The organism is Novosphingobium tardum (assembly GCF_042652045.1).
In the GTDB taxonomy this organism is placed as follows: domain Bacteria; phylum Pseudomonadota; class Alphaproteobacteria; order Sphingomonadales; family Sphingomonadaceae; genus Novosphingobium; species Novosphingobium tardum.
On record NZ_JBHSDR010000003.1, the window covers coordinates 1 to 54,484 of the forward strand.

At 64.2% G+C, this 54,484-nt stretch carries 57 protein-coding genes, 3 tRNA genes and 2 pseudogenes (1 of these 62 cut by a window edge); 32 read left to right on the top strand and 30 right to left on the bottom strand.

The features are described 5' to 3' along the window. Window positions 1-525, bottom strand: a 525-nt coding sequence (locus ACFO0A_RS00055; protein WP_379536943.1) for a thermonuclease family protein, incomplete at its 3' end; no start/stop codon positions are given. A 201-nt stretch (window positions 526-726) separates the two neighbouring features. Between ACFO0A_RS00055 and ACFO0A_RS00060 the strand changes: the two genes are divergently transcribed. Genes ACFO0A_RS00060 through ACFO0A_RS00075 form a run of 4 tightly spaced genes read left to right on the top strand, consistent with a single transcriptional unit; the run spans window position 727 to window position 3,839 of the window. Further along, a complete protein-coding gene (locus tag ACFO0A_RS00060) occupies window positions 727-1,851 on the top strand; it encodes an 8-amino-7-oxononanoate synthase (protein WP_379536944.1) in 1,125 nt (374 codons plus the stop codon). Further along, complete coding sequence (locus ACFO0A_RS00065) at window positions 1,848-2,195, top strand: DUF1153 domain-containing protein (RefSeq protein ID WP_379536945.1); 348 nt, start codon at window positions 1,848-1,850, stop codon at window positions 2,193-2,195. The genes ACFO0A_RS00060 and ACFO0A_RS00065 overlap by 4 nt, the downstream gene beginning before the upstream one ends. A gap of 40 nt (window positions 2,196-2,235) precedes the next feature. Then, window positions 2,236-3,024, top strand: a complete 789-nt coding sequence (locus ACFO0A_RS00070; RefSeq protein ID WP_379536946.1) for a VOC family protein — start codon at window positions 2,236-2,238, stop codon at window positions 3,022-3,024. Beyond that, window positions 3,021-3,839 (top strand): enoyl-CoA hydratase, encoded by an 819-nt coding sequence (locus ACFO0A_RS00075; RefSeq protein ID WP_379536947.1) that lies wholly within the window; start codon window positions 3,021-3,023, stop codon window positions 3,837-3,839. Before ACFO0A_RS00070 ends, ACFO0A_RS00075 begins: the two co-directional genes overlap by 4 nt. A gap of 279 nt (window positions 3,840-4,118) precedes the next feature. On the opposite strand, the gene ACFO0A_RS00080 is transcribed toward ACFO0A_RS00075, so the two are convergent. Beyond that, window positions 4,119-6,050 carry a potassium transporter Kup gene (locus ACFO0A_RS00080; protein WP_379536948.1) on the bottom strand — a complete coding sequence of 644 codons (1,932 nt, stop codon included), beginning with the start codon at window positions 6,048-6,050 and terminating at the stop codon, window positions 4,119-4,121. A gap of 68 nt (window positions 6,051-6,118) precedes the next feature. Here ACFO0A_RS00080 and ACFO0A_RS00085 point away from each other — a divergent pair, with 68 nt between their 5' ends. Next, window positions 6,119-7,510, top strand: coding sequence for a DUF4118 domain-containing protein (locus ACFO0A_RS00085; protein WP_379536949.1), 1,392 nt, complete (start codon window positions 6,119-6,121; stop codon window positions 7,508-7,510). Between the two features lie 173 nt (window positions 7,511-7,683). On the opposite strand, the gene ACFO0A_RS00090 is transcribed toward ACFO0A_RS00085, so the two are convergent. From ACFO0A_RS00090 to ACFO0A_RS00100, 3 genes are all read right to left on the bottom strand, one after another. Continuing rightward, on the bottom strand, window positions 7,684-8,412 hold the full coding sequence (locus ACFO0A_RS00090) for a hypothetical protein (protein WP_379536950.1): 729 nt from the start codon (window positions 8,410-8,412) through the stop codon (window positions 7,684-7,686). Between the two features lie 280 nt (window positions 8,413-8,692). Continuing rightward, entirely contained in the window at window positions 8,693-9,538 is an 846-nt protein-coding gene (locus ACFO0A_RS00095) for a hypothetical protein (RefSeq protein ID WP_379536951.1), read from the bottom strand. Between the two features lie 91 nt (window positions 9,539-9,629). Further along, a complete protein-coding gene (locus ACFO0A_RS00100; protein ID WP_379536952.1) occupies window positions 9,630-10,673 on the bottom strand; it encodes a S8 family serine peptidase in 1,044 nt (347 codons plus the stop codon). A 234-nt stretch (window positions 10,674-10,907) separates the two neighbouring features. On the opposite strand from ACFO0A_RS00100, the gene ACFO0A_RS00105 reads away from it, so the two are divergent. The 3 genes from ACFO0A_RS00105 to ACFO0A_RS00115 all read left to right on the top strand — a co-directional run bounded on the left by ACFO0A_RS00105 (window position 10,908) and on the right by ACFO0A_RS00115 (window position 13,001). Beyond that, the gene (locus tag ACFO0A_RS00105; protein ID WP_379536953.1) at window positions 10,908-11,423 is read left to right on the top strand and encodes an RNA polymerase sigma factor; all 516 of its coding nucleotides are present in this window, start codon (window positions 10,908-10,910) and stop codon (window positions 11,421-11,423) included. Beyond that, window positions 11,420-12,112: an anti-sigma factor family protein gene (locus tag ACFO0A_RS00110; RefSeq protein WP_379536954.1), complete on the top strand. Its 693-nt coding sequence runs from the start codon at window positions 11,420-11,422 to the stop codon at window positions 12,110-12,112. The genes ACFO0A_RS00105 and ACFO0A_RS00110 overlap by 4 nt, the downstream gene beginning before the upstream one ends. Before the next feature lie 79 nt (window positions 12,113-12,191). Further along, the gene (locus ACFO0A_RS00115) at window positions 12,192-13,001 is read left to right on the top strand and encodes a hypothetical protein (RefSeq protein WP_379536955.1); all 810 of its coding nucleotides are present in this window, start codon (window positions 12,192-12,194) and stop codon (window positions 12,999-13,001) included. A 319-nt stretch (window positions 13,002-13,320) separates the two neighbouring features. On the opposite strand, the gene ACFO0A_RS00120 is transcribed toward ACFO0A_RS00115, so the two are convergent. Next, window positions 13,321-14,844, bottom strand: coding sequence for a winged helix-turn-helix domain-containing tetratricopeptide repeat protein (locus tag ACFO0A_RS00120; protein WP_379536956.1), 1,524 nt, complete (start codon window positions 14,842-14,844; stop codon window positions 13,321-13,323). Window positions 14,845-15,041: 197 nt separating this feature from the next. Between ACFO0A_RS00120 and ACFO0A_RS00125 the strand changes: the two genes are divergently transcribed. Next, window positions 15,042-15,521, top strand: coding sequence for a cupin domain-containing protein (locus ACFO0A_RS00125; RefSeq protein ID WP_379536957.1), 480 nt, complete (start codon window positions 15,042-15,044; stop codon window positions 15,519-15,521). Window positions 15,522-16,277: 756 nt separating this feature from the next. Here the strand turns inward: ACFO0A_RS00125 and ACFO0A_RS00130 are convergent. Next, complete coding sequence (locus tag ACFO0A_RS00130; protein WP_379536958.1) at window positions 16,278-17,303, bottom strand: hypothetical protein; 1,026 nt, start codon at window positions 17,301-17,303, stop codon at window positions 16,278-16,280. Between the two features lie 21 nt (window positions 17,304-17,324). Continuing rightward, window positions 17,325-18,239 (bottom strand): hypothetical protein, encoded by a 915-nt coding sequence (locus ACFO0A_RS00135; RefSeq protein ID WP_379536959.1) that lies wholly within the window; start codon window positions 18,237-18,239, stop codon window positions 17,325-17,327. Between the two features lie 251 nt (window positions 18,240-18,490). Here ACFO0A_RS00135 and ACFO0A_RS00140 point away from each other — a divergent pair, with 251 nt between their 5' ends. Then, on the top strand, window positions 18,491-20,701 hold the full coding sequence (locus tag ACFO0A_RS00140) for a putative bifunctional diguanylate cyclase/phosphodiesterase (protein WP_379536960.1): 2,211 nt from the start codon (window positions 18,491-18,493) through the stop codon (window positions 20,699-20,701). A gap of 635 nt (window positions 20,702-21,336) precedes the next feature. Here the strand turns inward: ACFO0A_RS00140 and ACFO0A_RS00145 are convergent. Beyond that, a tRNA-Leu gene (locus ACFO0A_RS00145) sits at window positions 21,337-21,423 on the bottom strand. Window positions 21,424-21,727: 304 nt separating this feature from the next. Here ACFO0A_RS00145 and ACFO0A_RS00150 point away from each other — a divergent pair. Next, window positions 21,728-21,913 carry a hypothetical protein gene (locus tag ACFO0A_RS00150; RefSeq protein WP_379536961.1) on the top strand — a complete coding sequence of 62 codons (186 nt, stop codon included), beginning with the start codon at window positions 21,728-21,730 and terminating at the stop codon, window positions 21,911-21,913. Between the two features lie 21 nt (window positions 21,914-21,934). On the opposite strand, the gene ACFO0A_RS00155 is transcribed toward ACFO0A_RS00150, so the two are convergent. Together ACFO0A_RS00155 and ACFO0A_RS00160 are read right to left on the bottom strand one after the other, a co-directional pair. Then, window positions 21,935-22,594 carry a thioredoxin gene (locus ACFO0A_RS00155; RefSeq protein WP_379538174.1) on the bottom strand — a complete coding sequence of 220 codons (660 nt, stop codon included), beginning with the start codon at window positions 22,592-22,594 and terminating at the stop codon, window positions 21,935-21,937. Between the two features lie 192 nt (window positions 22,595-22,786). Continuing rightward, window positions 22,787-22,963, bottom strand: a pseudogene (locus tag ACFO0A_RS00160) (MJ0042-type zinc finger domain-containing protein); the annotation flags it as partial. Between the two features lie 79 nt (window positions 22,964-23,042). Here ACFO0A_RS00160 and ftsE point away from each other — a divergent pair. The 4 genes from ftsE to ACFO0A_RS00180 are packed head-to-tail and all read left to right on the top strand — an operon-like array spanning window position 23,043 to window position 25,984. Further along, the gene (gene ftsE / locus ACFO0A_RS00165) at window positions 23,043-23,783 is read left to right on the top strand and encodes a cell division ATP-binding protein FtsE (protein WP_379536962.1); all 741 of its coding nucleotides are present in this window, start codon (window positions 23,043-23,045) and stop codon (window positions 23,781-23,783) included. Then, window positions 23,780-24,724, top strand: coding sequence for a cell division protein FtsX (locus ACFO0A_RS00170; RefSeq protein ID WP_379536963.1), 945 nt, complete (start codon window positions 23,780-23,782; stop codon window positions 24,722-24,724). The genes ftsE and ACFO0A_RS00170 overlap by 4 nt, the downstream gene beginning before the upstream one ends. A gap of 14 nt (window positions 24,725-24,738) precedes the next feature. Continuing rightward, a complete protein-coding gene (locus tag ACFO0A_RS00175) occupies window positions 24,739-25,293 on the top strand; it encodes a YdcF family protein (protein WP_379536964.1) in 555 nt (184 codons plus the stop codon). 10 nt (window positions 25,294-25,303) lie between these two features. Further along, window positions 25,304-25,984, top strand: a complete 681-nt coding sequence (locus ACFO0A_RS00180) for a lysophospholipid acyltransferase family protein (RefSeq protein WP_379536965.1) — start codon at window positions 25,304-25,306, stop codon at window positions 25,982-25,984. An 11-nt stretch (window positions 25,985-25,995) separates the two neighbouring features. On the opposite strand, the gene der is transcribed toward ACFO0A_RS00180, so the two are convergent. Then, the gene (der, locus tag ACFO0A_RS00185) at window positions 25,996-27,366 is read right to left on the bottom strand and encodes a ribosome biogenesis GTPase Der (protein WP_379536966.1); all 1,371 of its coding nucleotides are present in this window, start codon (window positions 27,364-27,366) and stop codon (window positions 25,996-25,998) included. A gap of 116 nt (window positions 27,367-27,482) precedes the next feature. On the opposite strand from der, the gene ACFO0A_RS00190 reads away from it, so the two are divergent. Beyond that, entirely contained in the window at window positions 27,483-28,196 is a 714-nt protein-coding gene (locus ACFO0A_RS00190) for a CHAP domain-containing protein (protein WP_379536967.1), read from the top strand. A gap of 7 nt (window positions 28,197-28,203) precedes the next feature. Here the strand turns inward: ACFO0A_RS00190 and ACFO0A_RS00195 are convergent, their stop codons facing one another. Continuing rightward, the gene (locus tag ACFO0A_RS00195) at window positions 28,204-28,512 is read right to left on the bottom strand and encodes a DUF3297 family protein (protein WP_379536968.1); all 309 of its coding nucleotides are present in this window, start codon (window positions 28,510-28,512) and stop codon (window positions 28,204-28,206) included. An 88-nt stretch (window positions 28,513-28,600) separates the two neighbouring features. Here ACFO0A_RS00195 and ACFO0A_RS00200 point away from each other — a divergent pair. Then, window positions 28,601-28,675: transfer RNA gene (locus ACFO0A_RS00200), tRNA-Val, on the top strand. A gap of 82 nt (window positions 28,676-28,757) precedes the next feature. Here the strand turns inward: ACFO0A_RS00200 and ACFO0A_RS00205 are convergent. Continuing rightward, window positions 28,758-29,024, bottom strand: coding sequence for a hypothetical protein (locus ACFO0A_RS00205; protein ID WP_379536969.1), 267 nt, complete (start codon window positions 29,022-29,024; stop codon window positions 28,758-28,760). Next, the gene (locus ACFO0A_RS00210; RefSeq protein WP_379536970.1) at window positions 29,014-29,958 is read right to left on the bottom strand and encodes a TolB family protein; all 945 of its coding nucleotides are present in this window, start codon (window positions 29,956-29,958) and stop codon (window positions 29,014-29,016) included. Before ACFO0A_RS00210 ends, ACFO0A_RS00205 begins: the two co-directional genes overlap by 11 nt. Before the next feature lie 248 nt (window positions 29,959-30,206). Here ACFO0A_RS00210 and ACFO0A_RS00215 point away from each other — a divergent pair, with 248 nt between their 5' ends. From ACFO0A_RS00215 to ACFO0A_RS00235, 5 genes are all read left to right on the top strand, one after another. Next, entirely contained in the window at window positions 30,207-32,231 is a 2,025-nt protein-coding gene (locus tag ACFO0A_RS00215) for a winged helix-turn-helix domain-containing protein (RefSeq protein WP_379536971.1), read from the top strand. A gap of 67 nt (window positions 32,232-32,298) precedes the next feature. Further along, entirely contained in the window at window positions 32,299-32,490 is a 192-nt protein-coding gene (locus ACFO0A_RS00220; RefSeq protein WP_379536972.1) for a YgaP family membrane protein, read from the top strand. A gap of 68 nt (window positions 32,491-32,558) precedes the next feature. Further along, complete coding sequence (serS, locus tag ACFO0A_RS00225) at window positions 32,559-33,839, top strand: serine--tRNA ligase (protein WP_379536973.1); 1,281 nt, start codon at window positions 32,559-32,561, stop codon at window positions 33,837-33,839. Further along, entirely contained in the window at window positions 33,839-34,603 is a 765-nt protein-coding gene (surE, locus tag ACFO0A_RS00230; RefSeq protein WP_379536974.1) for a 5'/3'-nucleotidase SurE, read from the top strand. The genes serS and surE overlap by 1 nt, the downstream gene beginning before the upstream one ends. A 35-nt stretch (window positions 34,604-34,638) precedes the next feature. Next, window positions 34,639-35,379 (top strand): peptidoglycan DD-metalloendopeptidase family protein, encoded by a 741-nt coding sequence (locus ACFO0A_RS00235; protein WP_379536975.1) that lies wholly within the window; start codon window positions 34,639-34,641, stop codon window positions 35,377-35,379. Here the strand turns inward: ACFO0A_RS00235 and ACFO0A_RS00240 are convergent. Continuing rightward, entirely contained in the window at window positions 35,376-35,792 is a 417-nt protein-coding gene (locus tag ACFO0A_RS00240) for a DUF1761 domain-containing protein (RefSeq protein ID WP_379536976.1), read from the bottom strand. The genes ACFO0A_RS00235 and ACFO0A_RS00240 overlap by 4 nt on opposite strands. A gap of 115 nt (window positions 35,793-35,907) precedes the next feature. On the opposite strand from ACFO0A_RS00240, the gene rimO reads away from it, so the two are divergent. Then, the gene (gene rimO / locus ACFO0A_RS00245; RefSeq protein ID WP_379536977.1) at window positions 35,908-37,281 is read left to right on the top strand and encodes a 30S ribosomal protein S12 methylthiotransferase RimO; all 1,374 of its coding nucleotides are present in this window, start codon (window positions 35,908-35,910) and stop codon (window positions 37,279-37,281) included. A gap of 169 nt (window positions 37,282-37,450) precedes the next feature. Here rimO and ACFO0A_RS00250 read toward each other — a convergent pair whose 3' ends face one another. Then, window positions 37,451-38,401 carry a cation diffusion facilitator family transporter gene (locus ACFO0A_RS00250; protein WP_379536978.1) on the bottom strand — a complete coding sequence of 317 codons (951 nt, stop codon included), beginning with the start codon at window positions 38,399-38,401 and terminating at the stop codon, window positions 37,451-37,453. 86 nt (window positions 38,402-38,487) lie between these two features. Next, the gene (locus ACFO0A_RS00255; protein ID WP_379536979.1) at window positions 38,488-39,462 is read right to left on the bottom strand and encodes a magnesium and cobalt transport protein CorA; all 975 of its coding nucleotides are present in this window, start codon (window positions 39,460-39,462) and stop codon (window positions 38,488-38,490) included. 87 nt (window positions 39,463-39,549) lie between these two features. Between ACFO0A_RS00255 and ACFO0A_RS00260 the strand changes: the two genes are divergently transcribed. The 4 genes from ACFO0A_RS00260 (at window position 39,550) to ACFO0A_RS00275 (ending at window position 43,437) form a co-directional block, all read left to right on the top strand. Next, on the top strand, window positions 39,550-41,085 hold the full coding sequence (locus tag ACFO0A_RS00260; protein ID WP_379536980.1) for a flavin-containing monooxygenase: 1,536 nt from the start codon (window positions 39,550-39,552) through the stop codon (window positions 41,083-41,085). A 75-nt stretch (window positions 41,086-41,160) separates the two neighbouring features. Continuing rightward, complete coding sequence (locus tag ACFO0A_RS00265) at window positions 41,161-41,934, top strand: competence/damage-inducible protein A (protein ID WP_379536981.1); 774 nt, start codon at window positions 41,161-41,163, stop codon at window positions 41,932-41,934. 5 nt (window positions 41,935-41,939) lie between these two features. Continuing rightward, on the top strand, window positions 41,940-42,497 hold the full coding sequence (locus ACFO0A_RS00270) for a hypothetical protein (RefSeq protein WP_379536982.1): 558 nt from the start codon (window positions 41,940-41,942) through the stop codon (window positions 42,495-42,497). A gap of 178 nt (window positions 42,498-42,675) precedes the next feature. Then, window positions 42,676-43,437, top strand: a complete 762-nt coding sequence (locus ACFO0A_RS00275; protein WP_379538125.1) for a PilZ domain-containing protein — start codon at window positions 42,676-42,678, stop codon at window positions 43,435-43,437. 78 nt (window positions 43,438-43,515) lie between these two features. Here ACFO0A_RS00275 and rplA read toward each other — a convergent pair whose 3' ends face one another. The 6 genes from rplA to ACFO0A_RS00305 all read right to left on the bottom strand — a co-directional run bounded on the left by rplA (window position 43,516) and on the right by ACFO0A_RS00305 (window position 46,862). Next, complete coding sequence (gene rplA, locus ACFO0A_RS00280) at window positions 43,516-44,214, bottom strand: 50S ribosomal protein L1 (RefSeq protein WP_379536983.1); 699 nt, start codon at window positions 44,212-44,214, stop codon at window positions 43,516-43,518. Window positions 44,215-44,218: 4 nt separating this feature from the next. Then, window positions 44,219-44,650, bottom strand: coding sequence for a 50S ribosomal protein L11 (rplK, locus tag ACFO0A_RS00285; RefSeq protein WP_379536984.1), 432 nt, complete (start codon window positions 44,648-44,650; stop codon window positions 44,219-44,221). A 123-nt stretch (window positions 44,651-44,773) separates the two neighbouring features. Further along, the gene (gene nusG, locus ACFO0A_RS00290; RefSeq protein ID WP_379536985.1) at window positions 44,774-45,310 is read right to left on the bottom strand and encodes a transcription termination/antitermination protein NusG; all 537 of its coding nucleotides are present in this window, start codon (window positions 45,308-45,310) and stop codon (window positions 44,774-44,776) included. Between the two features lie 35 nt (window positions 45,311-45,345). Then, complete coding sequence (gene secE, locus ACFO0A_RS00295; protein WP_379536986.1) at window positions 45,346-45,540, bottom strand: preprotein translocase subunit SecE; 195 nt, start codon at window positions 45,538-45,540, stop codon at window positions 45,346-45,348. 172 nt (window positions 45,541-45,712) lie between these two features. After that, window positions 45,713-46,450, bottom strand: a complete 738-nt coding sequence (locus tag ACFO0A_RS00300) for a TonB family protein (protein WP_379536987.1) — start codon at window positions 46,448-46,450, stop codon at window positions 45,713-45,715. Window positions 46,451-46,544: 94 nt separating this feature from the next. Then, window positions 46,545-46,862, bottom strand: coding sequence for a hypothetical protein (locus tag ACFO0A_RS00305; protein WP_379536988.1), 318 nt, complete (start codon window positions 46,860-46,862; stop codon window positions 46,545-46,547). A gap of 270 nt (window positions 46,863-47,132) precedes the next feature. Between ACFO0A_RS00305 and ACFO0A_RS00310 the strand changes: the two genes are divergently transcribed. After that, window positions 47,133-47,870 carry an OmpA family protein gene (locus ACFO0A_RS00310; protein WP_379536989.1) on the top strand — a complete coding sequence of 246 codons (738 nt, stop codon included), beginning with the start codon at window positions 47,133-47,135 and terminating at the stop codon, window positions 47,868-47,870. A 154-nt stretch (window positions 47,871-48,024) separates the two neighbouring features. Continuing rightward, window positions 48,025-48,966, top strand: coding sequence for a hypothetical protein (locus ACFO0A_RS00315; RefSeq protein WP_379536990.1), 942 nt, complete (start codon window positions 48,025-48,027; stop codon window positions 48,964-48,966). A 55-nt stretch (window positions 48,967-49,021) separates the two neighbouring features. Here ACFO0A_RS00315 and ACFO0A_RS00320 read toward each other — a convergent pair. Then, window positions 49,022-49,097 (bottom strand) — tRNA-Trp (locus ACFO0A_RS00320). A 105-nt stretch (window positions 49,098-49,202) separates the two neighbouring features. Here ACFO0A_RS00320 and aat point away from each other — a divergent pair. Beyond that, window positions 49,203-50,000 carry a leucyl/phenylalanyl-tRNA--protein transferase gene (gene aat / locus ACFO0A_RS00325; RefSeq protein WP_379536991.1) on the top strand — a complete coding sequence of 266 codons (798 nt, stop codon included), beginning with the start codon at window positions 49,203-49,205 and terminating at the stop codon, window positions 49,998-50,000. A 35-nt stretch (window positions 50,001-50,035) separates the two neighbouring features. Here the strand turns inward: aat and ACFO0A_RS00330 are convergent. The 4 genes and pseudogenes from ACFO0A_RS00330 to ACFO0A_RS00345 all read right to left on the bottom strand — a co-directional run. After that, window positions 50,036-50,557: pseudogene (locus tag ACFO0A_RS00330) on the bottom strand (DUF2155 domain-containing protein); the annotation flags it as partial. After that, window positions 50,469-50,864: an NADH:ubiquinone oxidoreductase subunit NDUFA12 gene (locus ACFO0A_RS00335; RefSeq protein WP_379536992.1), complete on the bottom strand. Its 396-nt coding sequence runs from the start codon at window positions 50,862-50,864 to the stop codon at window positions 50,469-50,471. The gene ACFO0A_RS00335 and the pseudogene ACFO0A_RS00330, both read right to left, overlap by 89 nt. Before the next feature lie 72 nt (window positions 50,865-50,936). Beyond that, entirely contained in the window at window positions 50,937-51,452 is a 516-nt protein-coding gene (locus tag ACFO0A_RS00340) for a DUF192 domain-containing protein (RefSeq protein ID WP_379536993.1), read from the bottom strand. Further along, entirely contained in the window at window positions 51,439-52,032 is a 594-nt protein-coding gene (locus ACFO0A_RS00345; protein ID WP_379536994.1) for a regulatory protein RecX, read from the bottom strand. Before ACFO0A_RS00345 ends, ACFO0A_RS00340 begins: the two co-directional genes overlap by 14 nt. A 147-nt stretch (window positions 52,033-52,179) precedes the next feature. Between ACFO0A_RS00345 and ACFO0A_RS00350 the strand changes: the two genes are divergently transcribed. Continuing rightward, on the top strand, window positions 52,180-53,940 hold the full coding sequence (locus ACFO0A_RS00350; RefSeq protein ID WP_379538126.1) for a fatty acyl-AMP ligase: 1,761 nt from the start codon (window positions 52,180-52,182) through the stop codon (window positions 53,938-53,940). Window positions 53,941-54,037: 97 nt separating this feature from the next. Next, window positions 54,038-54,331 carry a hypothetical protein gene (locus ACFO0A_RS00355; RefSeq protein ID WP_379536995.1) on the top strand — a complete coding sequence of 98 codons (294 nt, stop codon included), beginning with the start codon at window positions 54,038-54,040 and terminating at the stop codon, window positions 54,329-54,331. 8 nt (window positions 54,332-54,339) lie between these two features. Here ACFO0A_RS00355 and ACFO0A_RS00360 read toward each other — a convergent pair whose 3' ends face one another. Further along, window positions 54,340-54,484, bottom strand: partial view of an RNB domain-containing ribonuclease gene (locus ACFO0A_RS00360; protein ID WP_379536996.1) — the end only. It continues 1,241 nt past the right edge of the window; the window shows 145 of its 1,386 coding nt (coding positions 1,242-1,386); its start codon lies off the right edge, out of view; the stop codon is at window positions 54,340-54,342.

Sequence of the window (54,484 nt, forward strand, 5' to 3'; positions counted from 1 at the left end):
ATTGCGCGAAGGGGCTGCCAGGTACGCTGGAGCGTGCCTGGCCGGTGCCCCACTCCTGGTGATTGCCTGGGCGGCGCGGTATTCCTCGGGTTGCTGGAATTGCGAGCTCCAGATGCCGCGGCCAGCAGCCTTGGCCTGGTCCTCCTCGCGGACGTAGTCCTGGCTGTACTTGCGAAAAGCGGTGGCCCAGCCTGCCTCGACCATCGCCCGGTTAAGCTCGACCCCGGACACGGCGCAGGTCGCCAGGGTCCTGCCATACGTGTCCATTCCGCGGCCGCGGCAGTCTACCCGCCCCGAGCCGATCAGCCCGCGCAGGCGAGAGGCCGCCTCTTTCCCGCAGCGCCAGATTTCCCCGCTCCTCGTGCAGGTCTGCTTGCCTTCGGGAGCATCGATCCCGAACAGGCGTACCGACAACCCCGCGACGCTGAGCGAGTCCCCGTCGACTACCTCGGCGGGACCAGACAACGTCTGCGCCTGGGCTGGCAGGGCGGTAACGAGGGCCATTGCGACGAGCATCATCTTCATCGGCCAATGTTGCCACGGCGATTGTTGCGAAACAATTCTGGAAGCGTCGGTAAACTCCTTTCGGTTCCCCGTGCGGGACTTGGGATCCTGAGAGCTGACTGAGTAGTCGCAGGACGGTCTTTGCCCGCTGCAAGCAAACGTTGCGCTCCATGAACTGTTTCTCGCTCGCCGAGCCATGCGGTGCCACTTACCCGGCGCGGCATGCCCATGTTCGATGCCCAACTTCGTGACCTCTCCCGCCTTGGAGAGCAGAGCCGGCAACGCCGTCTCATTGCGCGCTCTGGACGTGATTTCTCCTCGAACGACTATCTCGGCCTTGCTGGCTCGGCGCGGCTGGGAACCGCCGCGTGCGAGGCGATCGCCCGCGGCGTTCCACTGGGGTCGGGTGGATCGCGCCTCTTGCGTGGCAACCATGCCGAGCACGAGGCGCTGGAGGAAGAGGCGGCGTCTTTGTTCGGCTGCGAGAGTGCACTGTTCTTTTCCAGTGGTTATGCCGCCAATGCCGCCTTGCTCTCAACGCTTCCCCAGCGCGGTGACCTGGTCGTCCACGACGCGCTGATTTACGCCAGCGCGCATGAGGGAATGAAGCTGGGCCGAGCCGATCACCGGGCTGCCGCTCACAATGATCCCGATGGTGTTTCCGATGCGATCGTTGCCTGGCGCGCTGCGGGAGGCACGGGCCGCGTCTGGATCGCGGTCGAGAGCCTCTACAGCATGGATGGGGACACGGCGCCCCTGCCCGAGCTGGCTGAACTCGCGGCCCGCCACGACGCGTTCCTGCTGATCGACGAGGCCCATGCGACCGGCGTGTTCGGGCCGGACGGACGCGGCCTGGCAGCGAACTATGATGGGGCGGAGAACGTCATCACCTTGCGCACCTGCGGCAAGGCGCTGGGCTGCGAAGGCGCCTTGCTCTGCGGCCCGCAAGCGATGCGCGACTTTCTGATCAATCGCGGCCGCGCCTTCATCTTCTCCACCGCGCCCTCCCCGCTGATGGCAGCGGTGGTGCGCGAAGCGCTTCGCATCCTCGTCGACGAGCCTGAACGCCGTACCCGGCTGCACGAGCTGATGGCGTTGGCCGACCAGCAGCTGGCGCCGCATGGCGCGGTTGCGACGGGATCGCAGATCCTCCCGCTGATCCTTGGCGACGAGGCGCGCACGATGCGCGCTGCCCTCTACCTCCAGAACGCAGGGCTCGATGTTCGCGGTATCCGCCCGCCGACCGTTCCGGCCGGCACCTCGCGCCTGCGGGTCTCGCTGACGCTCAACGCCGGCCGGCAGGACATTGCCGCTCTGGCCGACGCACTTGGCGAGGCGCTCGCATGAGGAAGGGCATTGTCGTTACCGGGACCGATACCGGCGTGGGCAATACCGTGTTTGCCGCAGCACTCGCCGGAGCGGTGGGCGGCGAGTACTGGAAGCCGGTCCAGGCCGGGCTCGAGGAAGAGACCGACAGCGCGCTGGTCGCGCGACTGGCGGGGTTGCCGGTTGATCGAATTCTCACGCTGGAGGCGCTGCCAGAGCCGAGCATGACGCGGTGGACCATTCGTCGGAAGGCTGAGGTCGTCGCAGCAGTGGATGGCGGGCTACTCACCATCGATGAGGCCCTGGATCGCTACAAGATTGACGGTTTTGACCCGGGGATACTCCAGAGACTGCAGCATCAGTGATTGGTCATTTACCGGGAGATGGCGTGAGGAGAACACTCGCATGACATTCAGGTTGCGACAGATCGCGGTGGCGGTCACCGACCTCGAAGGTGCATTGGCCGATGCCGAAGCGATATTCGGAGCGTCTCATCCCTACGAAGATTCCGGGGTCGCCCGCTATAAACTTCGCAATGCCGTCTACCGGTTCGGAGACACTTTTCTCGAGCTTCTGACGCCAGTCGCCGGAGACACGACCGTCGGTCGTCTTCTCGCCAGGCAGGAAGGCGATTGCGGCTACATGGTCATCTTGCAGACCGACCGGATCGAAGAAGCTCGGTCTCGCGTAGCGAAGGCAGGTATCCGGGTTGTAGATCAACTTGACCGGAACGGCTGCGGCTTTACCCACCTGCACCCGCGGGATGTCGGCGGAACCCTGCTGTCGATAGATTACATGTCCCGATGGACCCAGTGGGAATGGGGCGGCCCAGGCTGGGAGAGTCACGCTGCGCCAGCGTGTTCAATCGTCGCTGCGGAGATGCACGGGCCGGAGCCTGAACTCATGGCAAGGCGCTGGTCGGCGGTGCTTGGACTGCCGTGTTCCGAGCACGAAGGGGGTTGGCGGATCGCACTCGACGGGGGCGAACTGCTGTTCCTTTCCGATAGCGAGAGGCGCGGCGAAGGCCTCCGCGCTCTCGCCGTGCTATGCGCTCAACCGGAGGCCGTCTTGGAACAAGCGGCGAAGCGCGGTCGCGCGTCACCAGATGGTGGGATCAGGTTATGGGGCATGACGGTTCGCGTTCTCGGCCCGGCATCCAAACCACCCCTTCACAGCGCGCAGACTGGAGAATGAAAGTGGACTACACCCAAATTCGCTATGAGCTTCATGGCCGGGTCGCCATCGTCACCCTTGATCGGCCCGAACGGCTCAACGCATGGACCCCGGACATGGCACGAGAGTTCCGTCAAGCCATGGAGCACGCGAACCAGGATCCACAAGTCCGAGCGATCATCGTCATCGGCGCTGGCCGGGGATTTTGCGCTGGGGTCGATATGGGGGCGCTTGAGGGGATGACCGAAACCGGCAAGACCGGGTCGACCCGGTTCGAGCCGCTTGACCAAGACTCGCGGGCCGACTTCCAGCATCCGATGACCTGGCTACCCTCCGTCAGCAAACCGGTGATCGCGGCTGTCAACGGTCCGGCGGCCGGGTTGGGCCTGGCTCTGTTGCTCTTCTGCGACCTGAGGTTCGCTTCTAGGGATGCGGCTTTCGTAACGTCCTTTTCACGCCGCGGTCTCATAGCCGAACATGGCACGAACTGGATGCTCACCCGGCTGGTGGGTCATAGTCGGGCAATTGATCTGATGTTCTCCTCGCGCAAGGTGGACGCTGAGGAAGCGTATCGGATCGGCCTTGCTGATCGCATATCCGATCCTGATCGCTTGCTGGAAGAAGCCCATGCTTACGCCACGGACCTGGCGGAAAATGTATCGCCCCGATCGCTCCGCATCATGAAGCGACAACTGTGGGACGCGTTGTTCGTGGACCTGGCCGCATCGATGGAGGAGGCCGATCGGGAAATGAAGTTGAGCCTGCAAAGCGCGGACTTCAAAGAGGGGGTGGCGCACTTCCTGGAGAAACGGCCACCCAGGTTCGCCGGTAGCTGATCGCCCGGAAACAAATTGACCGTGCAATGTCCAGCGGAGTCCGTCAGCTTTGAGGTTACTCAATGTTGCCGCCTATCCGCTGAATAGGGCGCGTAGCTGTTGTCAACGCCAGCCCGAACCCATGGCAGGTTTCGGGTGAAGTGAGTGCGGCTCCCCATGGCCGAGATGGGGCCGCTAGCGGACATTCTGCTGTTGGTCGATCGCTCCCCGAAGCTGCCGGTCGCAAAACAACCCATCGCGGACATTTTAGCATTGCGTCGCATCGGTGGCTGCAAGCCTTTAAATACGTAGCTGGCTGCCGAGTTCGACGACGCGGTTGGTCGGCAGCTTGAAAAAGTCCATTGCCGACTCCGAGGCTTTCAGAAGCCACGCGAAAAGATGTTCGCGCCATAATGCCATCCCGACCACTTCCTTCGACGCGATCAGCTTTTGCCGGCCGAGGAAGAAACTGGTTCGCATGAGGTCGAACGGCACACCGCAACCCTTCGCGGCGCTTAGGTCGCGAGGAATGTCGATCTCTTCCATGAAGCCATAGTGGAGGACCATGCGATAGAAGCCGTGACCGCAGTCTTGCATCTCGATGCGCTCCGACGGGTCGACCTGCGGCGTCTCTTCGATCTGAATCGTAAGAATGATGACCCGCTCGTGGATCACCTGGTTGTGCTTGAGATTGTGCAGCAAGGCGGAAGGCACGCCCTCTTTCGCTGCGGACAGGAACACGGCCGTGCCCTTGACCCGATGCACCGACGGACCGACGGACTGAATGAACGATTCAAGCGGCACCGCCTCGTCGGCCAGTCGCTCACGCATCAGCGCTCGCCCTTTCGCCCAGGTCGTCAACACGGTGAAGATCGCGCCGGCGACCAACAGCGGGAACCAGCCGCCGTCGACAATCTTGGTCGCGTTGGACAAAAAGAACATGAAGTCGATAGCGGCGAACAGGCCGATCGTTGCCACGGCCGCCCAACGGTTCCAGCGCCACACCTTGAAAATCAGGACCGCCAGCATCGCGGTCGTGATAAGCATCGTGCCTACCACGGAGATGCCGTAGGCGGACGCAAGTCGGGTGGATTCGCCGAAACCCAGGACGAGCAGAAGCACCATCACCAGCAGGCCCCAATTGACGCTAGGCAGATAGATTTGACCCGCAGCCCGCTCGCTGGTGTGAAGAGTCTTCAGGCGCGGCAGGAAGCCCAGTTGAATCGCTTGGTGCGTGACCGAAAAGGCTCCCGAGATCACCGCCTGGCTGGCGATGATCGTAGCCATGGTCGAGATCAGCACCAACGGGAGCCTCGCCCATTCCGGGGCCATCAGGTAGAACGGGTTTTCCACCGCCGCAGGATCGTTCAGCAACAGCGCTCCCTGGCCCATGTAATTGAGCATGAGGCACGGATAAACAAGTGCGAGCCAGCTGATCGAGATCGCCTTGCGCCCAAAATGACCCATGTCAGCGTAGAGCGTCTCTGCGCCCGTCACCGCAAGGAACACCGAGCCCATGGCAAGGAAGGCCAACCTGCTGTCGTGGCGGAAGAACCCGACCGCCCACAGCGGGTTGACGATCCCCAAAATGTCGGGATGGCCGACAATGTTGGCGATGCCGAGCGTCGCGAGCACCGCGAAATAAACAAGCACGATCGGCCCGAACAGCGCTCCCACCCGCGCTGTGCCGCGGGATTGAATCAGGAACAGCCCGATGAGGATTAGCACTGCGATCGGCAGCACGAGAGGGGCGAGCTTCGCCTCAACGATGGTCAACCCCTCCACCGCGGACAGGACCGAGATCGCCGGTGTCAGCATCGCGTCGCCATAGAACAGCGCAGCCGCCAGCACGCCGAGCAAAGCCAGCGTGGCGGTCTGACGATGCCCGGCGAGATGACGCGAGATCAGCGCCAGCAGCGCGAAGGACCCCCCCTCGCCCTTGTTGTCGGCGCGCATCGCGACGAACACGTATTTGAACGTGACGATGAGCATCAGCGACCAGAAGATCAGGCTGAGTACGCCGAAGATATGCAGCCGGTCGACTGCCAGCGGGTGCGGGCCGATGAAAGTCTCTTTCATCGCATAGAGGGGCGAGGTGCCGATATCGCCATAGACGACCCCGACACTGCCTAGGATCAGGACCGGCAAACTGTCGCGCTGACCATGTAAAGCCGACCGGGACGAGCCGGTATCCGGGGCGCCAAGGTCGCCCGCTGGAGTAGATGTTGCCATGGACCACCTCTGGACGCGAACCGCATAAAGATTCCATGTGGAATTGGAGGTAAATGGCGCGAAGATGCTTGGAAAACCTCGACGAACGGCAGGGTTCGGCTCACTTTATGGCGATGCAAACCAATCCCTTCGTCATAGGCGGGCGTCAGCCTTCGCTCGCGATGCAATTCGCTGGTTTTGCCGCTGCGCTGCTCATGGTGGCTGCCGCGACGCTTATCGGGCTGCTGATCGCGCCACGGTGGGGCAATGCCCCGGTGGTGCTTCTCTACCTCCCGCCAGTCCTCCTCGCCGCAGTCTATTGCGGACTGTGGCCAGGCGTCGCAGCCGCGATCGCAGCAACGCTAACCTTCAATTTCTATTTCACGGCACCGTATCGCACGTTTGTGATCCATAGTCCGGCCGACGCCGTGACCGTCGCGATCCTGTTTCTCGTCGCCACGGTCACAAGCCGCCTTGCTTCATCACTCCGGAACCAAGCCCAGCTTGCCGCGACGCATGCCGCCCGAAATGCGGCGATTGCGGGCTTTGCCCGGCGCTTGCTGACATGCCCCAGCGAACTCGACATCGCGCTCGTGACCGTGGCTGAGGTCTCCCGCTTGTTCAATTGCTACGGAGTTCTAGTCAGTGATCCAGAGCAACCCCACGTCGTCGCGAGCATGCCCGCGGATATAGTGCTGGCACCAAGCGATTTGGCCGCAGCGAGCTTGACGCTGCTTACCGGCAAGTCCGCGGGGCGCGGTGTCCGCCGGGACAATTTGGCCGACTGGCAATTCCATCCGATTGCTCCTGGAGAGAGCGCAATCGTGGCGATTGGGCTGGCGCGAGAGGATGGAGCTTCGCCCGTCGACGACGGGCAAATCCAACTGCTTGGCAGCCTTCTCGACCAAGTGGCGCTTGCGCTCGAACGGGCGCGACTGGAGCGCGAAGCTCGCGAAGGGGCTCGTGCGCGCGAACGGGATTCCATACGATCCACCCTTCTCGCGTCGATCGGTGAAGACCTGAAGCCGCGGCTCGCGACCATTGCTGGGGCGGCGCGGGCCTTGAAGCGCGATGGCGTGGGAGACAAGGCCACGCTATCAATGATGGCCACCGAAACCGCAAAACTCGATCGCTACATTGACCACCTGGTCGATCTCGATCCCGACGACCGGGACAAGCAGATCGAAGTGGGCCCCCTCGCTATCGACCTTTACCGCCGACTAGTGAGAAGGGATGGCGAGGAGGTGCATCTCACCCCAAAGGAGTTCGCAGTTCTGGCCGAACTGGCCAAGCACGCGGGCCGGGTGCTCACCCACGCCCAGCTTCTGCGCATGGTCTGGGGACCGGCTCATGAACAACACATCGACTATCTCCGGGTCGCCATCCGGTCGCTTCGGCAAAAGCTCGAACGCAGCCCTTCCGATCCTGAGCTAATCATCAATGAGCCAACGATCGGCTATCGGCTCACGGTTCTCGCCTGATTGCTCGTTGCGAGATGCAAAACGATTCCATGCGGATATCAGTTTCGCGCTGGCCGTGCCGGGTGTGGGTCACAAAACTACGTCGGTGGCCAATCACCATGCGTCTCGCGCAGAGGCGAATGATCGTCAGGCGTATCGCGAGAGCAACCTAATAGCATCCCGCGCCAAGCCGACTAAAACTCCAGTTCCAGCGCCAGGCGGAACTGTCCGTCGCTGTCGTCTCGCGCGGCGCCCAATGCAAACAGGTATCCAGCCTGGAGTTCCATTTCGGGGCCCAGACCCTCGATCTCGACCTTGGCCACCGGACCAGCAAAGTGTTCGGCGCGCGGTGCCAAATGGTCGAATGTCCCGAGTTCCCCAAAAGCCTGGACGCCAAGGCGGACTTCTTCGAAAGTCTCGACGTCGGCAGACGCCGCATACCCGAGTTCCACCTCGGCACCGCTCTTCAATTCCTTTTCAGCGATGAGGTTCAGCCTCAAGTCCACAGGGCCCGCCCGGCGCTGCATGAGCAGCTTGGTCTCGACCTTGTCCGCGCCATCGAAGGCGACCTCATACTCGCCATAGGCAGCGAGGTTCACCCCGCCCACGCGGCCGAGTTCATAGATTGCCTCGACGCCCACTGCTTCGAACCGACGGTTTTGAAGCGGCTCCTTCTCAAGCTCGCCAATGAGGCCCAAGCGAAGTCGATCAGTTACACCATAAGCCGCCTCGAGCTTGAGAACATCCTCGCCATCGTCCGCGCCGCCATCGAGACGACCATAGATAGTCTCGACTTCCGCTTCGCCCTTCTCGACTTCGGCTCCGTAAACCTCTTCGCCAAGGCCAGGCGCCGCGTGCGCCGTCGCCGGCACGATCAACGAAACTGTGGCAGCAAAAACGGCTGCCCTCTGGATATACTTCATTGGAGCCCCTCAATATCGCGGCTCCAACTAATGCGAATAATTCGCATTTGCAACCTAGATGAGTGGTGCCGGCGTCCAAAACCCGCATCCGGCCTCACCATCCAGGAATAAGGGATGGTCAGCATCAAAGCATCAGTTTAGCAATCCTCGCCATAACGCCGGATCCACGCGCGGACGCTACGTCATCGATCTGTACAGTCGCAATGCCCGGATAGGCGATTGGGATGTAAGGAGTTCTGGGGAACCGCCTTTCCGGGCTCGCGAACTCAGCAGGTGCGTCTTAGCGCGGGTGGTCCTGCTGATCGGCCATGTGCTTGATCTGCGATTCGCCCATGGCAGAAATGAGGGCCTCGCCGCTGACCTGGAAGTTGCCTGACGGCAGGAGGGCGTGCTCGCCGTCGACCCTCACCAGCAGCTGCTGGATCTGGCCCTGAGCATCGGCAACGACGCCCCGCACGCTGCCGATCTTGTCACCGGCGGCGTCGAAAATCGGGGTTCCCTTGTCGACCGTGAAAGCCCCCTGCTCTTGCGCGGCAAGGCTGCCTGACGTGGCCAGCAAGCCCGAGGTCAGCGACGCCGCGCCGCCGGCCGAGCCTTGCACACCGCTGGTCAGGGTACCGGCGGCGCCCACCAAACTGGCGGCGGCCGACCGTCCCAGCTGAACTGTCGCCTGCCCGGCGGCGCGACCTTGACCATAGACGGCTCCCGCGACCGATTGCACCGCATCAGTGCCGACCAACTGCGCCGAGGCCGAGCCGTTGCCCGAGCCGGAAGCGGCCGCAGATCCATTGCCCGAAGGAGTGCCGGCCGGGGTGACGAGCGCACCGGTTGCTCCGACGGCGATGCTGCCGCTGCCTGAGCCATTAACTTCGACGGCACCGCTGCGGCGGTCCGCGCGCGCGGACCCCTTGGCGCTGCCCGAAGCATTGCCCCCGTCGCGGGCGCCGCTGGCTGTAGTGCTGGTGGGCAGCGAAGTTGTCGAGGGAACGGGCAGGCTCTGTCGTATCGACCCGTTGAGCATTCCGCCCAGCGATCCACCGATCGAGCCGCCACCGCCGAGAAGCTGTGCCTGTGCGGGAACAGCGATGAGCGCGAGCGCGCTGGTAGCCACAAGAACAAGTTTCATGAAATGCCTCCGTCTGTTTATCCGTCGCTGGCGGTCGTTCCGCCGGCACAGGAAGAAAACGGATCGGCTTTCCGGTTTAATCCAAACTTTTTCAGCGGCCGCAGGCGCGGCACAAAAGCCCGCGCCCGAATTGACTGTCAGGTCCTGCTGGGCCCAGATCTTCTGCTTCATGATCGAGAGTGGTCCGCAAGTCGTTACCGCGATCGAGCGCGCGCGCGGCGCGTGCAGCAACCAGCGGAACAGAATAGGAGGTGCCGCGCACGCGCGTCTTCTTGCCCTCTTTGTTCAGGGCAAGGATGTCAGCACCCGGAGCGGCGTAATCGAGGTGAGTGGCACGGCCTGCCTCGATCAGCGCGCGATTGCGGCCGTCCACCGCGGTTACTGCCACGACGTCCGGGTATGACGCAGGGTAAGCCGGCGGAGCAGCGGGGCCGTCGTTGCCAACGGCGGCGACGATCACCACGCCCTTGCGTTGCGCTGCCGAAATCGCCCTGCCCACTGCCGAGTTGTTGGGGCCGGCAAGGCTGATCGAGATCACCTTGGCGCCGCCGCCGATCAGCCAGTTGAGCGCCCGGACCAGCGCAAGCGCATTGCCGCCGGCAGGATCGGTTCCGTAGACGTCGGCCACCCGGATGTTGCGCACGCCCGCGCCCGCGAGCAACGAGGTGACCGCGCTGCCGTGGTGGCTCGCTACAGGCGCTCCCTTGGCGAAGCCGCGCACGACTCCGACAGGCTGCGCCGGCGCGCCGTCGATGATCCCCACCGGGGTGGCGATTGCAGTGCCTTGGGCCGAGGCTGCGGCGGCGAGCTTGGGAAGCGGCGGTGCGCCGCTTTGAAAATGAAGCGTGTCGGCCGCGACCTCGGCCTGCGGCGCCACCTTGCGCAACAGCGCTTCGCCTTGCGCGAGGGACAGCCCACGCGGGAGTGAAAAACGGAGCACCCTGAGGTCAAGGCTGTCCATCCGTTCGGTGCCTGACAGCACAAAACCCGCATCTTCCGCCGCGCGCAGGTCGGCGGGCTCTGCGCCCACCAAGAGCAGTTCGCCCCGCCGCGCCGGATCGCCCTGGGCATCGAGTTCAATCAGGTCGGGAAAGCGCCTTAGCAGCCGGTCTGCCCGTTCAATGCGCGCGTCCATCAAATGCTGCACGGTTTTCCCGGCAGTCTCTCGCGCCGTCTTGAGCGTATCATCCAGCGGCAGTGCTGACGTGCTTAGAGGAGGTAGGGCAAGCTGTGGCAGCCCGAGCTGGGCCATAGCCGGCGCCGCAAGGGCCGCTGCGCCGAGCGCGAGAAGGGGCAGGTATCTGCGCATCGTAGCCTCTGACAGGAAATCACCTTAAGCATGGATTAAACGCGCCGGCCCGCCCGTTTAATGCAGGAAAGAGGCGGAAACCCAATTTCGAACGATAACTTTGAAGTGCGCGTGCTGGCGCTATTGCCGCGATTGCGCCGATTTGCCGCGGGCCTTGCACGTCATCCGGCCGACGGGGACGACTTGTGCCAGGCGACGATCGTTCGCGCCCTTGGCAGGCGCGACCAGTGGCAACCAGGCACACGCCTCGACAGCTGGATGTACACGATGATGCGCAACATGTGGATCGACGAGCAGCGAGCGCGCAAACGGCGCGGCGAGACGTTCGTGGCCGAAGAAGCTGGCGCGGCTGTCGGCGCCAGCGGGGGCCAGGAAGCAGCGGCTGCCCTTGGCGACATCGACCGTGTGTTGCGACTGCTGCCCGACGAGCAGCGTGAAGCGGTGCTGTTGGTGATGGTCGAAGGCTATTCCTACAAGGAAGCTGCCGGGATCGTCGGCTGCCCGGTCGGGACGCTCAATTCGCGCCTGGTGCGCGGGCGCGATGCGCTGATGATCCACTTGGGAGAAGCCGCATGAAGCCCTCGCGCGAAGAAATCGCCGCTTTCGCAGACGGCGAACTTGAGGGCGCTCGCCGCGCCGAAGTCGCCGCAGCGATCGAGGCAGACCCCGAGCTGGCAGCGCAAGTCGGCGCCCATCGCGCCCTGCGGGAGCAGCTCTCGTTGCACTTCGCCCCATTTATGGAAGCTCCCTTGCCGGAGCGACTGATCCGGCCACTCGAGCAAGGAGATGCGGTGATGGAGCTGGCCGATGCACGCGGCAGGCGCGACGTGCGCAGTTCCGGAAGCATCGCGCGGTGGGCATGGCTCGCCGCTCCGGCCCTGGCGGCTTCGCTCGCGCTTGCCTTGTTCATGCCGGGCCGGGATAGGGGCAGGCAGGTCGAAGGCCAGCTCGCGGTGGCGCTGGACCAGCAACTGGTCTCGGGGCAAGCGCCCGACGCGCCGCAACGTATCCTCCTCAGCTTTCGTAACAAGGCCGGTAAGTATTGCCGCGCATTCACCGCGCAGGATCAAGGCGGGATCGCCTGCCGCGAAGCTGGTGGGTGGCGGATCGAGCAAGGCGGGGAAGGAGTGAAGCCCGACAGGAGCGAGTACCGCATGGCGCGCAGTTCGTCCGCCGAGTTGCTCGAACGGGCGCAGGCGATGGCCGTGGGCCCGGCGCTCGATGCCGCCCAGGAGCGCCGTGCGCGAGATGCTGCGTGGCGCTAGCGCCGCGAATTTGCACAAGATGGATTAAGCCGGCGAACTCGCTCGTTTGACAGGTGACCGCCAAATCGGGAGATCACCTGTGCGCTATTCCGTTGCTCTTATCGCCGTTCTCCTTGCAGTGCCCGCACTCGCACAGGAACCAACCAGCCGCGCGCCGGGCACGGGCGAGACGCGCTCGAAGGTTGAAATATCAACTGGCGTGGATTTTGAACGCGGTGATTTCGGCACCCCGTCGGACATCGAGAAAACCACCATGCCGTTGACCATTGGCGTCGCGAAGGGGCGGGTCCGAGCAAGCGCACAGCTCCCCTGGGTCCGCGTGACCTCGCCCGCCAATGTGATCGCGCCGACCGGGCCGCTGGGCTTGCCGATACTGGTCGACCCGACCCGCCCAACCACCCGGAGCACGCGCCAAGGCCTCGGCGATCTGCAAGTGAACGCGGCCTACGATCTTCCGGTAACGGGCTTCTTCGCCAGCCTGCGCGCCGGAGCCAAGCTGCCGACTGCTTCGACCGATAAGGGTCTTGGTACCGGAAAGGCCGACTACTCGGTTGGAGCGGACTTCGCGAAGCCGATGGGCGCGGTGACGCCCTTCGCGGGAGTGACTTACACGATGGCGGGCGCCCCTGACGCCTTCGACTTGCACAATTCCTTCTCCGGTCAGGCCGGCGCAGCTGTTCGTCTCGGCAACGCAACCACCGCACAGCTTGGTTATGTCTATGCCCAAAGTCCGATCAAGGAAGGCGATAACGATCAACGTATCGTGGGCGGAATGAACGCTGGCTTTGGCAAAAGCTTGTCGCTGGGCGTCTATGGCTCCGGCGGGCTCAGCGCCGGTGCGCCGGATATCGGCGGCGGGGTGACACTAGGCTTCAAGGTCGGCGGGTGAATGCTTTCGCCGGACGTAGGTTTCGACGATACGCCAAACCATTGGATTGGCAGCATCCAGCGGGCAAAGCTAATTGACGGATTTTTGGGCCGGTTGCCGACTGTCTGCTTTTCCGTCTGATCAGCCGGGAAACTGTCGGTCCGCTACCGACCCCATTTCGGACATCCCGGATTTGAGCCCAATGCGCAACTTCCCGCTCGATCGCCGCCAGTCGACATTTGCTCGGCATATCGAATGCTGTCGTTCGCTTGAGCCTGATCTGGACATCAATTAGGCGGTCTTGCGAATCGGTAGACGCTTCGCTGGGTTAAAGTTGCCGCTAAAAACCGTAGTTCATTAGCGCCCGCGTAAACGTGCGCCTGATGTCGGCTCGCTCGAACGGAAAGGCGCGGAAGAAATCCTGGACGGAAATGGCTGGACTGCCGGCGCGCACTGCTCCGGCCCATCTTCGCGCCGCTGCGTCGCGTCCCGCGAGAGCGTGGCACAGCACCGATATCATGGCGATTAGTACGTGCGAATTCGGCGCTCGCGCCGCGCGTTCTGCCCAGTCGGCCGCCTCGGCGTGTTCTCCCCTCACTGCATGGGACAGCGCACGCGAGCCCATCATTGCGTAATTCATCGGATCGATCGGGCTTAGCGCCATCGCACGATCGGCGTGTCGCTGGCCCTCGGCGCCTTCGCATAGGATTGAGTCGGTCAGGGCGTGGGCATAGCTCGCCTGGGCGTAGTTCGGATTGAGGGTCAGCGCGCGGTCGATCCAGGGCAAACTCTGCCAGATCTTCCCAGTGAGCCAATGCGCGCGCCCGAGCACCAAGTTGGCGAATGGATCGGCCGCGTCGAGCTCTACTGCCCGGTCGGCATGGCGCCGCGCTGCGAGCTTCTCGTTCTCGGCATTGGGGACATACCGCATGAATGCGTTCTGGAAATGAGTGAACGAAAGTCCGGCATGAGCCCGCGCGAAGCTGGGGTCCCGGGCGGCAGCTTGCTCGAACAAGTCGCAGGCTGCGGCGTTGTCCTGAGCGGTGGACCGAAATACGCGTTGCAGCGCGAGATGGTACAGTCCCCAGGCATCTAGGTCCTCGGTCGATTTTGTTGTAGCGGCATGCGCCTCGTAAACGGGGATGTGGAATTCTAGGGCCGATATAATGCTGGCGACAATGCGGCTCCGGGTCTCATGAATGGCCTCGATCGGCGCTAGAAATCGGTCACCCCAGATCACCCCGAGCGTGCGCGTATCGACTAGGTCGACGGTGATCGCGAGCCTGTTGTCCGAAGGCTCGAGAGTCCCAGACAGGCAGTATTTGACCCCGAGCGTGGCCCCGACCCCCGCGATATCGGGTTCGGCGTCGCGGAACTGAAACGACGAGGCTCGCGCGATTACGAACAGCCAATGCAGGCGGCTGAGCTCCGAAATCAGCTCGTGAGGCAGCGCCTCGGCGATCAGCGCGTGCTTCGCCTCGCCACCCAGAAGGCGCAGCGGCAGCACTGCTATCGACGGCTGCGAGCCCGAAGCGACGGATCCGTTGGTGTGGCTCGTCGCCGCTAGCCCAGGAACATCCAGCCGATAGCCGAAACCATGCACGGTCTTGAGCAGCTCCGCCTCGGCTCCCAGCGCCTTGCGCAGCGCAACGATGTGAACCTGAAGCGCGGCCTCCTCGACCAACTGGCTGGGCCAGACCGCATCCAGCAGCTCATCCTTTGTGACGAGCGCGCCGCGCGCGTTCGCCAGCGCGGTCAGGATTTGCAGCGGCTTGCGGGTTAACGGAACGGGCGCCCCGTCCGCCAAGAGCTGCCGGTCCGGCTGCAGCGTCAGCCGACCGAGCTTAATTTCTCGTGTGGCCATAAGCACTTTCGCTCCGACAGCCCGGCTAGGACGGTAACCGGTAAGGCTTGGCTAGTCGAATCGGTTGAAAGAAAACTTAGGAAAAAGTTTGGAACCGCGACAAGGACTGCGGTCGTTTGAGGACGTACGCTTGGCCGGTATCCGCGATCTTTGCGGCAAGTACGGACCGTGTGGATGACCGACGAAAGGAATGTCCCATGCCCTATTCAACTGAACTGAAATGCGGCGCTGCCGCGATTCTCGGGATCGTCCTGATGAGCGGTGCGGCGACGGCATCGCCGGGCAACGGCGTCACGCCCGAGACGTTCGTCACCGCCGGCCTTCTTGACGAGGCTGATATCAATCATGACAGGGTCAAGCTTCAGACTAAGGACGCAACCACCGTCCGTGTCCAGAAGCTGACCTTTGCGGCCGGAGCCTTCACCGGCTGGCATCACCATCCCGGCGCGGTCATCGTCGCGGTGCAGTCGGGATCGGTGACACTCGTCGATGAGAATTGTTCGACCAAGACTTACGGCCCCGGGATGCCCGACGGGTCGGTGTTCGTGGAAGGACACGACGAATCGCACGAGGCACGCAGCGCATCAGGAGCCACCGTGTATGTGACATATGTCGTGCCAAACGCTGGTGCGGTCCCGATTGTGCGAATCGAAGATGCAGCGCGGTCCTGCCCTTAGGACTCCTGAACGCGCTTCGGCAGATAGACGGCGATGGCGGCCCTATATCCGAAATTGGTGTTCGCAGCGGGAATCGCTGCGTTGGGCGTCGGGCTTTTCGCGCTGGGGAACGCGCCCGACCCCGGAGCGCCGGCCGTGGAGCCCGCCTTGCCCTCAGATTTCGTACAGCTTCCTTACCCGACCACGGCCCAGCGGCCGGCCGAGTTTGTCCAGCCGACCGGCGCGCCCCCCCAATCCGCCGGGGGAGCGACCGCCGCGGTTGGCGCCGGAGGTCCGGCTCCAGAGATGGATCCCTACGCCGGCTAGGACACTTTCAGACTTTCCCGGGGCGCGCTTTCGACTTCGCCGCCGGCGGAATACGATTGTCAGGAGCGTGGCCAAGGCTGGCAAGGGTTCGGATTGTGTCGTGTGATCGCGTTTGGCGCGTGTCGATTTTTGGATACTAACGTGGCCAAGGTAGGTTCCCGAGGAACGACCTAATCGTAAGCAACTCGGCAGCTAGTCCGAGATTTCGAACCGAAATCGGCCGCGCCGCTTACGGACCCAAGCACCCCTGGTTAAGGCTCGCCGAGTGTCCGCTTTCCACCCCATTGCTGACGTAGCCGTCCGGGGATGAGCTTCCCAGAATCAGACGCAGTATCGAGGCCTGCTTACTGGCCGCTGTGGGGCCGGAACCGGCACGTCAGCCTTTGGAGAGTCGCCGAATGTAGCGGCCGTTAGTTGAGAGAAGCGCGGAAATGCGCCTTCGACGCATTCCTAACTGCTTCGGCGCAAGAAGCGCTTTGGCGACTGTATTCCGCCTCGATTGTTGCTCAACGTTGTCGTGAACAGACCCGTGTCAGGATCGTAGATGGGTGGTCCTCGAAAGGGTCGGTAGCGCTCAATTACGTGCGCACATTCGATGTCATCCCAAGGTCGGAAGATCCGCATCGCACCGCCGTCCAGCCGAACCTTCGAGAAGGGTCGAACTGTGACCTGATCGACCACAATTTCTTCGGGCGTTTCAGATGACGTGTAGGAGTGTGTCGCATCCCGAAGGGTGGCCTTGTAATGCACCCGAGCAACTACTTCCGAAAACTGCAACGGGTGTAATCGCCTTCCGTCCAGGTCGAGCGGACCTTTGCGACCTGCCTCGTATTGCAGTCCGCCATCGTTCACAAAGACGACCCCGACGGGTCCGAGCCGAACGGCGATCGATTGCCCTGTGAGATGTGTGGACAGGTCGAACTCACCAAAATCATCGTCGGGTTCGATCCGATACATGTACAGAGTGAACGGGTGGGGACCGTGAAGGGAGTGGAATGTCGTTTGTTTGCGTCCACTCTGCAGAATGAATTGCGCCTGCCTGAACTCATCTAAGAAGTCCCGAGGGAGGATGGAGCCCTTCGATGGATTCCTTCGGTCCGCCGAAAGGGTGGTCTCTTTAACGAGCAGGCCGATGAAGACCTTGCAAAGCCACCTGCCCAAAGTGACCCGCGCACCGGCATCATCGAAATCCGGCCGTTCCAGAAACTCGATGACTGCATTTTCGATGTCGCGGAGGAAGCCGTTATTACAGCGCTCACAACACGGAATAGTGAGCTGACGGTAAGGTATTCGAGTTCCGTTGAGCAGTGTCAGCGTCTGATTGAACAGGTCAAAACGCCGCTGCGTCCAACGGGGGATAATGTGCTCGCCCTGGCCGGCTGTTGGTTCACCGCCACATGCGAAGCATTGACCACCCGTAAAGGCGGAGCCTGACGCAGCGCGATCGATCAGGCTTAGTACATAATCGTCAGTCATGAGGGTCCGACCACGCCGACCTCAAATGTCCTCCACTCCTCGTTTCGGATGCCACCTGAAGCGCCGCTCGACCATTGGCCGCCAAATCTGCTCCGCGCCATCCTTTCCCTCGGTCGCGATGTGATCGAAGTCGAGCTCATGGCCCGTGCACGCAATGAGCGCTTCTCTGGAGAGAGCTTGAATCTCGTTGGTCATCTCCATGAGATATACGAACAACGCCTGGTCTCGCGGTATCTCTCTGTGCAGCTCGTGAGCCAGAAAGTCGTCACGGCCATTGCGTAACAAGCGTTCACGGTTCGGATCTTCTGCCGCCAGACGATCAAGCCGCTGCTTCAGTCCCCTAATGGCGCGTCGTGTCATCCAAACGTTCCGGCGAGCCCATTTCTCAGGATGCCGCTTGCGCGCCTTCTCGACGAGGGCTTCTGAAACGCCGTCTCTGTCCAGCCATTGGGCAATCACCACAAATGAAACCTTATCGGACGTCTCAAGCTTTCTTGGCCTGTCGAGGACCCGAACAATTATGAGGGTCAGTTCCCGCAGCAGCGCGTGCTGTATGATGTTGAAGGCTCCGGCCATAGGACCCCAAAGCTTGTCTCGCTTCGCTGCCTTCAAAGACGCCTCATTTAACGCCGAAAAGACCGCTTGAAGGGATGTCGCTTGTTCGACGCTCCCGTGCAGACGTCGTGAATATGCCTGCAGGCGGGCCAGGATTTCTTCAGTGGTCGCCTTGTCCAATTCGGCCACGCTCAATCCACCTTCCGCCTCGCCCATTCCTTGATAGATCGGCCGCCCATACAGCGCAAAGCTGTCACCATCATCCATCTGAACGAAGGTCGGCTTTTGGCGATCACCAATGACCGACGGAATGACCGAAGATAGGGCGCATCCCTGCCGCTCAGACAGATAACCCCATCTATGTTTGGCGTTATCCTCCAAGTGCTGATCGGCCCAGCGGGCCCAAAATATTTTGGGGACCGCTGGGCGCGTCGGGTATGCCGCGTGCAGTTTGGGATTGCCGATAATCTGTTTGATACCAATCCCGGAACCCGTGGGCAGGCATCAACGAGACCTTCAGCTCTCAAGCGCCGTAGAAATACTGATTTGTCGATTTACTCACTTTTTAGGACACTTCGGCACTGCGGTCGGTGGGGGGTCGCAATATGCCAGATAGTCACGGAACCGACGAAATGCGGGTTGCTGCACTCCGGTCTCTGCAGATTCTCGATACCCCACGCCAGGGTTGCTTCGACAGGATTACAGAGTTCTGCACAGAGCTGTTCGATTGCTCGATCTCGCTGATCAGCCTCATCGATGCGGATCGCCAGTGGTTTCTGGCCGCATCAGGCATCGACGGCCGTGAGACGCCGCGGGAGATATCTTTTTGCAGCCATGTCATTGAAGCAGGTCGCAGCCTTCTGATTTCTGACGCGCTAGAGAACGATTGCTTCCGTGCAAACGCCATGGTGGTCGGCGCGCCTGGCATTCGTTCGTATCTTGGCCAGCCTATCGCGAGTGCAGAGGGAGTTCTGCTGGGCACGCTATGCGTCGCCGACACCAGACCTGACCATTTCCATGAAGGGCATATCGACCAACTGCGGTATTTCGGCAGGATCGTTGAAGATCTCATCGAGGCCCATCGTCAGCGAATGGAATCGACGCAGCTCGCGGCGGAGCTTGAGGAGCGTTCCGAGCGGTTGAAGAAGTCCAATCGCGTATTCGCCCAGGCCGAGCGAGTGGCCAACATCGGATCCTGGGAGTTGGAGCTCGAGTCTGGCCGGGCGACTTACTCAGACGAGAGCCTTGCCATTCTCGATCTGTCCAAGAGCCAGACGTACTCGCTCAATACGGCAATGGAACTATATGTTCCGGAAGATCGTCCCATGCTGGAGGCGGCCCTAGAAAACGCCGTCGTGACTCGTGGGTCCTCCAGTATCGAGGCTCATGTGATAACCCCTTTGGGCCATAGGAAACGGATCAAGGTGGTGGGCGAGTATCTGGAGGCGAGCAGTGACACGCCCGCGCGGTTAGTCGGCATTCTTCAGGACGTAACCGAAGCCTACCATTCGCAGATGGCGCTCCAGCGGGCCGCGGATTACGACTCCCTCACGAGTCTGCTCAACCGGCAGGCTTTTGATCGCCATCTGGGTGAGCGGCTGAGGACGCAACGCCATTCAGGCAGAGATTTCTTCGTTCTGCTTCTCGATTTGGACGGCTTTAAGGACATTAACGACACTTTCGGTCATCTCGTGGGAGATGTAGTTCTCGAAGAGATCAGCTCGCGCATCACCGCGGCTGTCCCTACCGACGCCTTGGTCGCGCGTTGGGGAGGCGATGAGTTCGCAATTATTACCCCGATGGGTATCTCGCAGGAGGACGCAACTGCCGTCGGCGAAAAGCTCATTCGGGCCGTGTCTAGGGAGGTAGAGATTGCAGGTCGAAAGGTCGCGGTAAGCGCCACCTGCGGCCTCGCTCGAAGCGCGGAGACTATCGTCGCCCGCGAGTTGCTGCGACGGGCAGACCTTGCGCTGTATCATGGGAAGCGGCGGGAACCGGGCTGCACCCACCATTACCGCGTGCTCTTGGAGCGCGATAATCGCCTCCGCCAAGAAGCCATCGGTCTGGTGCGCAGCGCACTGACCGAGGATCGACTGTTTGCCGGCTACCAACCTATCGTCCGCCTTGCGGATAACGCCATGGTGGGCCTTGAGGCGCTGATGCGACTGAATACGCGTTCGGGCGACAAACTCACCGCAACGCAGGTTCTACCTGCAATCCTCGATCCGATTTTGTCGCGCGAGATTAGCGATCGAATGATCGATCTGGTCTCAACGGAATTCCCCGAAATCCACGCTGCACAGCCGGACGTTCAGTATGTGAGCTTGAATGCAACCGAAGCAGACCTGTTGAGCAGGGACTTTTCCGATCGCCTTCTCTCAAGACTTCGCGGGCAGAAGATCGACCCGCGGAACGTCACACTTGAAATCACCGAGACCATGTTCTTGGTCAACGACGCCGCATCGGTTCAGTCAGTGCTGTCCAAGCTTCGCAATTCCCGAATGCAGATCGCGCTCGACGATTTTGGAACGGGCTTCTCGTCGTTATCGCATCTGCGTGATTTCCCCATCGACAAGGTTAAGATCGATGGAAGCTTCGTTCAGAAGATGTGCACCGACCATCAGTCGCGGCTGATCGTGCAGGCGCTCATCGCGATGGCGAAAAACCTCGGCAAGGAAGTTATTGCCGAGGGGATCGAAACGGACGATCAGCGCAAGCTCTTACTTCAGATGGGATGCTATTACGGCCAGGGCTTTCTATTTAGTCCTGCCGAGAATGCGTGCAGATTAAAGCTAATGCAACTCAGCAGCGGCGCGCCGAAAGGTCGTCGTAAGGCGGCCTAGACAATGCTCGCAAGACACACCTGGCGTCGCTTCAACCACTCTGCCATTCAACAGTTTCGGTGGATTCGGTCGGGCGTAAGTCACCTCGTGAGAAGATTAATACCCGCGTAGGTTGATTGTCGAGTGCGGCAGCTTTGCGCGTTGTCCCGACTACTACAGACGGTTCGTCGTGGTCTTATCACGATGCATAAAGCGAGGGAATGTTCCGGGCCATCTCCGTGCAAAGGCACAGGGACCGAAGCAGTGGGCGCGCTTGGCCCTTGTGAGGAGCCGAGCGCGCCCCTCTGCCAATCAAGGCGCAGAACTTAGCGCGATATGAGCATCGTTGAGTCCATTGCGGCAGGCACCCCAGCCAAAGTCGAGCAACCGTACCTTGCTGCCTAAGACAGCGCTGTCGGCCGATCAGGAGGCCTTGCTCGGCTTTCAAGCCTGAGCGCGACAAGCTGTATCTTCGTGCCGCGTAAGCAGGGAACTTCCAGACAGAGAATTAGTCGGATTTTGGCCGTGCCCAGGCCAAGATAGCCGCGTCTCTCGCCCACGGCTCAGAAAATCATGGCGCCAAAGCCCGCAGAACTGGGCCACTTTCAGGGTGCAGGGTGCCCTAAGGCGATATTGTGTCTGGTTGGCTGACTGTTTGGTGCGGTCGAGAAGACTCGAACTTCCACGGGCTTTCGCCCACAACGACCTCAACGTTGCGCGTCTACCAATTCCGCCACGACCGCTAAATCATCGGGGCTGCGCGCCGTTGCGGCTGCGGTCCCGGGGGGGTAGGCGCGTGCCCTTAGCAAAGCCCCCCCACCCCCGCAACAGCCAAACCACCTCGCCGCAAACGTCTTCTGCGTCGCGCGGCGCCGTTAATCCTGTTCCTTTACGGGACGTTCACCACGATCGTTAACGCATGGACCCCGCACTGCTCCGGATCGGACCATTTTCGGATGCTTCTGCGCTTGCCTGAGGTGGCGTTGCGCGCGTCAACATAGGGCCATGCCGATTGGTGCCAACCTTGCCCTGTCCGCTTCGTTAGCCATGCTGACGACAACACCGATCGCGCCGGTCGATCACCGCGACGCGCCTGTACCAGCACCGCGAGTCACGGCGCTGGCGAGCGCAACTGTAGTGATCATCCGGTTCGAACCCGCGGTTCCTCGCGCACGGTCCGATGCGCCCCAGCGTCAGCTGAGCGACAACGGGCGCACTATCGAGTTCTATTGACGCGCAACGCGCCGCAGCGGGTCAGCCGGGCTTCCAGCCGATTTCGGCAACCGTGGCGGAACGGGGGACGTCGGTTACCGCCTCGTTGATCGAGACGCTTTCGCCGGGCGCCAGCGCCGGTTTGGGCGAAGCCACTTCCCAGGTATAAACGATCCTGTCGCGGCCATCGCGCAGGACGATCAGGATCGGCGGCACCCGGCGGGTCTCCTGGCCTACATTCGTCACGCTGCCGCTAGCCCCGAAATACTCGGTCCCGTTGGGCAATGTACGCCGTTCCTGCTGCTGCGCGGGGAACTCGAGGACGAGGTCGGGCTGCGCCGCGGCAAACGTCGAATGCGGCACAGGCACCCAATCAGGTAGGCCCCACACGCTGACCGCGCCGATAAGCCCGGCGACGAGCAGTGCGAAAACCACGGCTGCCGCCGTCCAAAGCCGTGCCGGATTGCGCCGCGGCCGGAACGGAGGCTCATGCGCGAAGCTTGACGGGGCCTCGTCGAAATAGGTGTCTTGCGCGACCGCCCGTTCGGGTTCGGCAAAGGCAGGCGGGGGACCGATATCGTCCTCGTAACGCTCGACCGGCTCATCGGCGACGGGCGGCGCAACCGTCTCGGGCTCGGACCACGAGGTCTCGGGCGCGGACCACGAAGTCTCGGGTTCTTCGCCGCGATCCTCGTGGGCCACGGCGTCCGGCTCCGCCCATGCACTGGGAGCTGGCGCATCAGGCGCGTCCTCGACAGCCTCTTCCGGTGCAGGCGCCGTAGGTGGTGGAGGGGAAGGCGGTGGCGGAGGAGGGGATGGCGAAGGTTCGGGAGCTGCCGATAGCGGCTCGGCAGCCGGAAGCTCGGCAGGCTGGCCGTCCTGAAACCAGCTATGACGGCATTTCGCACAGCGCACGGTGCGCCCGTCCACGCCTATCGCACTGTCGGGAACGACATATCGCGTTGCACATGCGGGGCAGGCGATGATCATGCGCAGGGTTAAGCACGGGCAATCCATCGCAGACAAGTGCCAGCCCCCCAACGATTGCGGCAGGAAGCCTTTTTTCCACATCGATAGGCAGCTATAGGCCTGCCGGGGGGCCGGCCGAGCGGGCCGGATCGCGATTGGGTTAGATGAAAGCGCCGAGACGATGACCGACCCCGGCGAGCCGGAGATCGTCCAGTTCGACAACGTCGGGCTGCGCTATGGCACGGGCAAGGAGATCCTTACCGACATCTCGTTTACCCTTCATCCGGGCAGCTTCTACTTCCTGACGGGCGCGAGCGGTGCGGGCAAGACGTCGCTTCTCAAGCTCCTCTATCTTGCCCAGCGGCCGTCGCGCGGCCTGATCCGCATGTTCGGGACCGACGCCATCACCCTTCCGCGCGCCAGCCTTCCCGGCTTTCGCCGCCGGATCGGCGTCGTGTTCCAGGATTTCCGCCTGGTCGCGCACCTTTCTGCGTTCGACAACGTGGCCCTTCCCCTGCGTGTGGCGGGGGTTACCGAGGACGAACTGCGCCGTCCGGTGGCCGACATGCTCGAATGGGTCGGCCTGGGCGACCGCAGCCACGCCCGCCCGGCAACGCTTTCCGGCGGGGAGCAACAGCGCGTTGCCATTGCCCGCGCCGTCATCGGGAGGCCGGACCTGCTGGTCGCGGACGAGCCCACCGGCAACGTCGATCCCGACATGGCCGTAAAGCTGCTGCGACTGTTCGAGGCATTGAACCGCCTGGGCACGACGGTGGTCGTCGCAACCCACGACGTCCACTTGCTGCGCAAGGTGCCGGAATCGCTGATCATGCGGCTGGACCGCGGGCGCCTTTCCGACCCGACCGGTGCGCTGCGCTACCCGCCGCGGCGCGCAGCCGCCCCCTCGGTCCTGCCGCAATGAGCGGGCCGCCGCTTGCCCCGCGCGCGCTGACCCAGCGCTGGCGCTCGCTCACGGGCGGAGGTCCCGCTCAGATGGTTCCACAAGGACGTCTCTCGGGTCCGATGCCGTGGGTCATCGCGATCATGGTTCTGCTGACTGCCATCGCCGCCGCCAGCGGCATGGCGCTGCGCAATGCGGCCCATGCCGCCAGCGCCGACCTTTCCGGCGGCGTGACCGTGCAGATCGTCACCGCCCTGCCGGCAGAGCGCGCGCGCCAGGCCAACAACGCGCTCGCCACCTTGCGCACCGCCCCTGGCGTCGCGCACGTCCGCCTCGTTCCCCAGGACGAGGTCGATGCACTGATCGAGCCCTGGCTGGGCACTCGTAGCAACGATCCCGCCGCGGCCGACGCCCTGCCCATCCCCGCACTGATCGACGCGCGGCTGACCGGGCCGGTGGACGAACCCCGCCTCGAGGCGCTGCGCAAGCGCCTGGCTCCCGTCGCACCGGCGGCGCGCGTAGATGCGCAGGCGGGCTGGCTCGAACCCGTGTTCGACGCGCTGGCGAGCCTCCAGTGGCTAGCCCTCGCGCTGATCGTCCTGCTTGCCGTGGCAACCGGCGCAGCGGTGCTACTGGCCACCCGCACCGCGCTGAACACCCATCGCGCGACAATCGAGATCATCCACCTGCTTGGCGGCACCGACGGACAGATTGCGCGGGTGTTCCAGCGCAGCATCGCAATCGATGCGATGGCCGGAAGCGCGCTGGGCCTGGGACTTGCAGTCGTGGTCGTCCAGTTGCTCGCCCGCCAATTCGGCCAGCTGGGGTCGGGCGCGATTGCCGCAGGATCGCTCGGCTGGCTGGACTGGGCGGCGCTGGGCCTCGTTCCGCTGGGCGCCATAGCCTTGTCCGCGATAACCGCGCGCTTCGCGGTTTTTCGTGCGCTCAAGGCAATGCTGTGACAAGGGGCCGGCCTATGCGGATCGGCAAGCAACCTGGAATCGGCCGGAGACTCCTGTCGCTGGTGGTCTTGCTGTGGGTCCTCGGCTTTGCCTGGTTCGCGCTGGTCTTGCCTCAGCCGATCGGGGCGGGGCGCAGCGACGCAGTCATCGTTCCAACTGGCGGAGAGGGTCGGATCGGACGCGGGCTCGAGGCGCTAGACCGCGGTTGGGCACGCAAGATGCTTGTGGCGGGAGTGGACCGCGAGGTGAAGCCGCGCGAATTCGCCGCCGAATACCGCGTCGCACCCCGCCGTATGGCCTGCTGCATCACACTCGATACCGAATCGGTCGACACCCGGACCAATGCGCGCATCGCCGCCGACTGGATCGCAAAGAACAACGTCCGCTCGGTGCGCCTTGTCACAAGCGACTGGCACATGCGCCGCGCGGCGTGGGAGCTCGAGCACGTCGTGCCGGCAAATGTTACGATCGCGCGTGACGCGGTCCGCTCGCGACCGAGCCTTCGCATCCTGTTTCTCGAATACAACAAGCTGCTCGCCCGCCGGGTGGGCGCGCTGGTCGGGCTCTAAAGGACCGGCCATGGCAGTGCTTCGCAGCCTTGCATTCTACCTGTGCTTCTACGTGGGCAGCATCCCCTTCGTGGTCATCGCCGCGCTGGCGATCGGGTTTTCGCCGCGCGCCATGCGCCGCACCGTTCGGCTATGGGCAATGTTTCACCGCGCCTGCGCGCGATACATCCTCGGCATCCGGCTGGTTATCGAGGGCCGGCCCTCGAACCAGCCGATGCTCTACGCGGTCAAGCACGAGAGCTTCTACGAGGCGATCGACATGCCGGCGCTGTTCGACCTGCCGGTGGTCTTCGCCAAGGCTGAACTGATGGATATCCCGCTGTGGGGCCGCGCCGCCGCCGCCTTCGGAGTGGTCGCGGTAGAACGCGAAGCCGGTGCCAAGGCGCTGCGAGCAATGGTCGCAGCGGCCAAGCGCTTTTCGGCGTCGGGCCGGCCGCTGGTCATCTTTCCGGAGGGGACCCGGGTCCCCCATGGCGCGCCGGCTCCCCTGCAAGCCGGGTTTGCCGGGCTCTACAAGCTGATCGGCCTGCCCGTGGTGCCCGTCGCCGTCGACACCGGGCCGCTCTATCACCGGCGGTGGAAACGGGCGGGCATCGTGACCTACCGGTTCGGCGAGCCTATCCCCCCGGGTCTGCCCCGCGAGGAAATCCAGGATCGGGTTCTGGCCGCGATTAACGCCCTCAACGGCTGAACCGCTGCCATTCAGTCCTTGTCGAACGGGTTCTTCGCGCTGCGCAGGTTTAGCCTGATCGGCACGGCATCAAACCCCAGCTCCCGGCGGATGCCGTTGATCAGGTAGCGGCGATAGCTTTCGGGAAGCAGATCGAGCCGCGTTCCGAACAGGACAAAGCCGGGAGGGCGCGTCTTGGCCTGGGTAATGTAGCGCAGCTTGATCCGCTTGCCCCCTGGCGCCGGCGGCGGATTGGCTTCGAGCGCCTGGTCGAACCAGCGATTGAGCGCGCCGGTAGAAACACGCTTCGACCATGCCTCGCGCAGTTCGAAAGCAGCGCTCAGAAGCTGGTCGACGCCCTTGCCCGTCCGCGCCGAGACCGCGATGAGCGGCACCCCGCGCACTTGCGCAAGTCCGTCGTCAAGCGCCGCGCGGATGCCGTTGAACAGGGCTGACGGACCTTCGGCGACATCCCACTTGTTGATCGCGATCATCAGGGCCCGGCCTTCCTCCAGCACCATCGAGGCAATCTTGAGGTCCTGGTGCTCTAGTCCTTGGGTGGCATCGAGCAGCAGGACGACGACTTCCGCAAAGTCAATCGCATGGCGGGCGTCGGCCACCGCCAGACGCTCGAGCTTCTCGGTGACGCGCGCCTTCTTGCGCATTCCCGCCGTGTCGATCAGGCGGACATGGCGCACTTCGTCGGTCTTGGGATCGGTCCATTCCCAGTCGACCGCAATCGAATCGCGCGTGATCCCCGCTTCCGGGCCGGTCAAGAGCCGGTCCTGGCCCAGCATGCGGTTGATGAGGGTGGATTTGCCGGCGTTAGGCCGTCCGACGATCGCGAGCTTGAGCGGGCCGGTCAGTTCGTCCCATTCGGGCTCCGCCTCGTAATCGTCGGCCTCTTCCCGGGCGAAGTGGGGAAGCAGCGCCTCGAACAAGTCGCCCATGCCCTCGCCATGCTCGGCGGACAGGGCGATCGGATCGCCCAAACCCAGCGCGTAGCTTTCAAGGATGCCCTGCTCACCGGCGCGTCCTTCGGCCTTGTTGGCGACGAGGATGACCGGCACCTTCGAGCTGCGCAGCCAGCGAGCGATTTCTTCGTCCAGCGGCGTCAACCCGGCGCGGGCATCGATCACGAACAGGGCGACGCGGGCGCCGACCAGCGCCGCTTCGGTCTGCGCGCGCATCCTCCCCGGCAGGCTTTCCGGGTCGTCGTCCTCCCAGCCAGCGGTATCGACGATCGCGAAGTCGAGCCCCAGCAGGTGCGCTTCGCCGATCCGACGGTCGCGCGTCACCCCCGGCTGGTCGTCGACCAGCGCCAGGCGCTTGCCGACCAGCCGGTTGAACAGGGTCGATTTGCCCACGTTGGGCCGGCCGATGATGATGACCTGGGGAAGCATCGCTACCCCGTGGCGCGCGGGGCCGCGCAAGGCAAGCCGCCATCTCGCCCGCGCAACGAACGATCAATTACCGTCGATAACCCGAAATTAACCGTTCGCGCGCGAGATTGGCGGGCATGAGGGGAATAACGGGGATCATCGCGGCGACGCTTGCCGCATCGACAGCATTACTCGCCGCCGTGCCCGCCAGGGCCGATTCGGCCGATTTCGACGCTGTGACCAGCGACACCGGCGAAACTGCTGGAACATCGGCCCTGCCCTATCTCCAATGCGTTCCCTACGCCCGCCAGGTGTCGGGCATCCGCATCTTTGGCGACGCCCATACATGGTGGGACCAGGCCGCCGGACATTACGCTCGCGGCGTTCGCCCAAGGGTCGGCGCGGTGATGAGCTTCCGTCCTTACGGGAACATGCGCCTCGGACACGTCGCCGCGGTGAGCAGGATCATCGATTCGCGCACCGTCCTGCTGCGCCACGCCAACTGGTCGCTGATCAACGGGCGGCGCGGCCAGATCGAAGATGACGTGCGCGCGGTGGATGTTTCGGAAGCCAACGACTGGAGCGAAGTGCGGGTCTGGTTCGCGCCGATCCGAGGGCTCGGAACCACGCACTGGCCGGTAAACGGCTTCATCTATCCTGATCGGCCCGCAGCGGACGAGCCGCTGGCGCGGACAGTCTATGCCGCTTCCAAGCCGCGGCCGTCACGCATCGGCAGCGATTTCCTCAAGGGAATTGCCGGGGACGCCCCGGCAGCCCGCCAGCCGGTGAAAAGCGCAAGCCGGTCGCGCAGCCAGGACCCGATCGGCGACCTGATCGCACGCGTCAGCTAAGGCGGCCTCAGCCCTTTTTCGCGACCGGGGCATCCTCGCCCAGATCCTGGTACCAGGCCTCGACTTCGCCCGTCAGCTTGAGCGTCAGCGGATTGCCCTTGCGATCCGTGGTTCGCCCGGCCTGGACGCGCACCCAGCCCTCGGAAATGCAGTATTCCTCGATGTTGGTGCGCTCGACGCCCTTGAACCGTATACCGACGCCCCGGGCCAGTTTCTCGCCGTCGAACCATTCGCTGCGCGGATTGATCGCGAGGTGATCGGGGGGCACGTCGGCCGCGGTGGAGGATTCAACCGGCTGTGAAGTTTCTTCGTTCATGGCAGCGGCCTCTAGGCACGCAGCGCCGCTTGTCAATTCGCGCACGCTTGCGTATGGGCCGCGCCTTGCCGCGCCGGAACCCGGCAGCGGGCGCGTAGCTCAGTGGTAGAGCACACCCTTCACACGGGTGGGGTCGCAGGTTCAATCCCTGCCGCGCCCACCATCCCTTCGATCGCAGGTAAGGGATGGCCTGGCCATGCCATGCTGAATTGGCGACGATGCCAAGAGGTCCGGCCCAACCGCTATTAATCGGGCGGGGCGAAGTCCGCCGGAGTGGACCAGATGCCGGCGCCGCCGTTCGCAATCGCGCTGCTTGGAGAAACCACCTCCGGGGTAGCTGTCTCCAGCGGTGCAGGAAGTCCAAGCGCGGGCGAAGTGGCGGGCAGTCGGATTGGATCAGCACTCGCAACGACCGCCTGATCACGACCGCCAAGCGCGATCACACCGTAGGCGCCGGCCGCGAGGAGCGCGGCGCCTACGACGATCAGGTGGCGATCCGGCCTAGCGACCATTGCCCAGAACACGCGGACGCGTCGAAACATAGACGTCGACCGACGCAGCGCCATTGGACCCAAGTTCACTGCCCTCGCGGTTGGAGCCGACCAGCAGGAACGTGCCGTCCCAGGAAAGCGACGCGCGAGTGTCATTGGCGGGGCTGCTGACCGACGCAAGGTGTTCCGGAGCGGACCACGGCTCGGAGGTGGAATTGCGCGAGGCGCTCCAGACGTCCTGCGTACCGGTACCCAGGTTGGGCGAACGATTCGAATCGAAAACGATCTCGCGTCCGTCGCGGCTGACGTTGGGCCGTGCAGCGTCGCCATCGGCGTTTAATTCCGCGACCGGTTGCGCGGGACCGAAGTTGACGCTGGAATAGATCGCCTGGCGTCCGCTCCGCGTGCTCGAGAAATACAGCACCTGGTTGCCGGCGTCGTCCTCGAAGTAGGCGGGGCTCCATTCCTGTGCCGGACTGTTGACGTTTGCCGAGAGCAGTTCCGGTTCGTCCCAGCCGGCAGTGCCCAGCCGACTGCGGTAGATGTCGCCGTTCATTGTACCCGCGGGAGCGCGAACGAAGAACAGGCCTTTGCCGCGAACGGGGTCGGGGCAGTATTCGTTGTCTGCGGTGTTGATTGGCGCCGGAAGGGGTTCGGGTGCCCCCCATCCCGACGTGGTCGAATCGCGATGCGCCACCCAGATATCGAGACTGCCGTTGATGCTGCCGGGCCGGTTGCTTGCGGTGTAGAGACTGAGTCCGTCGGGCGACATGATCGGACAACCGTCGCTGAACGGTGAATTGAGGGTGGGGTCCGACCCAAGCTCGGCGCTCACCGGGACACCCCAGTCACCGAACGTCTTCGCGAGCAGCGTGCCGGTAAGCGCGACTGAGATCAGTGCCGCCCCCATGGCAATTCCCCGGCGACCTGGGCCGGGACGAAAAATGTGCTTCATCGAACTCTCCTGTTGTGCCGGGAGCTCATCTGGAGGCTCGTTACCTGAGATTCGCCGCCTGCCATGCCCCTGGAGTGACCATGGCCCGATGCCTCGCCAAGTCCTGTCGCGGCGCCGATGGAAATCTGATTTCTCGCCGACTTCTCCCGAACCATGACGCAAAAGTCGCGAAATCTCTGGGGAGCTTGAGAATCTTGGACTAGGTTCCGGAACGCGGCGCGATTCCGACGAGAGTGGAGGTTGACTCCTTGGGCGACGAGAAGCTGCAGTTCGACTTTGAAGGCGCGGTCCTACCATCGCCGGTGCCGCTGGCGCACGTCCCCGCGTTCACGCTGGGTCCGCTGAGGGTCGAACCCGCGCTGCGCAAATTGAGCGAAGCCTCCGGGCGGAGCGAGACGCTCGAGCCCCTGGTGCTGCAATTGCTGATCACCTTTCGATCTGCGCTTGGCCACACGCTGACGCGCGATGATCTGATCGCCGCCTGCTGGGCCGGGCGGATAGTCAGCGACGATGCGATCAATCGCGTGGTGTCTAAGCTGCGACGCGTGCTGGCTGATCTGGGTGAAGGTGCGGTGCGCCTCGATACCGTGACCAAGGTCGGCTACCGGCTGGTCGTAGAAAACGCCGGAGAGTCGCCCGCCACGGCCGGCCGCTCGCCTACCAACGTCCCCTGGACGCGTCCGTTGCATCGAGACACCTGGCGCAAGACGGCTCTCGCGGCCCTGGGACTGGTGGCGCTCGGCGGAATGGGCAGCGCAGCATGGGGGATTCTTTCATCGGCACGCGCCGCCGAGGAAATAACCATCGGTGTCGAGCCGATGGCCGGCAATGCCGCCAATCGCGAAGACAAGGAATTCGCCAGCGCCCTGACCGGCGACCTGGCGCAAATGGCGGGTGCCATAAGCCGTGCCTCGTTTGTCGAGAAAGTCGGCAACGAAACCCGTAAGGAGGATCTCATCGTCCGCATCGCTGTCGAGCGCGACGGCGACCAGCTCGTCGCGCGGCCCCTGCTAGTCGACGGTAGCGACGGGTCGGTTCTGTGGTCCGACCGTTTCGCCACCAACGCGGGCGCACCCGACCGGTTGCGTGAGCAAGTGGCGATGGCCACCGCGGGCGTTATGCGCTGCGGGCTTGAGCGCTCGGCCAAAGTCCTTGGGGACGCTGCCTCGATCCGCCTGTTCTTCGCCGCCTGCAATGCCGTGATGCAGCGCGACCCCGCGCGTGGGGAGAGCCTGGCCCGGCAGATCGTGGCGCGGCGGCCAGATGTGGCAGCGGGCTGGGCTTGCCTGGCACTGACGACGCTTCAGGCCGGAATGGTTCCGGGAACGCCTCCACAGCGGCTAGCCGCTGTTCGCGCCGAAACGCGCCGGTACGCCTTGAAGGCCCTCGCCCTCGATCCTCACGTCGGGCGCGCCTATGAAGCGCTGGCGCTTGCTGCGCCGCAGGGCAGCGAGGAACAGTTCGCGACTGTCGCCAAGGGGATCGCGGCCGAACCCGAACTGCCCGCACTCCATCGGGTGCAATCCTTCGCGCTGTTCAACGCGGGCTACGTGCGCGCAAGCCTTGCCCCCGCGCAACGCGCTCTCGCCCTCGACCCGACTTCCACGATCGATTTCGGCAATCTCCAGCGACGCCTTATGGCGGTGGGCCGCATCGAGGAAGCACGCGCGATGCAGATAGAGGCCGAACGAATCTGGCCCAGCGAGCAATGGGTCACGACGGACCGGTTGCTCTTGCTACGCTTTAACCAGGATCCGCGAGAGGCGCTGGCCGAACTGGATCGCGTTCAGGCCAAATTGCCTGCCCGCTCGAGCATACCGCTGTTGTTACGACGCGAGGTATTGGCACGGGTCGATCCTGCGTCCCGCGATGTCGCGGCTATTGAGCGCGAGGCTGCGGCTGCCTATGCCGCCGACCCGATCAACGCGTGGACGATCGCGGCTGCGCTAACCCGATTGGGTTATCCCGAGCGCGCGCTGACATGGATGGAGCGCGCCCCCGGGGGCGAAAACTATTACCAATGGTCATCCTTATTTACGCCTGACACCGCAGCGATCCGGCGCGATCCTCGCTTCTTCGCGACGATTGGGCGGCTTGGCCTACTCAAGGTCTGGCGCGCGCGGCACCAATGGCCCGACTTCTGCTCCGAACCGGGCCTGCGCTATGATTGCGCGACCGAGGCGGCCCGACTTGAAAGAGGGGTGGACGGCACGGTGGGAAGCCCCGGGCGAACCGCGGCGAAGCAAAAATCTGCTGTCAGCCGCTCCGTTTGATCGTGGTCAAAGCAGTCCCTTCCTCTTCTCCCGAAGTTCCTCTTGGGGGTCGGAGAGGAGAATCGCCGTGCCGCGGGAAAACATCACCTACACCGAACAGGCCGTTCGCATCATCATCGGCTTCCTGCTGCTCACTCTCGCGCTGTTCGGACCGCGCATTCCCCTCGGCTGGCTGGGCCTCCCGGCGATCCTGACCGGCCTTACAGGATATTGTCCGCTGACGGCGCTCGTCGAACGAGGATCGCGCCACGCCAGCTAGCGCATGACAAGGGCGGCCGGCGGGCTGTTCCTTGCACCGGCCGAGGCAAGGCGGCATAGCCCGCTGCCATGCACGACATCCGCCTCATCCGTGACCATCCTGAAGCATTCGACGCCGGTCTTGCCCGGCGCGGACTACCCGCCGCTGCCGCCTCGATCCTCGCTCTCGACAGTGCGCGGCGCGCGGTCGCGACAAGGATGCAGGAAGCGCAGAATCGGCGCAACGAAGCGTCGAAGGCCATCGGCGCGGCCAAGGCGCAGAAGCGGGATGACGATGCTGCCGCCCTCATGGCCGAGGTCGCCGATCTCAAGACCGCATTGCCGGCGCTGGAACAGGAAGACCGCGAGCTAACCGCGCGGCTGCACGATGCCCTCGCGGGGTTTCCCAATCTTCCTGCCGCCGACGTCCCCGATGGCTCGGACGAGAGCGCAAACCGCGAGATCGCTCGGTGGGGCACGCCGCGCGCCTTTTCCTTCACGCCCCGCGAACATGCCGACATTGGCCCTGCGCTGGGTCTCGATTTCGAGACCGGGGCCGCGATCGCGGGTGCGCGCTTTACCTTCGTGCGCGGCCAGATGGCGCGCCTGCAGCGAGCGCTCGGCCAGTTCATGCTCGACCTTCAGACCGGGACGAACGGTTATGTGGAGTGTTCGCCCCCGCTTCTCGTCCGCGACGAAGCGATGTTCGGCACCGGGCAGCTGCCCAAGTTCGCCGAGGACCTGTTTCATACGACCGACGGCCGCTGGCTCATTCCGACCGCGGAAGTCAGCCTGACCAACGCCGTGCGCGAGCAGATCGTCGATGCCGGCACGCTTCCCATCCGCATGACCGCGCTCACCCCCTGCTTCAGGTCGGAAGCAGGAGCCGCCGGCAAGGACACGCGCGGCTTCATCCGTCAGCACCAGTTCGAAAAGGTCGAGCTCGTCAGCATCGTGCGGCCTGAAGATGCCGAGGCCGAACACGAACGGATGACCCACGCGGCGGAGTCTGTCCTCCAGGCGCTGGAATTGCCCTATCGCAAGCTGCTGCTGTGCTCGGGCGACATGGGGCCGAGCGCGATCAAGACCTATGACCTTGAAGTGTGGCTGCCCGGCCAGGACACCTATCGCGAGATTTCGAGCTGCTCGAACTGCGGAGATTTCCAGGCACGGCGAATGAACACCCGTTTCCGGCCAGAGGGGAGCAAGGCGACGGAATTCGTCCATACCCTCAATGGGTCGGGCCTTGCCGTGGGACGCACGCTGGTCGCCGTGCTCGAGAACTACCAGCGCGAGGATGGTTCGGTCGATGTCCCGGCGGTGCTCGCGCCCTACATGGGCGGGATCATGCGGTTGGAGCCCGCGGCCTGATGCGCATCCTCCTGACCAACGACGACGGAATCCATGCCCCCGGGCTCGAAGTGCTCGAGGCGATTGCGCGCGAGTTGTCGGACGACGTGTGGATCTGCGCTCCGGGCGAGGAACAATCCGGCGCCGGCCACTCGCTAACCTTGTCGCGCCCGGTGCGCCTGCGCCAGCATGACGAGCGCCGCTGGTCGGTCAGCGGCACGCCGACCGATTCCGTCATGATGGCGCTGCGCAAATTAATGGACGGACCGCCGGATCTGATCCTTTCGGGCGTCAATCGCGGGGCAAACCTGGGCGACGACATTACGTATTCGGGAACGGTATCGGCCGCGATCGAGGGAGCGCTCGCCGGAATACGCTCGATCGCGTTGAGCCAGGTCTATGCGCGCGAAGGCATGGGAGACACGGTTCCCTTCGCCGCCGCTGCCGCGTGGGGCGCAAAGGCCCTCCGACCGCTGCTCGATGCCCACTTGCCCGAACGAACGCTGATCAACATCAACTTTCCTGCGTTGCCCGCAGAGGAAGTGCGCGGGATCAAGCTCGCCGCGCAGGGCTTTCACGACTACTCGCGCGGCAGCATCGTCGAGGGCACCGATCCCCGCGGCTATCGCTACTTCTGGTTCGGGCTTCACGCGATCGAGCATACGCCGGGCCACGCGACGGACCTCGAGGCCATTGCGGATGGCTACATCTCCGTCACGCCTCTCCAGCTCGACCTGACCGACCACGCTGCCCTTGGCGCGCTTGCGGAGCGCTACGCCCAATGAGGCCCCGCGCCGGTTTTTCAGTGGCCCTCGCCGCGATGCTACTGAGTGCATGTGTCAGCAGCGGAGAGCGCAGGCCAGAACGTGCCCCGCCCTCCCGCGACGAGCGGGACCAGCGCGCGAGTTACACCGTGCGACCAGGCGATACCCTATCGCACATCGCGGCGCGGCTGGGTGTCGACATGGGCGCGCTGGCCCGCGCGAACGCGCTGCCGCCGCCTTATCTCATCCGCATCGGGCAGCGCCTGGTCCTGCCGGATAGCCGACGCAGTGCTCCCGTTCGGCCGAGCGAGAGCCGTCCCGTCGTCCAGCCACTGCCGCCCCGCGTCACCGATCAGGCGCCGGTGCGGCGTCCGCCGTCCCAGACGCCGGCGATGGGTTCTTCGGTTATGCGTCCGGCGGGCGCGCCTCGCTTTGTCTGGCCTGTCGACGGGTTGCTGGCGGAGGAATTCGGCAGCGGCGCAGACGGCCGCGGCATCGCGATTTCGGCACACGGCGGCACCGCAGTACGCGCGGCGGCGGCCGGAACTGTCCTGTTCGCTGGCGAGGAGCCGTCCCGCTATGGCCAGGTCGTGCTGATAGATCACGGCGCGGGCTGGGTCAGCGCCTATGGCCATCTCGGCAAGTTGGTGGTGAGCGCAGGTGAGAAGGTCGGCGCCAATTCCCGCCTCGGATTCGTCGCTCCGGGTCGTCCCGCGGGGAACGCGCAGCTTCATTTCGAACTGCGCCACGACAACCAGCCGGTCGACCCGGTTCCGCTGCTGCCGCCGCGGCTCTAGCGCCTAACCAAGGATCCAGAACACCGCGCCCATCGCAGATAGGCGACGAGCCAATAGCCCGCGTCGATCATCGCAACGGCGGTCGCGATCTTCTGGTGCAGGTAGCTGGTCCACAGCGCCGGGATCACGAACGCCAGCGCGAGTCCGCCAGACATCATGAAGTAGAGCCAGGGTTTCGCCCCCAGCGTTGCCGGTCCGATCCGCGCGAACATGTGCCCGAGCATGAACGCCGAAATGAGCGCGAGCGCCAGCGTTATCCCAATCGTGCGCCACGGCCGCGAACGCGCCATCAGCCCGCCCGGTCCGACTGCCGCTTGTTTGGCCCGACCGAACAGCAAGCCATACCACACCAGCCCGGTGACGAACGAAGCGAGCGCGGCAACGACGATGCCGAGCAGATTTAGCGGACCCATGGGGATATTCCTTTTGCGGATGGCAGATTAGGCGCGTCCCGGCAGCGAGGCAATCGGCGGCCGGATTCACCATGGGTGACTGCGCGCGCGATTTGGACTATGGGCCGCGCCAATCATGGCAACTGTAATTCCTGAAGCACGGCGCGTCGGCATGGTGTCGCTCGGCTGCCCCAAGGCGCTGGTCGATAGCGAGCGCATCCTCACCCGGCTGCGCGCCGATGGCTATTCGATGAGCCCCGACTACGCCGGCGCGGACGTAGTGCTGGTGAACACCTGCGGCTTTCTCGATTCGGCCAAGGAGGAAAGCCTTGCCGCGATCGGTGAGGCGATCGCGGAAAACGGCCGCGTGATCGTGACCGGGTGCATGGGCAACGAGGCCGAGGTGATCCGCGCGCGGTTCCCAGGCGTCCTCGCGGTCACCGGCGCGCAGCAATACGAAGCGGTCGTCGAGGCGGTCCACGAAGCCGCGCCGCCAAGCCAGGGGCCATTCGTCGATTTGATTCCCCAGCCTTCCGACATCGATATCAAGCTGACCCCGCGTCACTACAGCTACCTGAAGATTTCCGAGGGCTGCAATCACGCGTGCGCCTTTTGCATCATCCCCTCGCTGCGCGGCAAGCTGGCCAGCCGGCGGATCGACGCGGTCCTGCGCGAAGCCGAAAAGCTGGTCGCTGCGGGCACCAGGGAACTGCTCGTCATCAGCCAGGATACCTCGGCCTATGGTGTCGACGTGCGTCACGAGACGCGCAGCTGGAAGGGTCGCGAAGTCCGGACCCACATGACCGATCTCGCGCGGGAACTGGGCGGCCTGCGCACGCCCGCCGGGCAGGCGCCGTGGGTCCGGCTTCACTATGTCTATCCCTATCCGCACGTCGATCAGGTCATCCCGCTGATGGCCGAAGGACTGCTGACGCCGTATCTCGACATCCCCTTCCAGCACGCATCGCCATCCGTTCTCAAGGCGATGAAGCGGCCCGCCAACGAGGCGCGCGTTCTCGAACGTATCGCCGCCTGGCGCGCTACCTGTCCCGACATCGCGATCCGCTCGTCATTCGTCGTCGGCTTTCCTGGCGAGACCGAGTCCGATTTCCAGTATCTTCTCGACTGGCTCGGCGAGGCGCAGCTCGATCGCGTCGGCGCCTTCCGATTCGAACCCGTCGCAGGCGCTGCCGCCAACGCGCTTCCCGATCCCGTGCCCGAAGAGGTCAAGGAAGAACGCTACGCCCGGATCATGGAAAAGACCGCGGCAATCAGCGCCGCAAAGCTGGCCGGGAAGATCGGCCGCATCCTTCCGGTGATTGTCGACGAAGTCGGCGTGCCGGACGAGGATGGTGACATAGGAGCCACCGCGCGCAGCCAGGCCGATGCGCCCGAGATCGACGGCAACGTATTCCTGCGCAATGTCCCCACAACGCTTGCGCCGGGGGATATTGTCATGGCGAACATCGAAGATGCGGACGAGCACGACCTGTTCGGGGTGATCGGCTGACTCGCACGGCCGTCCGGTTGCGAAAAAATCAATTCAAATTATTCATTTTCGCAATTGCGGTAAATTTCGCTGCAGTGCACAACGACCGTGCCTTTTAGGCATCCTCTCCCAAAACTTCCAAAGCCCGGGCGGCGACGCCCGGGCTTTTTTTTCGGGCCTATATGCGGGCTTAGAGCCGATTTACCCCTTCGGGACCAGCAAGCTGCTTCGGCGGCGTGCTGCTGTCGATCGGGCGGACGAAAACCCGCGCGACGATCGGAAAGCTGCGTGCAATCGTTTGCTCGATGTCGCGCACGATCTCCTCGACGCGGCCCGCGGTAAGGTCGTCCTCGAAGTCCGCGCTGATGATCGCGGTCACCATTTCAGGCGAAGAGTGAACAGTGAGAATCTGCTGGATCGCAACGATTCCGGCATGCCCCGCCGCGCAATCCGAGATCGCCTGAACCAGCTTGGGGTCGGCCGCTTCGCCGATCAGGAGGCCCTTCGATTCGTTGAGCAGCAGGATCGCGAGCGCGCCAAGCACCAGCCCGATGAACACCGACGCCAGGCCATCCCAGAAGGGATTGCCGGTGATGAGGCTGATCGTCAGCCCGATCGCTGCGAAGACCAGCCCCACCAGCGCTCCGCCGTTCTCCAGCAATACGATGATCGTCGGGGCATCCTTTGAAAACGTGATCGCCTTCAGCCAGCTGCGTCCGTCGCGGGTCTCGTCGAATTCCTTCTTCGCCTCGAGCGTCGACCACCCCTCCAGCGCAAACGCAACGCCAAGCACGATGAAAGCAATGAGGGGGCTGGTCGCTTTTTCGGGATGGAGAATGTGGATGATGCCTTCGTAGATCGAAACGCCCGCACCCAGCGAGAACACGAGGATCGCGACCACGAAGCTCCAGAAATAAAGCTCGCGCCCGTATCCGAAAGGATGGAGCGTATCAGCAGGCCGTGCCGCGCGCTTTCGCCCGTAGAGCAGCAGGAGCTGGTTTGTGCTGTCGACGAGACTGTGGACGCCTTCGGTCAGCATCGCCGAGGATCCCGTGATTGCCGCGGCGACGAACTTTGCCGCCGCGATGCCGACGTTCGCGGCCAGCGCGATTACGATCGTCCGGGTCGATCCACCTGCCATTTTTCGTTCTTGCCCCTTGTGCGCACTGGCGCCCTAAACGATCCGCAAGCCGTTAGGCTCCACGGAAACCGAGCCGTGCGGCTCTGCTAGAGCCAGCCGATCCGGCGAAAGCGCACATATAGCGCGCCACAGATAGCGAAGATCGTCCCCAGCACGATGAAGTAGCCGTATCTCCACTCAAGCTCCGGCATGAAGCGGAAGTTCATCCCATAGATGCCGGCGATCGCAGTCGGCACTGCCAGGATCGCGGCCCACGAAGCGAGCTGGCGGGTCATCTCGCCCTGGCGGTGCGATTCGAGCAGCGCCGCAGTCTCGACGATAGAGGTCAGGGTTTCCTTCAGTCCCACGAGCCGCGTCATTGCCCGCCGCATGTGATCGAGAACGTCGCGAAACCAGACGCGCGCCGCGGGGTCGATCGCCGGCAGTTCGGTATTCACCAGCCGGTCGCAAAGCTCCTCCATCGGACCGACGACGCGGACAAAGCGGCGCAGTTGGCGGCGCAGGCGAAAGATCCGGCGGATCGTAATCTGTTCGGGGAACTCGTCGATCGCGCGTTCCTCCATCTCCTGCACCGCAGTCTCGAGATGGTCGAGGAGCGGACCATACCCGTCGACGATGAAGTCGAGCACGGCATGAAGAACATAATCCGGTCCTTCCGCCATGCGGTCCGGACCGCTTTCCAGGCGGCGCCGCACTTCATGATGGCCGCGCTCGCTGCCATGGCGGACCGTGATCAGGAAATCGCAGCCGATGAAGAACGCAGTCTGACCATAATCGATGACCTCATCCGCCGACAGTGCGGCCGTCCGTGCGACGAGGAACAGCTGCTTTCCGTAAGTCTCCAGCTTGGGAAGCTGCGCCGGATTGAGCGCATCCTCCACCGCCAGCGGGTGAAGGCCGAACTGGCTCTGCAGCGCTGCCATCTCCTCGGCCGAAGGCTCCGCCACCCCGATCCAATCAAAGCTGCCCGAAGGGAGCGCCTCGCGCGGGGCACCGTCGATCGGCAGCGAGTGGGGACTGCGTTCCCCGGCGATGTAGCGGCGGGCATTCACGATCGTCATGGCAGAGGATTTGGCAGGGGGCGAGGACGCTGGCAATCGCTCAAATTCCCGCTTACACTCGTGTCAAAATTCGAGAGGACTCTGCCGATGAACGCCGCCGTGTCACCGATCACCCGTGCCGACACCGACTTTGACATGCTGATCGTAGGTGCGGGGATTTCCGGCATTGGGATGGCTGTCCACCTTCAGCGGAACAATCCCGGCAAGCGTTTCGCCCTGCTCGAGCGCCGCCAGAACCTGGGCGGAACGTGGGACCTGTTCCGCTATCCCGGCATCCGTTCGGACAGCGACATGCACACGCTCGGCTTCGTGTTCGAGCCGTGGAAGCACGAGAAGTCGATTGCCGACGGACCTGCCATCCTCGATTACCTCAACAAGATCGTCGACGATCGTGGCCTGCGGGGGAACATCCGCTTTGGCCAGAAGGTCGTGTCCGCGGCCTGGGACACCGAGACCGCGCGCTGGACGGTAACCACCGAGGGTGACGACGGCTCGCACAGCGTTCTGACCGCGAACTTCCTGTTCCTCGGTTCGGGCTACTACGATTACGACCAACCCTACGACGCGCAGTTTCCTGGCCGCGAGAAGTTCGGCGGGCAAATCGTCCATCCCCAGTTCTGGCCGGAAGACCTGGATTATGCGGGCAAGCGTGTCGTGGTGATCGGTTCCGGCGCGACCGCCGCGACGATCGTCCCGGCAATGGCCCGGGAAGCAGCACATGTCACGATGCTGCAACGCACGCCGACGTGGTACGCCGCGCGCCCCGCGAAGGACAAGTTCGCCAACACGTTGCGCAAGTTCCTGCCCGAGACCTGGGCCTATGCGATCACGCGCAAGAAGAACGTCTTCATGCAGGACATCACCTTCAAGACCGCGCGCAACAAGCCGCAGAAGGTGAAGGATGCCCTGACCAAAATGGCCAAGGAGCACCTTGGCGACCGATACGATCCCGTCGCGTTCACCCCGCCTTACAATCCGTGGGAACAGCGGCTGTGCCTGATTCCCGATGCCGACCTGTTCGAGGCGATCAAGGCCGACAAGGCGGAGATCGTTACCGACCACATCGAGACGTTCGACAAGACCGGGATCGCCCTCAAGTCCGGCAAGCATATCGATGCCGACATAATCGTGACCGCCACAGGCCTGAAGCTCGCCGTCGCGGGCAAGATCGCGATCAGCGTCGACGGCGAGGAAGTGCGTTTCAACGAACGCTATTACTACCGCAACGCGATGTTCTCGAACGTGCCCAATTTCGCGGTCGTGTTCGGTTATCTCAACGCTTCATGGACGTTGCGCACGGATATCGTCGCGCAGTACGTTTGCCGCGTCATCGCGCACATGGACAAGGTTGGTGCCGAGATCGCGACGCCGGTCATGGCCAACGATGCCAAGATCGAGGACGACAACATCTTCGATTTCTCGTCGGGCTACATCCAGCGCTCGATCCACGAGCTGCCCAAGAGCGCCAAGAACCTGCCGTGGCGGCTGAACCAGGAATATGTCCGCGACAAGAAGGACATGCGCAGTGCGCCAATCGACGACGGCATCCTGACCTTCTCGAAGGCCCATGCGGTCGCGCGGCCCGCCGCAGCGGCGGAATCCGAACTGGAGGCAGCCGAATAGGCCTACGAAGTGCCGGGCCTCGGCGGCAGGCGCCGGGGCACTTGCAGTCCGTGCGGTTTCGCGTAACCCGGCACCATGCCTGACGGACCCCCCGATCCCGGACGAATCTGGACCGCCGCGCTCGTCGTGATCGGCGACGAGATTCTTTCGGGCCGCACGCACGACAAGAACATCGCGCAAGTCGCAAGCTGGCTTGGCGTCCAGGGCATCCGCCTGGCCGAAGTCCGCATCGTCCCCGACGTGGAGGATGCCATCATCGAGGCAGTGAACGCGCTGCGCGCCCGCAACGACTACCTGTTCACCACCGGCGGCATCGGCCCCACGCACGATGACATCACCGTCGACGCGGTCGCCCGCGCGCTGGGCGTGGACGTCGAAATCAATCCGCGCGCCCGCGCGATCCTCGAGAGCTATTACGCGACGCGCGGCGGCCTCAACGAAGGACGACTGCGTATGGCTCGAGCGCCGGCCGGGTCGGAACTCATCGAGAACCGCATGTCGGGGGCGCCTGGCCTGAAGATCGGTAACGTGTTCCTGATGGCCGGGGTGCCGCACATTACCGCCGGCATGCTCCATGCGCTGACCGGGACGCTCGAAGGCGGCCTTCCGCTGTTGAGCGAGCAGGTCGGCTGCTGGGTCGCCGAAAGCGAGGTCGCGGACCTCCTGCGGACGGCGGAAAAGAACCACGCCGGGTGCCAGATCGGCAGCTATCCCTTTTTTCGCGAGGGGCGGGTGGGGGCCAACTTCGTCGTCCGCTCGACCGATGCCGGGGCGCTCGCGGCATGCCTGTCCGACGTCGTGGCCGGTCTCGAGGCGATGGGCCGCGAGGTTACGCCGGGAGGCATCTGACCCGCATGCGACTCCCTCCGGCCTATCCGTGGCTGCTCGCGGCCGTTCCCCTTGCCGCCTGCGCAGGTCCGCAGGCGCGGGTCGAGGCCTTCGAGCAAGTCCTCCTGTCTCATGACAGTGCGACTGCGGCTCTTGCCCAATGGTGCGCGGCGCGCGGGCTCGCCGAAGCCCACGAAATCACCGCGGCACCGCTCGAGGGCCCTCCGGCCGCACCGCCAGCCGACCTGCGGGCGCTTCTCGAAGTCGGTGCAGACGAGCCGCTCGGCTATCGCCACGTCGGCCTGCGCTGCGGCGCGCTTACCTTGTCCGAGGCACACAACTGGTACGTTCCGGCCCGCCTGCCGGAAAGTGTCAACGACCTGCTGGCCGATGGCCACACGCCCTTCGGAATCGCCGCCGCCCCCACCCGATACACGCGCACGCGACTGCCGGTTCGCCACGGCCGCGACATCTCGTGTCCGGCCGACACAATCCTGACCCATCGCGGTCTGCTGAAGGCCGCGGACGGCAAGCCCATCGCGCTGGTCATCGAATGTTACACGAGCGCCAACATCGCGGACTGAACGCGCAGCGATCATGGTTGATGCCGCGTTAACACTTTGCCCGCGCTCGTTCTGGAAATGAAACAGGCGCGACGGTGCGATTGACCCGTCCGATGCATCACGCAACCTCGACACAGAAGCCCATTTCCCGTCCGTTGGCCGGGAGTGCGCGAGCATTTCGAGGGGACGTGACGTGCAAATGCAAACGGGGTCAGGCGAGAAATTCGTCGAGAAGAGGGCAATTTCCCGCGCGCCCGTGAGCCTTTCTATCTCGGCCCGCGAGCGCAGCCGCTCTGCCGTTCCGGTCATGGCCAGCGATCTTTCGACCCACGGCTGCCGGATCGAGGGCGCGGGCATCCATGCCCAAGGCACGTCGATCTGGATCCGCCTGCCAGGTCTCGACAGCCTGGTCAGTCGCATTGCCTGGTCCAGCGGCACCAGCGCCGGGGTGAGGTTCGAAAGCCCCCTGCACCCTGCAGTCGCCGCCCGTTACATGCCGTGGGACCCCTCGCCCAACGTCGTCCCACTTTTTCCGGAGCCTGCAATCCGATCCGCCCCAAACGGCCAGGTTACGCGGCGCGAACAGATTCTCGGCGGCGTGTCGGGGCATTCAGCCAGCCCGCTGGAATTGCGCAAAAGACCGGTCGGCTCGGGTCTTTTCGGGGCTATCCGGCGTAACGTCGCGCGCCGGATGGACGGGCGGCGCGAGCCGCGCCATGGTGATACTCTGACGACCGGTCCCATGACGCTGACCGTGCGCAAGGCCGAAGCGACCGTGGAAAACGTGTCTTCGAGCGGGCTTATGCTGCGCACCGATTTGCACGCCCGGATCGGTGACCGAGTGCCCGTCGCGTTTGAAGGTTTCGCTCCGCTCGAGGGTCGCATCGTCTGGATGCGCGAGGGGCGGGCCGGAATCAGCCTTCCGCCCGGCTCGATCGAACTCGACCTGCCGCTAGACTAAGCGCGCGCAATTCAAAGAAAAATGCCGGCGGGATCGCTCCCGCCGGCATTTTCGTAGCAGCGGCTCAAGCCGGACTGATCAGCCGTTGTGAACTTCGGCCACGTCGATCTTCAGGCCCGGGCCCATCGACGAGCTGACCGACACCTTGCGAAGATACTTGCCCTTGGCGCCGGCCGGCTTTGCCTTGACGATCGCATCGACGAACGCATCGAAGTTGGCGCGCAGCGCCTCGTCCGAGAACGACAGCTTGCCGATGCCCGAATGGATGATCCCCGCCTTTTCGACGCGGAATTCGACCTGGCCGCCCTTTGCAGCCTTGACGGCTTCAGCGACGTTCGGGGTGACCGTTCCCAGCTTGGGGTTCGGCATCAGGCCCTTGGGACCCAGCACCTTGCCCAGGCGACCGACCACGCCCATCATGTCCGGCGTCGCGATGACCCGTCCATAATCGAGGTTGCCGGCCTGCATGTCTTCCATCAGGTCCTCGGCGCCGACCTTGTCGGCCCCGGCAGCGAGAGCGGCCTCGGCCTTGTCGCCACGCGCGAACACGGCAACCTTCACGTCCTTGCCCGTACCCGAAGGCAGGGTCACCATGCCGCGGACCATCTGGTCGGCGTGGCGCGGATCGACGCCCAGGTTCAAGGCCACTTCGACGGTTTCGTCGAACTTGGTGGTCTTGAGGTCACGGAGCAACTGGATCGCCTCGGCGACGCCATAGTGCTTCATGTTGTCGCCCAGCTTGGTCGCGAGCGCCTTCTGCTTCTTGGTCTGTGCCATCGGTTCAGCCCTCCACCACTTCGAGGCCCATCGCGCGGGCGCTGCCTTCGATGATCCGCGTCGCGGCATCGATATCGTTAGCGTTGAGATCGGCCATCTTCATCTGGGCGATCTCGCTGAGCTGCGCGCGGGTGATCTTTCCGGCCGAAACCTTGCCCGGCTCCTTCGAGCCCGACTTCAGGTTGGCGGCCTTCTTGATCAGGAACGACGCCGGCGGCGTCTTGGTGACGAACGTGAAGCTGCGGTCGGCGAACACGGTGATCACGGTCGGCAGGGGCACGCCCTTGTCCATCTCCTGCGTGGCAGCATTGAACTGCTTGCAGAATTCCATGATGTTCACGCCGCGCTGGCCCAAAGCGGGACCAATCGGCGGTGACGGATTCGCAGAGCCCGCGGGCACCTGCAGCTTGATATAGCCTTCGATCTTCTTGGCCACGATGGGCCTCCTTTCTTCCTGTCGGGGACGAGCCCCTCAGAGTAAGCGGTCAGACAAGGGCGAACCCTCTCCCGCGGTGATGGGGCACGAGGCCCCCATTACGCCGCGTTGCGGCGGTAATTCCTACTTGGCCAGTTCGACCTGCTCGAAGTCGAGCTCGACCGGCGTGGCACGACCGAAGATCGATACCGACACCTTGACCCGGTTCTTGTCGAAATCAAGTTCCTCGACCAGCCCGTTGAAGCTGGCGAAGGGACCGTCGAGAACCTTGACCGAATCGCCGATCTCGTAATCGACCGAAACCTTCTGGCGCGGCTGGGCGGCGGCCTGTTCGCGCGCGCCGAAGTAACGCGCGGCCTCACCCTCGCTGATCGGCTGCGGCTTGCCGTTGGGGCCGAGGAAGCCAGTGACCTTCGGCGTGTTCTTCACGAGGTGATAAACGTCATCGTTCAGCGCGAGCTTGGCCAGGACGTAGCCCGGCATGAACTTGCGCTCGACCTGCACCTTCTTGCCGCGCTTGACCTCGGTGACCGTCTCGGTCGGCACTTCGACCGCCTCGACGAGCTGGGCCAGACCCATCCGCTCGGCTTCCGAGAGAATCGATTCGCGGACCTTGTTCTCGAACCCGGAATAGGCGTGGATGATGTACCAGCGAGCCATGATTACCCTTGTCTGTCCTGAAACCGCGAGGCCGGTCAGGCGAGCGTGAGAAGCTGGCGAACAACCCAGCCGAACAGCGTGTCGATGCCCAGGAAGAACACCGCGAGGATCACCATCATGATCCCCACCATTACGGCGGTGACCACGGTTTCCTGCCGCGACGGCCAGACGACCTTGCGCGCTTCGGCCTGGACCTGGCGCATGAATTCACCGGGACTGGTCTTGGCCATGCCTGCCTGCTTCCACCTGCAAAAAACGAAAACGAATATAGTCCTGCGCGCCGCCGGGAACAACGCCGCCCCGGCGGTGGCCGGGGGGAAGCGTGATTTCCGATGTCGGAAGACAAGGCGCCCTTAGCCGCACCGCGCGCGCAAGGCAAGCGCACGGGCTTGGGCGCGCGCCTCAATCCCCCGGGTGCAGCGTCCACACCTGATCGTAATCGACCGTCGAAGGGACCGTCCGTCCCGCGGCATCGCGCGCCGGCCGGAAGCGGAACCGCTGGAGCACCAGCTGGCAGGTCGTTTCGTCAAGCTGCGCGTTTCCGCTCGAACGGGTGACCCGGCACGACCGGACGCGGCCATCGGTGCCGATCGCAAGCGTCGTCTGCGTCGTGCCCCCCGCCTGCGCCTGGCGTGCGGCGAGCGGATAGTCGCGGTCCTTGATCCGACCACCGACCCAGTCGGGATCGCTGCCTCCGCCACCCGTCCCGTCGCCCTCGCCGCCCGAGCCCGTACCGTTGCCATAGCCGCCCGCACCGGTGCCCGGGCCCGTAACGGGTGCGGCCCCTTGGGTTGTCTGGGATCCAGTACCCGGTTTCGGCGCGGTCGGCAGCGGCGGGGGAGTGAATCTCGCCACGGGCGGCGCGAAGACCTGCGCGGCCTTGCTGCGGATGTTAGGCGGCGAAGCCTTGCCGGACGCCTCGCTCGATACTCGCGGCTGTGGCGGCGGGATCGGAGCAGGAGGCGGCGGCACGGGCGGGCGAGATAACGCCACCGATACCAACGCCTGAGTTCGCGTGACCACGCCGTTCGCGGAAAGCCCGAAGACGAGAAGCCAGGCAAGTCCAAGATTGATCAGTATCGCCGCAAACGCGGGACCGAGCCGGGCAAGAGGACTTTTCTGGGCGAGGGAACGGTACATCGTCTTCCGTTAGTCAGACGAAAGCGCCGCCGTCCACGGATCGCGGACGACGGCGCATTATTCAATCGTTTCCGCTCAAGCGTCGACGAAGAGCTTAGCGGCGGTAATACCGGACACAGCGCTTGTGCGCCGTGAGCGAGCGGTCGATCGCCCGGCCCGCGAGAGCGCCGCCCGCTGCACCCGCTACCGCACCGACGATACCGTGGCCGATCACCTTGCTGCCCACGACCGCACCGCCGACGCCGCCGACGACGAGGCCCGTGGTGCCCTTCGAATAGCGGCAGCGCTTGTAGTGCGCGGTGCTGGAATAGTGGCGCGTGCTGGCGACCGCGGTGTCACCCGGAAGCGGCAGCGAGGCCGCCACGGGGACCGCAAGGGCCATGGCGCTGAGAGACATGATGAAATTGCGCATGTTGAATTCCTTGCCATGTTTACGAGAAAATCGGGTCGCTAGGGGGAACGTGCAGCACTGGGTTTGGTTGCATGTCGGGTGCCTGACGGCCTCGTTGTGCAACGTTCATCCAAGCGTCGCGCGGCTGTGACCGAAAGCATTGCAAGGTCCGCTGGGCACGTTAGCATGTTCGAAAATGCTGCTAAGGCATCATTCAGCGAGGGGTCGCCATTATCTTTGCGCCGTATGCCATCGAAGGCAGCGCGCGCGTGGCATTCCGGGAGTTTCGCCATGAGCAAGAATTCGATCTTTGCCGCCGCCCTTCTGCTAGCGGGCAGCGCATTGGCGGCGCCCGTCGCACTGGCGCAAAGCGCCCCGGCCGACGAGCAGACCAGCCAGGATCTGGTATGCCAGCTGTCGGGCCAGTGCCCGACCGAAGCTCCAGTCGATGAGGCGGCACCTGGACCGGGCGATACTGCCGCCCCCGCCGTGAAGAGCGGTGCGCGCATCTCGGCCACGCGCGGCTTCAAAATTGCGCGTCACGCCGATCCTGCTCCGGCCGCGGCTGTTGTTGCAGCTACGCCTGCCCCGGCCAAGGCCAGGATTGCCGGCCAGCCGACCAAGCGCCCGATTGCCAGCACCGCGCCGGGCCGCAAGCCCGCGCCTGCCCCAGTCATCCGCACGATGGCGCCCGGCCGCGCCGATCTGCGCGTCAGCTTCCTCACGGGATCCGCCGAGCTGAGCGAGCCCGGCCAGCGCGAGGCGATCAAGTTCGTCGAGGCGCTGAAGTCTCCCCTGCTCAAGGGCATGCGCTTCAGCATCGAAGGCCACACCGACGCGGTCGGCACTCGCGAATCGAACCTCGACTTGTCAAAGCGCCGCGCTCAGGCCGTGGTCGACTACCTCGTCGGCAAGGGCGCGGACCGTGCCCGCTTCGATGTCCGCGGTTATGGTTTCGATCGTCCGCTGGAGGGAACCAGCGCCGCTTCGGCCGCGAACCGCCGCGTCGAGGTGGTCCGGATCAAGTAACGCCCGCCTCGTTCGAATTGGTGCTGCCGTGAACCGGCGGGGTCGTATTCTCGGCTGAAAGCCGCGATCATCGGCAAAACATCGGCTCGCCATCATGGCTATCGCCATGAAGCGGGCCGATCCTTCCTCCTGATTTCGATCAGGAGTGAAAACAATGCTTCGCCATCAATACCATCGCCCTCCGGCACTCGGCGGCGCGGCTTGCGCTTTGGCCCTCGTCCTTGCCGCCTGTGGCGGCGGAGGGGCGAGTTCCGGAGGGGGGCCTGTGATCATGGGGCCCGGACCGTCGCCATCTCCTTCTCCATCTCCTTCGGGCACGCCGACTCCTTCGAGCAGCGGCGCCACCGACCGGATCATCGGGAGCGTTTCGACTTCACAGACATTCGCGGCAGAAGGTCGCTATCCGCTCACGGACGGAGGCCTGACCGTGAGCTACGAGGCGTCGACCGGACATTATCTGGTTACCTATCCCGGCAACACGACGCCGCAGCCGCTTGTTCGCGATCCGAGCGTGTCCGGACAGGATCCGTGGTCGAGTTTCGTTGTCGCGGACAACAACGTGTTCGTCCTGACCCGCGCGTCATTCGCGTCGGCCAATCCGACCACGAAGTACATGTACTCGAACCTGGCGACCTGGGGCTTCCGGCAATCAACCGGGGGAGGAAGCACCGCCTTCGGGATCGCGACGCCGCAAGCCGGCGTGCCGCTCACCGGCAAAGTCACCTACACAGGATTTCTCGAAGGGATCACGACCGAAAAGTATCGGTCCGACGGCGCGGACTACAACGCTTCGCTGAAGGGAACCGTGACGGTCACATTCGATTTCGACGCAAAGTCGGCGGAGATTTCATACTCGCCGCAACTGGGGCTTGCCGATTACCGCCCGTTGGCGCCAGTCGATCGCCTCAGCCTTGTCTACTCCACCGGGATTCCCGCATTTTATCAATCCGGCCAGGGACTAGACTACCCGATCAGCGGCCGCTTTACCGGACCGGGCGCTGAAGAGCTGATCGGCGGGCTGCGGTTCACCTATGCCTCGCCGATCGACGGGAGCCAGCAGACAGCCGGAGGGGCATTCATCGCCAAGCGTAACTAGGCGCCCAGAAGGCAGCCTTGCCGACCATGTCGGCCCGTTTCCGGTAGGGAAAGACTGGCAGGAGTGGAGGGACTCGAACCCACGGCCCTCGGTTTTGGAGACCGATGCTCTACCAACTGAGCTACACTCCTGCAGCGGCAGCGGCCTCTACAGGGGCCGCGACCGGATGACAACCGCCCTTTGCCCCTCGACGGCGGCTGACAAGGCCGCGTCGGGCGGGCAAGGTGGCATTTGCGATGCACGCCACGTCCACACCTGAACCGATCGATCCCAACCTGCTGCTGCGAGCCTACGGGCACGGCATCTTTCCTATGTCGGACGGACGCGACGATCCCGAGATTTTCTGGGTCGAGCCCAATCTGCGGGCGATCCTGCCGCTCGACGGGCTCAGGCTCTCGCGGTCGCTAGCACGGACGCTCCGGCGCGGGCGCTTCGAGGTGACCTGCAACACCGCTTTCGACGCCGTGATCGCGGCCTGCGCGGATGTGGCGCCGGACCGCAGCGACACTTGGATCAGTCGCCGGATCGCCGCGAGCTATCACCTGCTTCATGCCCGGGGCGCGGCGCATTCGATCGAATGCTGGCAGGGCGGTGAGCTGGTCGGAGGACTCTATGGTGTGGGGTTCGGCCGCGTCTTCTGCGGCGAGAGCATGTTCAGCCGGGTGCCCGACGCATCGAAGGTCGCGCTTGTCTGGCTGGTCGCCGCGCTGCGCCGCGCCGGCGCGGAATTGCTCGATTGCCAGTTCATGACCAGCCATCTCGCCTCGCTGGGCGCGGTGGAGATCACGCAGGCGCAGTATCTCGCGCTGCTGCGCGACGCTCAGCGACCGGTGGGGTTGCCGTCCGTCCGTGCAGCGTCGGCTGAGGCCGCGGGCGACGGCGCAGGAGATGGAAGCGCCGAAGGCGACGGCGCGGGCGTTGGCGTCGCTGACTTGCCGGCCGGCTTTGCGGCGCTGCTTGCCGACGCTGCTGCGGCGGGCTTCGCTTCCTCGCCCGGGAAGTTCATCGCGCAGGCCTTGACCCAGACATCGTAAACCGGGTGCTGCACGACGTTGAGCGCCGGCGCGTTCTTGAACAACCAGCCGGAAAAGACCTTGTGCCAGGCCAGCCGCTCGCGAACCGTGGCGCGCTCTTCGACAAATACCTGAACGAACGCCCCCGTCTCCGGCGGATCTTCCCACGGCGCGGTGCGCTCGCACGCGGAAAGTTTCACGATCACGTTGTCGATCCGCTTCGACTCGCCGGGACGAAGGGTGATGGCCTGCGACAGGTTGTTGCGCTTGTTGAGCAGGCCCAGCGTGGCCACACGCTCGGCCATCGGCGTGACCTTGCCGTGCTGCAGATCGGTCGCGGCAGCGCCGCCGGTGGCAACGGTCGTCGTCGACGGACGCGGCGACGGCGTGGTCTTCACCTCATCGGGGAGCGCTGGCTCCTTGTTGCATCCGGCGACCGCCAGTGATGCGGCGGCGACAAGGGCAAGGCCGGCATACGCCGCCGCGCGATCAGTCACCGGGAGTCCACGCTTCGTAGTCGCCCGTCGCGGCAGCGCGCTTGCCGCCTCGCTCCAGCGCGCCTTGCGGACGATAGGCATTGAGGGTGCCGGTCGCGTTGGGAGTGTAGTCCGCTTCCCAGATCCGGGCCGGCGGAAGGAAGCTCTCGGGCACGCCGTCGCCATTGCCGTGCAGCCAGCCGTGCCATTCCGCGGGAACGCGGCTGGCGTCGTTAGCACCTTCGTAAATGACCCAGCGCCGTTCGGACTGGCCGGGCTTGGCTGCCTTGCGGAAGTAGCGATTCCCTTGCGCGTCGGTGCCCACCTGCTCGCCGTTGAGCTTGCTGAACAGCATCGTGCCGGGCGTTGCCCCGTCCCACCAGGTGAAGATTTTCGAGAAGATGCCCATCGCGGCCTGTCTTGTATCGGAGAACTTGCCCGTTAGGCGATCACGACCCCGCCACGCAAGCCGCCATGCGCCCTACCAGGCGACCGCATCACCCGGCTTGATGCCCAGTTGCGCGGCGCGGCCGCCATTCAGTTCGAGAACCGCGCTTACCACGCCCGCCGAATTGACCGGGGTGAGCGAGTAGGGAACGGCATTGGCGGCGATGTTGAGGATGCGGCGATCCTTGCCGATGAATATGATGTCGAGCGGGATCACCGTGTTTTTCATCCAGAAACTGGCCGGCTGGTTGAAATCGCGGATGAAGATCATTCCCTCGTCTGCGCCCATCGCGGTTCGGAACATGAGGCCGTAGTCCTGCTGCTCTTCGCTCCGCGCCACTTCGACGCGGAAGTCATGGCGGCCGCCAGCGGCGGTGATCGAAAGTGGAATGACCTCCAGCCCCGAGATCGGGTGGCGTGCCGGCGAAACGGGCGCCTGCGCCTGCTGCTGGCCGGCGTCGCTCGCCATCGGAGAGCACCCGCCCAGCATGGCTGCAGCCAATGCGAGCGCAGCAGGGATGCGAAAGGCGGCTTGCCTAGACCTGGTCATCGTCGTCACACTCCTCGACCCAGCTAAGGGCCTCTTCCTCACTTGCGGCATTCAGCAATTCTCGTGCGATGTCGAGAGGATGGCCTGCGCGCAGCATCGCAGCGAGCTGTTTCTGGCGCTGCTCGCGCGAGGCGAGTTCCCCTTTCGCAAACGGGCCGAATCCCTTTTTCCGCAGCAGCGCGAGCGCCGCCTCGCGGGCCGCTCGCTGGCTGTGCCGGGCACCTTGCCGGTCTTCATCGCCGATCCCCGCGCCGCGCAGCGCCTGCTCGATCCTGCGCTCGCCATATCCGCGCCGCAGGAGCGATCCCGTTCGCGCGCGGGCAAAAGCGGCATCATCGACATAGCCTGCCGCGACAAACCGGGCGACAAGCGCACAGACGTCGGGCGGTTGTGAACCCTCGTCCTGCCCGGTCCAGCCCCGTTCGCGCAGCTTGCGCCGGCAATAATCGCCCAGCTTCGCCGCGCTGGTGGCGAAGCGGGCGACGTATGCCAGCGCCAGTTCGTCGAGCCGCGCCGCGTCGAGCGGACGCGGTGCGCGGCGTTCGCGGGTACGGCGGGGGGACTGGGAGGGCGGAGCCATGCGCCTTATTGGTGCCACACTCGCCCGCGAATGAGAACGCCCGCCAACCGCGCCGGCCGAATGGTGCGGCGGGCAAGTCATGTTTCATTCAAGCCGCTCCCGCAAAAAGCGACGGGACAGGTGAACAAACAACGGGTTATCGCGACTATGGCCGATCTCGACATTGCCGAGCGACCGACCGGTGCGGCGCTTGTGCCCACCCCGAACGACGATGCGCTGCCGCGCCGGTTCGCCGATTTCGCCACTTTCGGCGAAGCGCTGGACTATGCCGCAAGCGGCGAGCGCGGGCTGAACTTCCACGATCCGCGCGGCAATCTCGTGCGGGCCTATCCGTTTTCCGAACTGCGCAACGACGCCCTTGCGGCAGCGCAACGCTTCGTCGCGCGCGGTGTGAAGCCGGGCGACAGGATCGCCATGATCGCCGAGACGGGCACGGAATTCGCTGCCCTGTTCTGCGGCGCAATCTATGCCGGCGCGTGGCCGGTGCCGCTGCCGCTTCCGACCAGCTTCGGAGGCAAGGAAAACTACATCGACCAATTGGCGGTGCAGCTTGCCAGCAGCGATCCCTCGCTTCTGCTCTACCCGGCCCAGATCGGCGAGATGGCCGGCGCCGCCGCCGCGCGCAATGGGGTCGAAGGGCTGGCGTGGAAGGATTTCTACGCGGTAGCCCCGGTTTCGCACCCCCTGCCCGAGCAGGATCCGGACGCGATCTGCTATCTCCAGTATTCCAGCGGATCCACACGCTTTCCGCACGGCGTCGCCGTGACGCACCGTGCGCTCCTCAACAACCTGGCGGGGCACAGCCACGGGATGGAAGTGCGCGACGGCGACCGCTGCGTCAGCTGGCTGCCGTGGTACCACGACATGGGCCTCGTCGGCTGCTTCCTGTCGCCGATCGCCAACCAGGTTTCGACCGATTATCTCAAGACTGAGGACTTCGCCCGCCGCCCCCTCGCTTGGCTCGACCTGATCAGCCGCAACGAGGGAACGACGCTTAGCTACTCACCCACTTTCGGCTATGACATCTGCGCCCGCAGGATTTCCAGCCAGAGCCACGTTGCCGACCGATTCGACCTGTCGCGGTGGCGCGTCGCCGGAAACGGCGCCGACATGATCCGCCCCGACGTGATGCAGAGCTTCGTCAACGCATTTGCCGATGCCGGGTTCAAAGCCAGCGCCTTCCTCCCCAGCTACGGGCTTGCCGAAGCGACGCTGGCAGTCACCGTGATGCCTCCTGGCGAAGGCATCCGCGTGGAACTGGTGGCCGAGGAACGGCTTTCGGGCACCCCGCGCGATCTTTCCCGCCCGGCGCGCTATCGCGCGATCGTGAACTGCGGCAAGCCCGTGCTCGACATGGAAATCGAGATCCGCGGAGAGCATGGCGCGCCGCTAGCCGACCATCATATCGGCAAGGTCTGGTGTCGCGGCCCCAGCGTGATGCACAGCTATTATCGCGATCCGGAATCGACCGCCGCTGCGCTCGTGGATGGCTGGCTCGACACCGGTGACATGGGCTACCTCGTCGACGATTACCTGTTCATCGTCGGCCGGGCGAAGGACATGATCATCATCAACGGCAAGAACCACTGGCCGCAGGATATCGAGTGGGCGGTCGAGCAGCTTCCCGGCTTCCACCAGGGTGATATTGCCGCGTTCGCGGTTGAAACCGCCAACGGCGAGGAAGCTCCCGCGGTGCTCGTTCACTGCCGGGTCAGCGATCCCGAGGAACGCATCCGCCTTCGCGACCAGATTCGTGACAAGGTTCGCTCGATCACCGGCATGAACTGCGTCGTCGAACTGGTTCCGCCGCGCAGCCTGCCGCGCACCAGTTCGGGCAAGCTCAGCCGGGCCAAGGCGCGCAACCTTTATCTATCGGGCGAGATCCAGCCCTATCGTCTGGCGGCCTGACTCACATCGAGCGAACTTTTGCGCCGGATTGGAACCGCACGCGCTTGACGTCATGACGGCGCCATGATCCCATTCCGCAAAAGCGGGGGATGGGGCGATGGGTCATCAAGTCAGGCAGGAAAGGTGGAATACCGGCCCGCGCACGGAAACGTTCGGCGTGCTTGTCGGCTGGACTCACTCTCCCACACCTCACGGCATCAGCCTCAAGCTGCAAAGCACGGAATCCCAGCAGCAACTCGACCGCAACGAAGTCGATGAGCGGCACTTCCTGCTGACCCGCAATCAGGCCCTGTTGGTTGCGCGATACCTGCTGGAAGCGACCGGGCAATCGCTCGAGCAGGATAGCGCCGTGCGCGGCTGGCGCCGGTGGCTGAGCCGGCGGCGCCACTGAGGCGCAGGCTAAGCGGCCGGCTCGAACCTTATCTCGCGGCGAGCCGCATCGGCGGCGGCGAGGCGCACTTCGATCCGGTCCCCGGGAATGGCGCCCGGAGCCGCGACCCGTGCCACCACGGCGAGATCGGCGAGCTGGATCCGTGCCCCGCGC

Bases quoted from the DNA above. Each gene is read 5' to 3' on its own strand.
- ACFO0A_RS00255 (WP_379536979.1), bottom strand. From the start codon at position 39,462: ATGACGATCGTGAATGCCCGCCGCTACATCGCCGGGGAACGCAGTCCC.
- ACFO0A_RS00170 (WP_379536963.1), top strand. From the start codon at position 23,780: ATGAGCGGGCCGCCGCTTGCCCCGCGCGCGCTGACCCAGCGCTGGCGC.
- ACFO0A_RS00240 (WP_379536976.1), bottom strand. From the start codon at position 35,792: ATGGGTCCGCTAAATCTGCTCGGCATCGTCGTTGCCGCGCTCGCTTCG.
- ACFO0A_RS00090 (WP_379536950.1), bottom strand. From the start codon at position 8,412: ATGAAGTATATCCAGAGGGCAGCCGTTTTTGCTGCCACAGTTTCGTTG.
- ACFO0A_RS00210 (WP_379536970.1), bottom strand. From the start codon at position 29,958: ATGAAGCACATTTTTCGTCCCGGCCCAGGTCGCCGGGGAATTGCCATG.
- surE (WP_379536974.1), top strand. From the start codon at position 33,839: ATGCGCATCCTCCTGACCAACGACGACGGAATCCATGCCCCCGGGCTC.
- ACFO0A_RS00125 (WP_379536957.1), top strand. From the start codon at position 15,042: ATGCCCTATTCAACTGAACTGAAATGCGGCGCTGCCGCGATTCTCGGG.
- ACFO0A_RS00310 (WP_379536989.1), top strand. From the start codon at position 47,133: ATGAGCAAGAATTCGATCTTTGCCGCCGCCCTTCTGCTAGCGGGCAGC.
- ACFO0A_RS00075 (WP_379536947.1), top strand. From the start codon at position 3,021: ATGAAAGTGGACTACACCCAAATTCGCTATGAGCTTCATGGCCGGGTC.
- ACFO0A_RS00305 (WP_379536988.1), bottom strand. From the start codon at position 46,862: ATGCGCAATTTCATCATGTCTCTCAGCGCCATGGCCCTTGCGGTCCCC.
- aat (WP_379536991.1), top strand. From the start codon at position 49,203: ATGCACGCCACGTCCACACCTGAACCGATCGATCCCAACCTGCTGCTG.
- ACFO0A_RS00070 (WP_379536946.1), top strand. From the start codon at position 2,236: ATGACATTCAGGTTGCGACAGATCGCGGTGGCGGTCACCGACCTCGAA.
- ACFO0A_RS00275 (WP_379538125.1), top strand. From the start codon at position 42,676: ATGCAAACGGGGTCAGGCGAGAAATTCGTCGAGAAGAGGGCAATTTCC.
- ACFO0A_RS00195 (WP_379536968.1), bottom strand. From the start codon at position 28,512: ATGAACGAAGAAACTTCACAGCCGGTTGAATCCTCCACCGCGGCCGAC.
- ACFO0A_RS00265 (WP_379536981.1), top strand. From the start codon at position 41,161: ATGCCTGACGGACCCCCCGATCCCGGACGAATCTGGACCGCCGCGCTC.
- ACFO0A_RS00190 (WP_379536967.1), top strand. From the start codon at position 27,483: ATGAGGGGAATAACGGGGATCATCGCGGCGACGCTTGCCGCATCGACA.
- der (WP_379536966.1), bottom strand. From the start codon at position 27,366: ATGCTTCCCCAGGTCATCATCATCGGCCGGCCCAACGTGGGCAAATCG.
- ACFO0A_RS00110 (WP_379536954.1), top strand. From the start codon at position 11,420: ATGAAGCCCTCGCGCGAAGAAATCGCCGCTTTCGCAGACGGCGAACTT.
- ACFO0A_RS00130 (WP_379536958.1), bottom strand. From the start codon at position 17,303: ATGACTGACGATTATGTACTAAGCCTGATCGATCGCGCTGCGTCAGGC.
- ACFO0A_RS00270 (WP_379536982.1), top strand. From the start codon at position 41,940: ATGCGACTCCCTCCGGCCTATCCGTGGCTGCTCGCGGCCGTTCCCCTT.
- ACFO0A_RS00065 (WP_379536945.1), top strand. From the start codon at position 1,848: ATGAGGAAGGGCATTGTCGTTACCGGGACCGATACCGGCGTGGGCAAT.
- ACFO0A_RS00315 (WP_379536990.1), top strand. From the start codon at position 48,025: ATGCTTCGCCATCAATACCATCGCCCTCCGGCACTCGGCGGCGCGGCT.
- rimO (WP_379536977.1), top strand. From the start codon at position 35,908: ATGGCAACTGTAATTCCTGAAGCACGGCGCGTCGGCATGGTGTCGCTC.
- ACFO0A_RS00205 (WP_379536969.1), bottom strand. From the start codon at position 29,024: ATGGTCGCTAGGCCGGATCGCCACCTGATCGTCGTAGGCGCCGCGCTC.
- ACFO0A_RS00250 (WP_379536978.1), bottom strand. From the start codon at position 38,401: ATGGCAGGTGGATCGACCCGGACGATCGTAATCGCGCTGGCCGCGAAC.
- ACFO0A_RS00175 (WP_379536964.1), top strand. From the start codon at position 24,739: ATGCGGATCGGCAAGCAACCTGGAATCGGCCGGAGACTCCTGTCGCTG.
- ACFO0A_RS00120 (WP_379536956.1), bottom strand. From the start codon at position 14,844: ATGGCCACACGAGAAATTAAGCTCGGTCGGCTGACGCTGCAGCCGGAC.
- nusG (WP_379536985.1), bottom strand. From the start codon at position 45,310: ATGGCTCGCTGGTACATCATCCACGCCTATTCCGGGTTCGAGAACAAG.
- ACFO0A_RS00060 (WP_379536944.1), top strand. From the start codon at position 727: ATGCCCATGTTCGATGCCCAACTTCGTGACCTCTCCCGCCTTGGAGAG.
- serS (WP_379536973.1), top strand. From the start codon at position 32,559: ATGCACGACATCCGCCTCATCCGTGACCATCCTGAAGCATTCGACGCC.
- ACFO0A_RS00345 (WP_379536994.1), bottom strand. From the start codon at position 52,032: ATGGCTCCGCCCTCCCAGTCCCCCCGCCGTACCCGCGAACGCCGCGCA.
- ACFO0A_RS00140 (WP_379536960.1), top strand. From the start codon at position 18,491: ATGCGGGTTGCTGCACTCCGGTCTCTGCAGATTCTCGATACCCCACGC.
- ACFO0A_RS00180 (WP_379536965.1), top strand. From the start codon at position 25,304: ATGGCAGTGCTTCGCAGCCTTGCATTCTACCTGTGCTTCTACGTGGGC.
- ACFO0A_RS00335 (WP_379536992.1), bottom strand. From the start codon at position 50,864: ATGGGCATCTTCTCGAAAATCTTCACCTGGTGGGACGGGGCAACGCCC.
- ACFO0A_RS00105 (WP_379536953.1), top strand. From the start codon at position 10,908: ATGCAGGAAAGAGGCGGAAACCCAATTTCGAACGATAACTTTGAAGTG.
- ACFO0A_RS00355 (WP_379536995.1), top strand. From the start codon at position 54,038: ATGGGTCATCAAGTCAGGCAGGAAAGGTGGAATACCGGCCCGCGCACG.
- ACFO0A_RS00100 (WP_379536952.1), bottom strand. From the start codon at position 10,673: ATGGACGCGCGCATTGAACGGGCAGACCGGCTGCTAAGGCGCTTTCCC.
- ACFO0A_RS00095 (WP_379536951.1), bottom strand. From the start codon at position 9,538: ATGAAACTTGTTCTTGTGGCTACCAGCGCGCTCGCGCTCATCGCTGTT.
- ftsE (WP_379536962.1), top strand. From the start codon at position 23,043: ATGACCGACCCCGGCGAGCCGGAGATCGTCCAGTTCGACAACGTCGGG.
- ACFO0A_RS00340 (WP_379536993.1), bottom strand. From the start codon at position 51,452: ATGACCAGGTCTAGGCAAGCCGCCTTTCGCATCCCTGCTGCGCTCGCA.
- secE (WP_379536986.1), bottom strand. From the start codon at position 45,540: ATGGCCAAGACCAGTCCCGGTGAATTCATGCGCCAGGTCCAGGCCGAA.
- ACFO0A_RS00235 (WP_379536975.1), top strand. From the start codon at position 34,639: ATGCTACTGAGTGCATGTGTCAGCAGCGGAGAGCGCAGGCCAGAACGT.
- ACFO0A_RS00150 (WP_379536961.1), top strand. From the start codon at position 21,728: ATGCTGACGACAACACCGATCGCGCCGGTCGATCACCGCGACGCGCCT.
- ACFO0A_RS00350 (WP_379538126.1), top strand. From the start codon at position 52,180: ATGGCCGATCTCGACATTGCCGAGCGACCGACCGGTGCGGCGCTTGTG.
- ACFO0A_RS00300 (WP_379536987.1), bottom strand. From the start codon at position 46,450: ATGTACCGTTCCCTCGCCCAGAAAAGTCCTCTTGCCCGGCTCGGTCCC.
- rplA (WP_379536983.1), bottom strand. From the start codon at position 44,214: ATGGCACAGACCAAGAAGCAGAAGGCGCTCGCGACCAAGCTGGGCGAC.
- ACFO0A_RS00080 (WP_379536948.1), bottom strand. From the start codon at position 6,050: ATGGCAACATCTACTCCAGCGGGCGACCTTGGCGCCCCGGATACCGGC.
- ACFO0A_RS00260 (WP_379536980.1), top strand. From the start codon at position 39,550: ATGAACGCCGCCGTGTCACCGATCACCCGTGCCGACACCGACTTTGAC.